This is a genomic window from Comamonas sp. E6 (assembly GCF_001010305.1).
Lineage (GTDB): Bacteria > Pseudomonadota > Gammaproteobacteria > Burkholderiales > Burkholderiaceae_C > Comamonas > Comamonas thiooxydans.
Map to the genome: position 1 here is coordinate 114047 of NZ_BBXH01000014.1, position 56539 is coordinate 170585.

Here is a 56539-nt window from a genome sequence, read left to right on the forward strand (position 1 = left end):
CCAGCGGCACCACGCCCAGCACCAGCAGCGGCTGGCGCAGATTGCCGAACTCGCCGAACAGCAGCACCAGCATGATGCCCAGCGTCAGTGGCAGGATGACCAGCAGCCGTGCCTCGGCACGCTGCAGGTTCTCGAACTGGCCGCCCCACTCGATATGGGTCTTCTGGTGGTCGTACTGGAGCTGGGCATCGAGAGCCTCATGCGCATCCTTGAGGAAGCCCGCGAGATCACGGCCGCGCACATTGAGCTTGACCAGAATGTGGCGCTCGCCGCCCTCGCGCACGATCACGCTCTGTCCCACCGTGGTGCTGATGCGCGCCACATCGGCCAACGGCACCTGGGCGCCATTGGCAGCGGCCAGACGCAGCGCGCCTATGGCTTCGGGGTCACTGCGAGTGCCGGGCGCGAAGCGCACCGTCATGTCGTAGCTGCGTTCACCCACGTAGAGCTGGCCTATGGAGGCCCCACCCACACCTGTGGAGATCAGCTGGGCCACATCGGCCGCGTTGATGCCGTAGCGCGCGGCTGCCGCACGGTCCAGGTCTATGCGCAGATTGGGCAGCGGCGGCTCGATGTCCACGGCCACATCGGCCGCACCGGGCACCTTGGACAGAATGCCCACCATCTCGTCGGCCACGCGCCGGTCCTCGCTCAGGTCCTGGCCGTAGACCTTCACGGTCAGGTCGCTGTGCGCCCCCGAGAGCTTGTCCTGCACGCCGTCGATCATGGGCTGCATGAAGCCCACGGTATAGCCAGGCATCCTCTCGAAATGCTCAGCCATCTTGGCAATCAGTTGCTGCTTGTTCAGGCCCGACTTCCATTGATCGTAAGGATGCAGGCCCACGCTGGCCTCGATGTGCGAAGGCGTCCAGTAATCGGTGCCGTCGTCGTTGCGTCCAGTCTGGGTCACGACATAGGACACCTCGGGGAACTCCAGCGTGGCCCGACGCAGCTCGTCGGCCATGTCGCGGGCTTTGTCCAGCGTGATGCCGGGAGGCATCTGCACCTGCAGCCAGATCGAGCCCTCGTCCAGATAAGGCAGAAAGTCGCGGCCTATGGTGCCGGCCAGCAGCACCAGCGCCACCATCGCCGCCGCCACGGCCCCTACCAGCCAACGCATCTTCCCCACAGCGTCGCTGAGAAAGCGGTCATAGCGCTCGCCCAGGAAGTAGAGCACGGGGTTGTGGAAGATCTTGCGCGGACGGCGAAAGGCCATCCAGGCCAGGCCCGGCGTGAGCAGCAGCGCCACGGCCAGCGCTCCCACCAGGGCCGCCCCCACGGCACTGGCCATGGGCGAGAACAGCTTGTACTCGATGCGCTCGAAACCGAACAGCGGCAGATAGGCAGCGGCGATCACGCACATGCCGAAGAAGATGGGGCGCGCCACCTGCAGCGTGGCCGAGATGGCGTCGCGCGGCGTCAAGGGCTTGTCCTTCTGGGCCTCGCGGCGGCGCAGAATGTTCTCGACCACGACCACAGCACCGTCCACCAAAATACCGAAATCTATGGCTCCCAGCGACAGCAGATTTGCCGGGATCCTGGCGTGATGCATGAAGACGAAGGCCAGCAGCAGCGCCATGGGAATCGTCAGCGCCACGATCAGCGCCGCGCGCGGGCTGCCGAGGAACAGCAGCAGCACCAGGGTCACGACGATCATGCCTTCGGCCAGGGTCTTGCCCACGGTATGCGTGGTGCGCTCGATCAGCGTGGTGCGGTCCAGATAGGGCACGACCTTGACGTCGGGCGGCAGCAGCTTCTCGTTGAGCTCCTTCACTGCGGCATGGATGCCTTCCAGCGCCTTGGAGGGGTTCGCGTCCTTGAGCAGCAGCACGATGCCTTCCAGCGTGTCGGAGTTGTCGTCCTTGCCCAGAATGCCGCGACGCTCCACATTGCCATAGGTCAGGCGCCCCAGGTCCTTGACCAGAATCGGCGTGCCGTTGTCCGAGGTCTTGACCACCACATTGCCCATGTCGTCGAGCGATCTCAGCAGGCCCACGCCGCGCACCACATAAGAGACTTCGCCACGGTCTATGACGCTGCCGCCGCCGCTGGCGTTGTTGGCATTGAGGGCCTCGATCACCTGGGACAGGGTCAGCCCGTACTGCAGCAGGCGCGCGGGGTCGAGTTCGAGCATGAACTGTGTGGTCAGGCCGCCAAAATTCGTCACGTCCACCACGGACTGTGCTTTCTTGAGGCGCGGAATCACCACCCACTGCTGCAGCTCGGACAACTCGCGCAGGCTGTGTGTGGGGCTTTCCAGCGTATAGCGGTAGACCTCGCCCGTGGGCGAGCTGTAGGGGTCGAGCGCGGCGCGCGCGCCATAGGGAAGATCGACCTCGTCCATGCGCTCCTTGAGGCGCTGGCGCGCCCAGTAGCCATCGACCCCGTCCTCGAACACCACGGTGATCAGCGACAGGCCGAACAGACTGCGCGAACGCAGCACATGCATGGCCGGTGTGGCCAGCAGCGCACGCTCCAGCGGAATCGTGATCTGCTGCTCGATTTCCTCGGCCGCCAGACCCGGCACCTGGGTGACGATCTGCGAGGTCACATCGGCGATGTCGGGATAGGCCTCGAGCGGCAACTGCTTCCAGCTGAACCCGCCATACAGGGCTGCAAAGATGAAGATCAGCCACACCACGCCGCGACGTGCAAAACTGAGATTGACGATGCGCTCGATCATTGCAGCAGCACTCCACCGTTGACGACGATGCGCTCGCCGGCCGCCAGGCCCGAGCGGATCTCCACCTTGCCATCCTGCTGCACGCCGACCTGCACGTCGCGTGGCTCAAAGCGGGCGCCCTTGTCCGTGCGCCCCTTGTCTACGAACACCCGTGAGCTCACATTGCCCTGGAGCAGCGCCGTGGTCGGCACCATGAGGGCGTCACGACCCGGTCCGTCGAAGCTCACGCGCGCAAACATACCCGGGCGCAACCGCCCTTCGCGGTTGTCCACGGCCACGCGCACCTTGACGCTGCGCGTGGCGGCATCAACGATCTCACCCACGTATTGCACACGGCCTTCGAGCTTGAGGTCGGGATAGGCGGTCAGCGCGATATGCGCTTGCTGGCCCACATCCACATGGGCTAGGTCGCGCTCGGGCACGCTGGCGCTGAGCCAGACCTTGCTGAGATCGGCCACGGTCATCACCGAGGCATTCACGTCGTTCCAATAGCCGCCCTGCGAGCCCGCCATTTCCACCACGCGTCCGCTGATCGGCGACTTGATCACATAGCTGCCGCGCGAGCTGGCCTGCACATCGGCACCAAGCTGAGCCAGGCGATCGCTCGCAGCGCGCGCATCGGCGCTGGCTGCGGCCAGCGCCTGCTGCGCGGCCTCGTAGTCCTTGCGCGCCGCGATCTCGGCATCAAACAGCAGCTTCTGGCGGTCGAACTCCTGACGCGCCAGCAGCAGCGCGGACTGGGCCTTGGCATTGTCCGCCCGAGCGACCGAGATATCGGAGGAGTCCATGGTGATCAAGGCCTCGCCGACCTTGACCGGGTCGCCGAGCTGTCGATGCAGATGCACCAGCCGGCCTGCGACCGGAGGCGTGATCTTGACCATCTTTTCAGGCTCGGCCTCGATATTCGCCGGCGCCGAGATCAGGGTTTGGACCTGCTCCTGGGTGGCCTGTGCCAGCCTCAGCTGCGCCAGCACTGGAGATTGCGACGGCACCACGACCAGATTGCCTTCGCGGTGCAGCGCAGTCCGGCTATCGGCAGCGGCGGCCGGCGTCTGTTTGTCGCCGTTGCAGGCAGCGAGTGCCAGACACAACAGCAGGCAGGCAGGCCCCACGGGACTGCAGGAGTTCAGGGCTTGTTTCATAAGCAGCAAACAATGGCATCGATATGGCCAGGGCAGGTCCCGGCCCAGGATTGATCCTGTCTCGCCCTCGCAACTTCTTGAATACAGAAGCAGCTTTGCAGCAGGACAGAGAAGCGGGAGAGCATGAGGAAGCCGCGCGCCATAGCGCCGTCAAGGAATGGGCATCCAAAGGTAGCTTCTTCATGCGATGGGCGGCAAAGCATGCCGCCGTGGCGCCAGGGTCTGGTGCCCTGATCCCCGCCTTTGATTATCAAACCCGCCAGTCGACAAAGCGAGCCTGCCTTGGGAAGAGAGGCTTGGCTTTTGGTTGGCCTCAGCTATACCTTCGTATAGCTAACTCGTCATATGCCTGAAACAGAACAGGCCACCTTTGCAGGTGGCCCGTCACGAACATGGGCATCCGGCGTCGCCCGCTGGCCTGCGCTCAATCCACCGTGAGTCCGAGCTGCGCGGTCACGGCCGCATAGCGCTCGATATCGGCTGCGATGAGCTTGCCGAACTGGGCGGCAGACTCCCCGGCCGGGGTATAGCCCTGCTCGCGCAGCGCCTGCTGCATCTCTGGCTCGGCCAGTATCTGCGTCAGCATCTGGTGCAGACGGGCGATCACAGGCTCCGGCGTGGCAGCCGGCGCCAGCAAGCCATGCCACTGCTCTACGGCAAAACCGGCCAGGCCCTGCTCGGCCATCGTGGGGACATCGGGCAGGGATGCGACGCGGGCCGGTGCCGTGACAGTGATGGCCCGCACGCGGCCTGCAGCTATCAGGGGCGCGGCGCTGCTGACTGTGACCACGGCCACAGGTAGCTGTGTTGCGGCTACTGCAGTGATGGCCGGGCCGCAACCCTTGTAGGGCACATGCTGGAGGCTTGCATGGGCGGCCTGGGCCAGCATCTCACCCGCCATATGCTGGGGCGTGCCGTTGCCGCAGGAGGCAAATGGCAAAGGCTGGCCAACGCTCGCTCCGGCCAGCGCATCGTGCAGATTGCGCACGCTGCTTTGGCTGGGAACCACCAGCACCGAAGCGATGCTGCCGACGTTGAACACAGCCTTGAAGTCCCGGCGTGGGTCGAAGTCCAGATGCCGGTAGACGCCGGGATTGATGGCAAACGAGCTGTTGGCCATGAGCAGCGTGGCGCCGTCGGGTGCTGCCTCGGCCACTACGCTCGCTCCGATATTACCGCTGGCGCCGGGCCGGTTCTCCACTACTACGGACTGGCCCAAACGCTGCTGCATGGCCGCGCCCAGGCGACGCGCCAGCAGGTCCGTGCCACCGCCTGGCGGAAAGGTCACAACGATGGTGATGGGCTTTTCAAAACGGACTACCGCCGTGCCCGCGCGGGCATGCCAAATCCCCGCAGCCGTCACCGCCAGCGCTGCAGCAACCAGTACCGCCCAGCTGCGGCGCCACTGAAGCACGGCCTTCATCAATGCCCCCCTAGAACAAGGGACCGCAAGCAAGCGCCGCTACGAAGCAAGGCTGCCCCTCTCCCATGGAAGGAAGCGACAAAGCCGCTCAGGGGGGAGGCCATCAAGCGTCCAGACCTATATCGAGCACGCGCGCACTGTGCGTGAGCCAGCCCACGGCAATCTGGTCCACGCCCGTGGCAGCCACGGCAGCTGCGGTTTCGGGGGTAATACGCCCCGAGGCTTCGGTGATGGCCCGGCCCTTGCACATGCCGACCGCAGTGCGCAAATCATCCAGACCCATATTGTCCAGCAGCACGACATCCACGCCCAGTTGCAACGCCACATCCAGCTGGGCCAGCGTATCCACTTCCAGCTCGATCTTGACCATATGTCCCACGCCGGCACGAGCACGCCCCACAGCCGTGGCGACATCGCCGGCCAGCGCAATGTGGTTGTCCTTGATGAGTACGGCGTCGTCCAGGCCAAAACGGTGGTTGCTGCCGCCACCGACACGCACGGCGTACTTCTGCAAGGCTCGCAGGCCCGGCATGGTCTTGCGCGTACAGGTCACTCGGGTGCCGAAGGGCTTGATGGCCTCTGCAATCGAATGCGTGGCGCTGGCCACGCCGCTGAGATGGCAAAGGTAGTTGAGCGCCGTACGCTCGGCCGTAAGAATGGCTCGGCTTTTGCCACGAATGCGGGCGATCTCCATGCCAGGCTGCAGCAGCGTGCCGTCTGCGCAGCGGACGTCAAACTCCATGCGAGCATCCATCAGCACAAAGGCCAGACGTGCCAGATCAAGTCCGGCCAAGATGCCATCCTGCCTGGCCACCAGACGCAACTCGCCCATCGCATCGGCAGGAACAATGGTGTCGGTGGTCAAGTCTGCGGCGCGTCCCAGATCTTCCAGCAAGGCCATGCGTACCAGCGGCTCCAGCATTACATCGGGCAGGGATGGGACGGACAAGGCTGCAATTTTATTAATGCTCATTTTGAGTATTTTTAGTTCAATAAAAAACGCAAAGACTTCCAGATCGCTTTCAGGCCTTACGCAAACGGACTTATGCTAAGTCTGAGCATTATTTAAGTCAAGCCGCTCCCGCAGTTAAAACAGTCCTCCATCCCAAGAGTGGCTCAGGGGCTAATGACTTCTTGCCAGCGGCAGCTTGTTGCCAGCAATGGCGCGCTCCAGCATTACATTGCGTCGGAAGCGGAACAGCTTGGCCGGGCGGCCCGCACCTACGGCCGTCATCTGGCCTGTTTCCTCAACCAGCGCCTGCTGCTCGATCAGGCGCCGGAAGTTCTGCTTGTGCAAGCCGCGCCCCGCCAATGCCTCCACCGTCTGTTGCAACTGCAGCAGCGAGAATTCCTCGGGCATCAGCTCAAACACCACGGGCCGGTATTTGATCTTGGCGCGCAAACGGGCCATGCCGGTAGCCAGAATGCGGCGGTGATCATTACTCATGGCGGCACCGGGCAGCAATTCGGCCGCGCGTGCTTCATCGCCCTCGCCCCAGGCTTCGGGCACCACACCTGCCTCAAACAGCAGCTCGTAGCGCTGCAGAACCAGCTCCTCGTTCCATTCGTGCTCATCAAGGCCAAAAGTCATTGAAGCTCTTTGCCAGCGTGCGCTTCTAGCTACACTATCTGAAGCAGCTTCGCTCCAGGCATGCAGCGCTGGCGCAATGCGCTCGGCAATCACGCCGGGCATCCCGTCGCGCCAGTCCTCCCAGGGAAAGTAGCGGTACCAGTCCTGCCAGCCCGGCTGTGCGGCACCGACCTCATCCAGTTCCTGAGTCAGCGCCAGATAGCTGATGGAGATGACATGCATGCCCAGCTGCTGCGAGCGCTCCCGGTCTGCGAAGGTGTAGAGCTGCTCCACAAAGCCCAGAGGATGGTGGGTCTGTTTCTCCACCCAGGCACGCAAGCTGGCCTGCAGCGAGCGGTGGTTGCTGGTAAAAGGCCCGGCAGGCAAGGCACGCCCGGACCCGGTGGTCAGGATACGGGGCTGGCCACCCGTGACGGCAACCAGCACTGCCACCAGATCGGCCTGCACGGAATGCAGTTCGGAATTGTTCAAACCACTCAAAAGCTATGAAGACGAGGACAGGGAGGAATAGCAAATTCTACGGTGAGGCAGCCCCTGTCCACGGCTTATCCGGACTCTTCCCCGAAAAGGTCAAGGAATCGCCCTGCGCCAGCAACTCGGGCGCTTGCACCAAAGGCATGTTCATCGACCCCGTGGCGATGGCCACCTGATTGCGCCCCCTATGCTTGGCCCTGTAGAGCGCCGCATCTGCGCGCTTGAGCAGATCGTCCTCGGTTTCGCCTGGCTCCCAGAGCCCAACCCCTAAAGAAATGGTGAAACGCCCCACCTCGGGATCGGCGCATTCCGCCACGGCACAGCGAATGCGCTCTGCCAGTCCTGCGGCCACACCGAGGCTGGCATCCGAGAGGACGATCAGGAACTCCTCCCCACCCCAGCGCACGGCATGGTCATAGCGACGAACCTTGCCGGAAAGCACATGTGCCACCATCTTGAGCACGCGATCTCCGGCGACATGGCCAAAGCGGTCGTTGACCTGCTTGAAAAGATCGATATCGCCCAATATCACGCCATAAGGCCGCAGCTGATTCTGAGCCTGAAGCTGGTTGCGCTTGAGCTCGGTCTCGCCTGCATGGCGGTTGAGCAAGCCCGTCAGCTTGTCGCGGTTTGCGCGCTCGCGCAGCTCCATCTCTCGCTGCACCATGCGGCTGATGTCCTTGGATGCCCCTACATAGTGGCTGATCTGCCCTGACTCGTCGCGCAGAGCTGCAATGCTTTGCTCGGCGTAGTACACGCCGCCGCTTTTGTGACGGTTGATGAAGGTGGCGCGAAAATTGTGGCCAAGACTCAATGCTTCCTGCAACTGGGCATAGAACTCCGGCTCATGCAGGCCCGAGCGCAGCATCTCGGTGGGCTGGCCCAGCAGTTCCGCCGCGCTATAGCCCGTGAGAGCTTCAAAAGCCTGGTTGACAAAGACGATGGTGGAGTCGCGATCCGTGATCAAGATGCCGTCATTGGTCGCATTCAATGCCCTGGCGAGCAGCGCGCGCTCCTGCTCGGCCTGCACACGCTCCGAAATATCGCGCTGCACCGCCACAAAGTGCCGAATGACGCCCTTCTCATCACGCACGGGGGAAATATTCCACTCCACGTGGTAGGTGCTGCCGTCCTTGCGGTAGTTCACCACACTGCCCTGAAATGGCAGGCCTTGCTCCAGAGACTCATGCAAACGCTGCAACACCAGTTGATCCGTCAGCGGCCCCTGCAACATGCGCGGCGAGCGGCCCAGAAGCTCTGCTTCGGTGTATCCGGTCATCTCGCACATGGCTGCATTGCAGTACTCGATGACAGCCCCCTCTCCATCCAACCTGGCATCGGTAATCATCACTGCGCAAAAGGACTGAGCCATGGCGATCTCCAGCAACTGGCCGGTGATCGTTCGCTTTGCGATGGCATTGGCACGAATCATGTTTGAACCTCAAGCGCGCTTGCAGTCGTGAAGGCTCATTATTCGTTACTTTGCGTCACTTGCGTATACCAAAAACATCAGCATCTCAGCTTGTCCACGCCGAGCTGCCCTCAGCGGTGCAGCCACCAGGCCATAAACCGGAAATTGCCGGGCTTGTCCCGTTGGCTGAGCTACCCGCGCTCATTACCCATGGTCAGGGACATCAGTAGCTCAAACCGTAATCAGATGGCAGCTGTCAGCCTCGGACCGACCGCAATGGGTACACCGGGCTGCCCCTTACCAGCCGGTATTGCATTGCCGAAGCCGCCGAGCGACGAAACCGGAAAAGGCAGCCGCCTCGGTGGCGTGCCGCAGCTGTTTCCATGATTCCTAGAAGCAAACATCAATGGAAAGAAAGCATGGTGGCCGGCTTCAAAGGCAAGATCGTTCTGGTGACCGGCAGTGGCTCCGGCATAGGCCGGGGACACGCATCGTGGCTGCCGAAATCAAGCCCTAGCAGGCCATTGCCGCAGGCGATTCGGGGCAAGGTACCGAAATCGAGGCTCTGGTTACCCAATGCGAGAGCCACGAGATCCATGGGCACGCTCGTGCTATCTGGCCTGCGTGGGGACTGCACCTCGTGCACCAGGCTGAAAAATGGCGCCACGTTCCGGCCTCTTACAGGGAAGGCGCGCCACTGGACTCTCTGTCAGGCAGCTTTCCAGAAAATATAGTCGGCCCGATACTGCACGATCTGCTTGCTGCCCAGATTCGCGGCTCCGCAGGCCATGCTCGGCGCGACGCCACCCTTGGTTGCCACACGCTGGATATAGGTCACCTCCTGCATGGCTCCCACGCCGCTAGCAGGGTTGGCCTTGACCAGTTGCAGAGGGATATTGCCCGCTCCGGCAGGAGCCACGGCAAGCTGCGTGGCAGTGACCTTGGAGCCGTCGTTATTCTCCCAAGTCGCTGGCGGCCCCCAGTATTTGCCGATGACCGTACCGCTTCGCGTTTGCAGCTTGGCATCGGGGCCTACAAACACCCATTCGTGCTCGGCTGCCATGTCCTTTTTGGCTCGGCACTCATAGGTGATCTGGCCAATACCCACGGTCTCCATGGCCACTTTGTGTCCTGCGGGTACTTGCACGGAAGCCGGAAGTTCAGCTTGCGAATACATGGAGTGCGATCCCATGGATGAGCAAGCGCTCAGGCCAAGCGCGGATAGGCACAGAGCAGTCAGCGAAAGTGTGTGTCGGTGCGTCATGATAATTCCCTCAAACAAGGTGAGAAATGCACTGGGCAGACTTGCCCGGTACTCGAGGCTGCGGCTTGTCAGCCGCCAAACGTCAAGGCGTTGCCAGGCAGCGGACGACCCAGAGCCGAGCTCAGTGCTGTGTAATGCATGGTTTCATCAGCCGCTAGGCGTCCCGCGACCTTGGCCAGATCACGGCTCTCAAAGGCGGGAATGACGCCCAGGTAGGCGTTGGTCGCCCCAAGTTCCAGTCTTGCGGCAAGAGCCAGTACATCAGCCTGGCTTTTCAGAGTTGCAGCCTTCAGCGATTCGGCATAGGTCTGCATCGGGGCCTCGGCTACCGGTTTGCCACCCATTTTCTGAATGGTTGCAATCAAGGCATCACGGTGGGCCTTGTGATGGCTTTGGAACAGCAGTGCGACATCCAGCACGGGCTTTTGCAGCAGACCGCTACCGGCTCCCAGCTGGTATGCATTGATAGCCTCATGTTCCAGCCCCAGGGCCACATTGAGGATGGATACATCCTTGGCTGGGTCATTGCCCATGCCTTGAGCCAGAGCTTCGCTGCCTGCCAGCATGGCGACGGCCACCGCTGACAAAGTGCCGGTAGTACCCAGAAATCCGCGTCGCGATGCCATGAGTGAGGGATGGCCTTCAAACAGATTGATCTTCATGATGACTCCTAGTTGGCTGTGGGGCTGTGTCGAGCAATTTCGATGTCCGACCCTTGGAATACGCAGGCTGTGGATCGGTGGATTCAAGTTTTTGAAAATATTTCTGAGCCAATTCATGCGTTGCCCACATCCGGCAGCCGAGATGCTGCGTATAGGTAAACAGGCAAGGTCGGCAATACGCCTTGGCAGTTATCCAACAGCGCCGCATTAAAGAGGCGCTTCTGTTCACAATGGCTGCATGAGCGCCAAAACATCGGACAACGAATTAATGGACTTACTCGACCGCGTCGCAACCCGGGATGAGCGTGCTCTCAAGCTGCTGTACGACCTGACCGCCTCGCGGCTGTATGGGCTGGCTCTGCGCATCGTCGCCAACAAAGAGTGGGCCGAGGATGTGTTGCAAGAGAGCTTTCTGGGCATCTGGCGCAGTGCGGAGACCTACCGAGACTCGCTCAGCCCGCCTCTGGCCTGGATGGGCATGCTGGTGCGCAGCCGGGCTTTGGACTTTTTGCGCCGGCGCAGGGCCGAGCGCCTGCATCTCAATGTCCCGATCGAGAGCGTGGAAGATCTGTTGCAGGACCAGGATGCGCAAGCGCCCATGCAGCTGATCGAGGCTAGCGAACAGGCCGCGGCATTGCATCAGTGCCTGCAGCAACTGGCGCAGCCCCAGCGCCAAGTGGTGAGCTTGGCCTATCTGAGAGATTTAAGTCATAGCGAGCTGGCCAGCTGCCTGAAGCTGCCGCTGGGCACCGTCAAGACATGGATGCGCCGCAGCCTGGAGCAACTGCGCAAATGCATGGCCCGCCATGTCTGAGCGTCAGGAGTCCACATCATGAATCTGACTCGAAACCCCGAATTACTCGACCGCCTGGCTGCTTCCTATTCATTGGGAACCTTGCACGGGGGAGCACGCCGACGCTTTGAGCAACTGGCACGCGAATATCCGCAGGTACGGGCGGCAGCATTGCTGTGGCAAGGTCGCTGGTCGGCCTTCTCCGAGGTTCAGACTCCAATACAGCCCGATGCAGCGGTCTGGACACGCATCGTCAATTTGCTGCAAGCCGAAAATGCCAGCATCAGACTGGCTCGCCAACGTGAGGCCGCTGTATCGAAGCCGCCAGTGCCATCACTCGCTTGGTGGCGTGGGCTGGCCCTGGCAGGCGGATTGGCCACTGTGGCGGCTGTCTCGGTGGGACTTTGGTTTCAGCGGGGGCTCGAAGACGCCTCACAGCAACAACTGTCTGCGCTGCAAGCTCAGCTCCAGATGACACAGGCTGCACTGCAGGCTGCTCCCCAGATTCAGTATGTGGCGGTGCTGGCCGACGGCAAGGCCGATGCATCCATGCTGGTGACGTTCGATCCTCGACATAAGCAATTGGTGTTGCAGCGTGTGAGCGGCTTTAAAGAAGCGGACAACCAGTCTTTGCAACTATGGGCCTTGCCCCAGCAAGGCGCTCCGCGCTCTTTGGGCGTCATGGGTGATGGAAAGCTTGAGCAACTCACTGCGCAGGAGAGCGATGTGAACGCAATCCCGGCCCTGGCCATCAGCCTGGAGCCGAAAGGCGGCGTCCCCAGCTCAACGGGGCCGACTGGCCCGGTGCTTTTCAAGGGCTCACTCATTCGCCGAGATCTCTGATTCGCGTCTCCATTGACACTGCAGCGAACTGTGCCCGATGTGTCCAGAACCTTTGAGGTTCTGCCATAAGTGGCGAGTCCTGTCGCTGCCTTCTGCTGCAAAAACGGTGCATCGGCTTGCTCGCCCGAATGAGCGCCTTGAATTGCTTGGCAAATGCGCGGCCATCATTCAGGCTTCCTGGAGGCGCAAGGTAAGTTGCGACATCGCCGTATGACCATGCTCAGGACATGCTGACGTGGCTGCCTGGATGGATGTGCGGCTACAGCCCCCGATCTCTTGAATCACCAGCAAGAATGCCGGTGATGATTGGCACCTGCTACGGCTAGTACAGATGCCGACCCTTGAACTTCGGACTCCAGCCCTCCAGCGCATGAACGAGCCGACTATCTTTCAGGACAGCATCTGCTCGTCTTCCGGCCGCATCGTGACAGCCCAGCCCAGCCCAGCCCGGCCCGGCTCGGCCAGAGTGGCCCGGACTGGGTGGTCCGCGCGTTGTGATTGCAGGAACAAAATGAGCTTGATGCTGCGTCAGCTGCGGACGCAGTAGCTGGAGTGCGGGGAGCGACAAGACGTCAAGATGGCTATTGCCGCTCCTTTGCTTGCTATTTGCCCATGGCGCCCTTTGACATTCCTTCCTTACCCATGGCGTCCTTGCTCATCTTGTCCTTGCCCATGTGATCCATGGAAGACTTTTCGTCCTTGGTCATTGCGCCCTTGCTCATGCTCATGGAATCCTTGTGCTTGGAGTCCTTGCCCATGGCAGGCTTGTCCATTTGATCTTTGCCCATGGGCTCCTTGGTCATCGCATCGGCTGCAAAGGCCGAAGTGACGCTCAATGCCAGACACATGGAAAGCGCGGTGGTGATGAATGCGTGTTTCATGATGGTACTTTCTTGGCTCAGGTGGAAAAAGACGGCATGCGCCGCAGTGGGAACAGGAGAGATCGGTTTGAAGAAGTGTTTCCTCAGCTGCCGCCGAACCAGTTGTAGCCCTGGTCTTCCCAGTAGCCGCGGTTGAAGGAGTTGCTCACGAAGATGGCCCGTATGTGCTTGGGATTCTTGTAGCCCAGCTTGGTAGGCATGCGAAGCTTCATCGGGAAGCCGTATCTGGGTGGCAGAGGCTGTCCATCCCAGTCGAGTGCGAGCAGCGTCTGAGGATGCAGGGCTGTCGCCATATCGATGCTGGTGTAGTAGTCATCGGCACATTGAAAGCCTACATAGCGGGCACTGAGGTCAGCTCCCACGGCGCGTAGAAAGTCACCAAAGCGTGGACCACCCCATTTGCCGATGGCGCTCCAGCCTTCCACACATATGTGGCGCGTGACCTGCGTGTACTGCGGCAGCGCGCGCAGCTCGTGGAGCGTCCAGCTGCGCTTGTCGGCCACAAGGCCTGTGACCTCCAGAAGAAAACTGGCTCCGTCCACTTCCGGAACCCTGCTTTCGTCATAAAAAGCATTGAAGGGAAATGGCCGGGTGATCATGGATTCGGGATAAGTGGGTGCAAGACGCGAGGAGTCGAACAGCCAGCCCTGTATACGATCGTTGAAGCGCGATATCCGGGAGAGCGCCGCTTCTGCTGTGGCGTTGTCGTCGATGCGGCACCCACTGAGCAGACCGATACCGCCCAGTGTGAGACCTCGTGCCAGAAACTGCCGACGCGTTGATTGCGACAACTGCCTGTCGATCAGCCGACTAGCCTCGGCGACCACGACTTCACCGTTGTCCCTATGCCAGGGGGATGTGCTCATGTCGTGCTCTCCTTGATCGCAGGGCGGAACGTCGGGCGGCCCAGCACCATGAGGAGCAAAGAGCGCGGAACCAGTACGACCATGAGAAGATGAACGGCAACAAAGCAGACAATGGCCGCCATGCAGTAAAAATGAATGCGTCGTGCCATGTCGTAGCCACCCAGAAGCTCGCGCAGCAGCGGAAACTGCACCGACTTCCAGATCACCAGGCCACTGAGCACCAGCAATATCAAATCTGCAACGGCAAACAGGTAGGCTGCACGCTGCAGCTGGTTGTAGTGACTCAAGTCTGAATGCGACAAGCGTGCCGTCAGTGCGAGCCAGGTGTCACGCAATATGCCGCGCACAGTGACGGGAAGCATGCGCTGCGCAAACCTGCCTGTGAACAGATTGAGCAGCAGATAGGCAAGCCCATTGAGCACGAACAGCCACATACCCGCGAAATGCCATTGCAGTGCGCCGCCCAGCCAGCCGCCCAGGGTGAGGCCGGCGGGAAAGAAGAAGTCAAAAATGGGCGAGGCGTTGTAGATTCGCCAGCCGCTCATCACCATGACCAGCACAGCTAGTGCATTGATCCAGTGGGTCATACGCAGCCACAGCGGCTGAACTGTGGCGCTGCGCTTCGGCGGTTGATGTGCAGGAGAAGGCATGAGCACATTGTTTTGCGCACCTGATCTCGAAGTCCTCACCGAAAGTTCAAAAAATCGTGATAGTTCGGCAAGCGCAGTGGATGAGCTGAATCGAGCCTCTTCTACGCAGTGCTCAGCAATTGCCTTTGTTGTCAGCAGAACTTTGCAACCTTGCCGAATGCATGCCTCCCTGCTTCAGGGCAGTTGCAGCACAGACAAGACCAAGGGCTTCCAGCCTGTTTCTCGAGGGTTCACAGTCCCTCTTCTTGAACGACAAGACTATCGAGGATTCACAGCTGAACAAAGCTGCAGCTCCCATGCCTGCGAAGACTGACTGGCCGGCCACTCTGCTTCCAGCAACTGGGCTCGCTTAGACGACGGCATCAGAAACGCCTGGTTGGGCGAGCGCTTCAGGCTTGAGCGGGTAAAGGCGGATTGTTCTGGCGGCCATCTGCTTCGCAATCAATGACTACCCGACAACAGTGGTGCAGACATGTATCGCTTTTGGGGCGATGCAGCTCATTCATAAGCTGCTTGACCTGGCTGCGCACTGGTTTTCCTCGACAGCTGCGAGCCGCAGAGATCGGCCCCAGAGACATGTCTATTGGGTGACGCGGCCTGATCTACGCATGGCCTGCATCGTTGACATCAATAGAGATTGAAAACCGCGTAGTTACCGCTCTGCATGGAATAAACCGCTTCGTTGAACTGTTTACAGCAAGTCAACCAAAAGGAGACTCCATGACCCGCCTCGTTTTCCTTGTCGCCCTGAACTCGGTGCTGCTGGCGGCCTGTGCCATGACATCCGGGACCCAGGCACAGATGCCAGCCTCCGCCATCAATGGTGTGCTCGTTGGCCCCAATCAGATGACGCTCTATGTCTTCGACAAGGATGCCGCTGGTTCCGGAAAAAGCGTGTGCAACGGAGTCTGCGCCACGAACTGGCCTCCGTTGATGGTGGCCGCAGGCAGCGCTGCTAGTGGCGACTGGAGCGTCGTGATCCGCGACAGCGGCGACAAACAATGGGCCTACAAAGGCCGTCCGCTCTACTACTGGTCCAAAAATGCCAAGCCAGGAGACAAGACGGGAGATGGCTTTCTCCACAACGTCTGGCACACAGCCCAACCCTAAGCGTCCAAGGTCCGACCATTGAAAGGAAGAAACAATGAACCGCAGAAAAATAAAGCTCGCAGCGGCTTGCGTCATGGCACTGCCCCCGGTTTACCTCCAGGCTGCTGAACCTGAAGTGACGGCACCCGAGGTGGTCCAGGCTCTGGAGGGTACCTTTGGCGTACACCAGGGACAGCGCCGCAATCACATCAAAGGAAGCTGCGCGATCGGCGAATTCGTCGGCACCGCTGAGGCGGCCGTTTACTCGCGCTCCCTCTTGTTCACAGGCAAAGTCGTTCCGGTAATCGCCCGCTTCTCTCTGGCAGGTGGCAATCCCAAGGTCCCTGATGCCGCCAGGAGCGCGCGTGGCATGGCGCTGCAATTCAAGCTCCCGCAGGGGCGGTTGCAGCAGATGTCCATGTTGAACACCCCCATGTTCGGTGCATCCAGCCCCAGGACTTTCCTGGATCTGACTTTGGCCCAGCGCCCGGATCCCGCCACCGGCAAGCCAGATCCGGAAACGCTCAGCGCATTCAAGGCTTCCCATCCCGACAATCATGCCCAGGCGCAATATTTGGCCAGCCACAACCCGCCGGATAGCTACACCCACAGCGCATTCTTTGGAATTCACACGTTTAAGTTCATCAATGCACAAGACAAGGTGACCCCGGTGCGCTGGCGCTTCGTGCCGCAGGAGGGTGAGAAGTCTCTGAGCAACGAAGCATTGAAGACTGCAGGTGCCGACTTCCTGGAGAAAGCCTTGATCGACAGCACGGCGCAAAAGCCGGCTCGCTGGGACATGCTGGTGACTATAGGGCAGCCTGGCGATCCACAGGACGACCCTACGCAGCCCTGGCCTGCACAGCGGCCCGAGTTCAAGGCCGGTACATTGACGATCACCAGTGCTTCGCCCCAAAAAGCATCCATGTGCGAGTCGATCAACTTTGATCCTATGGTCATGGCCGACGGCATTGCGCCGACCAATGATCCGGTGCTCCGCTTTCGCTCCCAGGCCTATGCTGTGTCATTTGGCAAGCGCTTGAGCGGTCAATGAATTCCAGGATCACCTCGAATGGATCAAGACATCCGGGCATCCGAGACTGCGGCCGGCAGACCTTGCAGTTCGCGGCCGAACCAGCCTGCGTGCATCCGGCAGAGTGCATAGGGCGAATGCTCGTCTCCTGGCCTCCCTGGCTTTTCAGCATGCGACGACCGAGAACATATGGGTCTTTATAGAATCGGGCATGGATATCGACAAGATCAAGGGCCGTCTGGCCTTTCTGCAAGAAGCGGAAAAGCTCAAGAGCGTGCTCCGAAGCGCGCGCACATCGACAGGCAGGACGGAGAGCACCGCCGAACATACTTGGCGTCTGTGTCTGATGGCGATGACATTCGAGGACGAACTGGCCGACATGGACATGCTCAAGCTGCTGAAAATGTGCCTTGTGCATGATTTGGGCGAAGCGATGTTGATTTCCACGCAGAAGTGACCCACTAACCCCCAGGATTTCCATCTAAATCTGATCCACGTATTAACCCTAGCCTGCTGCTTTCTTAGGCAGCAGGAGACCAGGAGTGATAGACGTGGCAACACTGAGTGTCATCAGGCGATGGGCCCTGCGCGAGCAACTGTCCATCCGCGAGATCTCCCGCCGCACAGGCCTGTCTCGCAACACCATTCGCAAGTACCTGCGCGCTGACTCTGCCGAGCCCAGCTATGCCAAGCGGGTCAGTCCCAGCAAGCTCGATCCGTTCGCCACCAAGCTGGCCGACTGGCTCAAGACCGAGTCCACCCGGGGTCGCAAGCAGCGACGCACCGTCAAACAGATGTACTTTGACCTGAAGGTGCTGGGCTACAGCGGCTCTTACAACCGCGTGGCGGCCTTCGCCCGAGTCTGGCAAGCCCAGCAGATGCAGGCACAGCAAACGACCGGCCGCGGCACCTTCGTGCCCCTCCTATTCGATTGCGGTGAGGCGTTCCAGTTTGACTGGTCCGAGGACTGGGCCGTCATCGCCGGTGTGCGCACCAAGCTGCAAGTGGCCCACTTCAAGCTCAGCCACAGTCGTGCTTTTTATCTGCGTGCCTACCCCCTGCAGACCCATGAGATGCTGTTTGACGCTCACAACCACGCCTTTGAGGTGCTTGGTGGCGTACCTCGCAGGGGCATCTACGACAACATGCGCACCGCCGTGGATCGGGTCCGCAAGGGTAAGGACAGAGACGTCAATGCACGCTTTGCCGCCATGGTCAGCCACTTCCTGTTTGAAGCCGAGTTCTGCAACCCGGCCTCCGGGTGGGAGAAGGGGCAGGTGGAGAAGAATGTGCGCGACGCTCGTCATCGCCTGTGGCAATCGGTGCCAGCGTTTGCAACGCTGGACGACCTCAATGCCTGGTTAGAGCAGCGCTGCCAGGCGCTGTGGCACGAGATTGAGCATGGCAAGCTTCCCGGAACCGTTGCGGACGTCTGGGCCCAGGAGCGCTCTGCACTGATGCCCGTGCCAAGGGCCTTTGATGGCTTCGTGGAGCACACCAAGCGAGTCTCACCCACCTGCCTGATTCACTTTGAGCGCAACCGCTACAGTGTCCCGGCTCCATACGCCAACAGGCCCGTTAGCCTGCGTGTCTATGCCAGTCGGCTGGTTGTGGCGGCTGAGGGGCAGCTGCTCTGCGAGCACCAGCGGGTCATTGAGCGCAATCATCACGGTGCGGGCCAGACGATCTACGACTGGCGTCACTACCTGGCCGTCCTCCAGCGCAAACCTGGCGCTTTGCGCAACGGTGCCCCATTCCAGGAATTACCCCCAGCCTTCAAGAGGCTGCAGGCCTTGCTGCTCAAGCAGCGAGGCGGAGATCGGGAGATGGTGGAGATCCTGGCCCTGGTGCTTCACCATGATGAGCAGGCGGTGCTCGCAGCAGTTGAGCTGGCGTTGGAGGCCGGGGCTCCCAGCAAGACACACATCCTGAACGTTCTGCATAGATTGGTCGATGGCAGACCCGCTCCGGCTCCGGTCACTTCCCCCCAAGCCTTGCGCCTGGTGGTGGAACCCATGGCCAATGTGCTGCGCTATGACCAGTTGAGGGAGGTGCGCCATGCGACATGACCCAGCTATTGCGGCCATCGTCATCATGTTGCGAGAGCTCAAGATGCATGGCATGGCTCAGGCGGTCAATGAACTGGCTGAACAAGGGGCCCCAGCGTTTGACGCTGCGCAGCCCATCCTGTCGCAGTTGCTCAAGGCCGAGACTGCCGAACGGGAGGTACGCTCGGTGGCCTATCAGCTCAAGGTGGCAAGGTTCCCAGCCTATCGAGACCTGACGGGCTTCAACTTCAGCCACAGCGAGGTCAATGAAGCCTTGGTTCGGCAGTTGCACCGCTGTGAGTTCCTAGAAGATGCCAACAACGTGGTTCTCGTGGGCGGACCGGGAACGGGTAAGACCCACATTGCCACAGCCCTGGGCGTGCAAGCGATTGAACATCACCACCGCAGGGTGCGGTTCTTCTCAACGGTGGAGTTGGTCAACGCATTGGAGGAAGAGAAGGCTCAGGGCAAGGCGGGACAGCTCGCTCACCGGCTGGCGTATGCCGACCTGGTGATTCTGGATGAGCTGGGTTACCTGCCATTCAGTGCCTCTGGCGGGGCACTTCTGTTCCATCTGCTGTCCAAACTCTACGAACGCACCAGCGTCGTGATCACCACCAACCTGAGCTTCAGTGAATGGGCCAGCGTGTTCGGGGACGCAAAGATGACCACGGCACTGCTGGACCGACTCACCCATCACTGCCATATTCTTGAAACCGGCAACGACAGCTACCGATTCAAGAACAGTTCTGCCCAGCAACCCCAATCTAAAAAGGAAAGGAACACCAAGAACTTATCCACAACGTGAGCTTCAAGTTCACGCAACAGGGTGGGTCAGATCGAGATGGAATTGGTGGGTTCAGATTGCATGGAAATCAACAGAAGCGATTCACGGAGACATTCCTGCCATCGAGAAAGACCAGCATCCTGACAAAAGCGAGCAGGAAAAGGCCGATCTGCTGCATCTCACACGCTCGCTCGATAAGTCGCACCAAGCCGAGATCCTTGCGCTTTGGCAGGAGTATGAGGATGCCGCATCGCCCGAAGCCAAAGCCGTGAAGGCACTGGACAAGCTGGAGACCATTCTTCAGCACAACCAGGGAGCCAACCCGGCCGACTTCGACTACGGATTCAATCTGACCTACGGTCAGAAGCACACCAGCGCCGAACCTCTGTTTTCATTGATGCGCAGAATCCTCGACGAAGGCACACGCCAGAGAATGGCCGAAGCCTCCTGCAATCCTGGCCAGTCGCTCTAGGCCACCGTCAAGCGACTGCCAGCAAGGCATTTCTTGTCTGAGAATGAGTGTTGCAAAGCAGCCCTTGCTCGTCGCAATCGAGCTGCTGCATCGTGCTCGGGTGAGCAGCAGCGTACGGGAATCGACAATCACAGCAGTTGGAATGGTTCGACTGCTCCCCAAAACCTGAGTCTTCGATTTTTCATACGGCCTCGGTCGAGCACAGTCGCGGCTTTGGGCCAGAAGCTTGCGGCCGCAAACCTCAGCCTCTGGACAGATATGCAGCGGCAGCATCGAATCGAAACATCAAGCAGCACTCATACCTGGCAAACGCATGATCTTTGGGGGCTTCGAGCCCTCAGTCGAAGTGAAGACCTGAGGCCAGCCTTCGGGCCCCGCTGCCCGTGACCCACTCAAGCATGCCGGTCATCTCCTTGCGCACACTTGGCCAGTCAAGAGCAGCACTCGCAGCTTGCCTGCAAAAGCATGCCGCCTGCGTCTGGCGAAGATGTCGCATAGCTTAGCGGGAAGCCTGTGATTCGGAGATTGCATTGCTGGCCGCCGAATCAAGGCAGACCTGGCTTTTCGCAGGTGTCTCAACACTCGGTTCACCGGAATGCCAGAAGGCTCTCACAGAATCGAGCATGGGGGGCTTTCGCTGCGACGGCGCTGCCCTGATGCTGCCGAGGCTGATGAATCCGGCCAGATACTCGGTGGACTCGACCCCCAGCTCAGAGCAAAGCAAAACGTCGAAGCAGCGCTCTCCGCTGAGCATGATGGCACCAAAGCCGAGTTGATGCGCGGCATTCAGCAGGTTGCCCAGCGCTGAGCCGGCTGCCAGCCATTGTTCACGCTCCGGCACCCGCATGCGCAGCTTGGGCGAAATGATGAAAGCGAGCAAAGTTGGGCTGCGTGTAGCGTGCTCACGCGCACGCCTGAGGTCCTCAGTGGAGGCTAGAGGGTCGCGGCGCAATTTCTCCTGTTCGAATAAATCTGCCAGCCGCGCTCGAGAATCCGCGGGAAACACCAGTACACGCCAAGGATGTAGACCACCATGATCTGGTGCGCTTAACGCCGCCTCGATCATCAGGTCGATCTCCTGGCTGTCCGCTCCAGGTGCCTCAAGTCGCTTCGGTGAGACGGAGCGTCGATCTAGAAGAGGGGCAATTGCCTTTCTGCTGTTCGAAGCCGCAAATACATGCTTGAGGGTGGAAATGGCCTCCGACAAGCCTTGAGCCCAGACAACGACCTTCTCGCCTTCAGTCGTGAACCCCCGAAAGACTGTCCCGGTTTTCACCAGGGAACAGCCGTACTCGCGTTCGGCTTCTGCCACAGCTTTCTTCAACTGCGCTTGAGAGATTTGACATGCAATTGCTGCTGCCGCCCAGTCCTGCTCCCGATGGAGGGCCAGCAGGTAGGAAATGTGATCTTGCTTCACTAAAGCCCTCTACTAAACATGATCGTCGCGAAGTACGAACAAGGCATTGACTATTCGAACCAGCTTATGAGCGGTGATCTGGGCGAGCCGTGTTCGTCATGTCTTTGCACATAGAGCGCACACCTTCTCGAATCGATGTCTGCCCTTGCAAAGCCGCACCTGCTTGCGCAAATCTTTGAGGGGAAGATGTGACGTTCAGTCTGCAGCCCCTGAATATCGAACCAAGGGACGCAGCATGGGTTTGAGCGGATCAGGCGTGTTGTCCAACTCGGACAGCGCATCCGCCTGTTCATACAAAGCAGCAGTCACGCCTGGTGAGTACGCCTGGTGCAGGTTGGCCACTTCAAGACGGGTATACAGAGCAGACGCGATGGCCTTGCGGTGCTCTGGCCGCTCGAGATGGAGCCCCCAGATTGACTCCTCCAACAGTATTTCCAGCACTTGCAGCCGCTCTTCAACGCTGAGCTTTTCGCTTCCCATATAGGTCTCAATTCACATAAGCACAAGAGTTCGGGAGACAGTGGCAGGTGGAAGCAGGAGGAGCCGCTGCGTGCCAACTAGACGAAGTCTGCCATGCCAGCCTTCGTTATATTTGAGTATATATTACGAAAAGATAAGCCCCCCTGAATAGGGTGGGTGAAAATGGGGCTGCACTGCTTGCTCATGGTTTGCGAGAAGCAGGCCAGCGTTTCCGGCGGAATTGATGCGATGCATTCAGCGCCCTGCCCTCGTGGTGACGGGGAGGCGATGAGCGTTGAGCGATGAAGCTCGTACTTGAGCCCCAGCACGAAGCTCAATGCCATGAGAGATTCTTTGCACTACGCCACTGCGGGCCACGCAGGATGCCGCTGCGTGCCAGTGCTTGTGCCGCCAGCCTGCCTAGCTGCTGTGGACCAAGGCGACCAGCTTGTCCAGATCGGCTTGACATGCCCTAAGAGCATGTTGCTCGATACGCCTATACAGAGCAATCACCAGATGCCCCGTTTCAGTGAGCTCCGTACCACCGCCATGAGAACCTCCCGTTGATGTGATCACCGCCGGCTTATTCAGCGCATGATTGATGCCATCGACCAGCAACCAGGCCCGGCGGTAGGACATGCCCAGGGATTTGGCGGCCGCGGCAATGGATTTGGTTTCGTTAATGGTCTCCAGGAGTTCGATTTTCCCAGGGCCGATGGCAATGATGTCACCGGCCATAACACGCATGCGCAGCTTCACTTGCGGTAAAGCGCGATTGGAGCGTGAAGGTGTATTGGACATGTGGTTTGAAAGCGCAAGATGTGAAGTTACTGAAGGCTCAGCGTAACCACGTCGCCCTGGGCGGAACTATTCCGGCACAGCACGAATTATGACGATGGCTGAAGCCTCAAGTCCGAAGTATCAGCCTCGTCAACAAGCTCGGTTCATATGGTCGGAGTGCCAAAACCGCTGAACATCGAGGCTGAATGCGCGGCAATAGGCCTTCCGCTCTTTTGCGTGAGCCCTGACCGCGGACTTTGTCGTAAATCATTTGCTGTATGCGACGACCGCTCGTTACTGCGCAGCCCCCCTGGAGTCGTGGCTCAGCTGAGCGCTGTGAAGCGATGACCGACAGGCCGCAACGTGACCATGAGCAGCTCCAATCGCGGCAAAGCCGTCTTCTGGCACATGACTGCATTGTGTCGATGTGCGACAGCCGCAAAACCAGCCCTTGTTGTCAATCGGCTCTGCGATCTGCCGACTCCATGGCCTCACTCCATATCGGAACCTGTGACGCCGCATACCGGAGCAAATTGCAGGTTCTGCAACCTCGAGCTTGGCAACCGCGCCCCCTGGTGCCTCTTGACTCCAGGTTGTCGAGAACCGGCGCTACCATGAGCTGCGCACACAGACATTAGCTTTAGCATTGGCATGGCTTGTAAACCCAATCCGCCTGCAATAGGCTTTGATACCTCCTGTCAACATCTGTGAAGTGCGCATGGCGGATCATCACAGCCCAATTCAGGAAGCTCGTCCCTGATGACGCGTGCGATGTCAGCGGCGATGTGTATGGGTCGCGCGCAAGGAGACTCTGATGTCTCATTTCTCGTTCGCTCGTTCAGCCAGCCTCGTCGCGCTGGCAGTGATACCTATGGCATCCTGGGCCATCCACGGCACCGAAGGTGTCGAGTGGGGAGCACCGCCTCCGGTTCTCGCCAAAGGAGCCAAGTTCGCGGTACTCCTAGGTGATCCCAATCAACCTAGCCCCTATGTGGTGCGTCTGTCCGTGCCCGCTGGCTATCGCGTCTTGCCGCATTGGCACAGCCAAGCCGAGAACGTGACCGTCATCTCGGGCACGGTCATGATCGGAATGGGCGACAAGTGGGACTCGAAGGCACTCAAAGTCCAAAAAGCCGGCAGCTTCGGTTCGATTCCGGCCAAGACCAATCACTTCGCCATGTTCAAGGTTCCAACCGTGATCCAGATCCACGGGGAAGGCCCATTCGACCTGAACTACGTTGATCCGGCAGATGATCCGCAGAAGGCGCACAAGTGAACCCAGGTTGCACTACCAGCGTGCTCTCGGCGGAGCCGCTGGCGTGCCCCCTCGCGCAGAGCAAGCGCATCAGAAACAGCTTGGCACATGCCATCGCCCCCGGTCAGCATCGTAGATACAAGGCATTTGACATTCTCATGATGTCAGGGTTGAGACTTGACTCACAACCTTGAAAGGAGCATGCAATGACTGCTTTTCGTGTGACCGACATGACATGCGGTGGCTGCGCGGGGCGCATCAAACGATCAATTGTGGCCATGGATGACAAGGCCTGCATCGAGTTTGAGCTTAAGAAACGAACCGTGCTTATCTCGGGAACCGCATCTGACGCCGAGTTTGCAGAGGCCATCCAGGATGCGGGGTATACGCCTGAGCTAATTGAACCGACCTCCGCCCTTGCAGGCAATGCAGGCAATGCAGGCCCAAATACTGCTCGATGCAAATGCCGGGCGGCTCATCACGGTGTTTCATGCTGCGGTGGCGATGATTCGCCCTCATGAGCGGCTCGGGTAATGAGGAGACCGATTGAGCCAGGGGCCTCGCCAGAGCGATCGGTTCACCCTCCTGAAGTGCTGGTGCATCCGGCGTGCTCGTCACTTGCCGGAACTCCCGGCGCTTCACACTGCGATTGCAACCCCGGTGATCTCCGATGGATGAAATGAAAGCGGCCTGAAAGGCCAGGCTTTCATTTTGGGAAGCAGGCGACAGCATGATCTGGGCATGGATGCTGAATGCCACGAGCAGCATTCCGACCCATTGCCCAGTTTTTTCTCAAGGTGCCAGAACCAGATCCTTGGTGGTCACACTGTTGGCGGCTGTCAGCGTCACGGCTGGCGCAGTGGTCTGAGTGGTGTAGCCGGCAGCGCTACCCAAGATGTTGTACTTGCCAGCGGCAGCGGTGTCTGCAGTGAAAACCAAAGGCCCGCTTGCGACGTACGGTGCTTTATTGGGAGCCCCCAATGGAAGAGTCAAGCTGTAGTTTGCATTGGCGGGATCAACCAAAGTCCATGCGACGTCCAGCTTCTGGCCTGCACTCAGCACCTGTTGGGCATTGACCTCGGCATCTGTCAAAGGCGTATTGGATGTGTTTGTCACCTTGCCCGCAACAGTCGCCGAAGCAGATGTCGGCAGCGGAATGGGGGCTGTCGATGCGTTGAGCGTGGTGGTACCAGCAGCGATCGAGACAGGAACGCCAGTCACTGCGGCGGTGGTCAGGTTCTGGCCTGCAAGGACGACGGTGTAGTTGGTGTTCTCCGGCAGGTAGGCCAGCACGAACTTGCCTGTGGTGGCATTGGGCACGGTGGCGCGCAAATTGTTGTCCGGGTCACGCGTGGACACCACGATGCTGGAGGCCTGAGCAGGATCCACATAGCCCACAATTGCTGTAGTCAACCGCTTGATGACGGCCACCACGGGTTTGAGGTTGTAGTTGCCTGAGTTACCTGCCTTGACAATGGACTTGCAGGCATCGAAGTCCAGAACCATATCGGCGACCTGGCCGCCGGTGACATTGAAGTTGGCCTTCAGCTTGAAGCCGCTTTGTTGGCCGCTGGGAGTGGTCAGCGCGATCTCGTTGGTCGAGCCCGACAGCACCAGTGCATTGGCCAGCGGATTGGCTGATGTCGGGTTGGAAGGATTGTCAGCCAGCACCAAGCGGACTTGCTGGTAGTTGCCAGCCGATAGCGGCAGCGAACCCAATTCCTGCAGCACGCCATTAGTCAAACCGAGCAGGTCAATGCGCTGGGCAGGAATCGTCAGCTCGCTCCAGCCAGAATCGGTGGCACCAGCCGTAGCGCTCTGATGCACGCGGATTTTGGTGACAGTGACATAGACATGGTCATAGCCACACGCCGGAGCGTCGGTCATGGCCAGCTTGAGCGTGCCTTGCTGTGGGGGGCTATCGCCACCACCACCGCCGCCACATGCTGCCAGGCCGGCAGCAATCAAACCCAGACCCGTCCAGCACAAGGCCTTGGCAGACCGGCATCCATGCAAGTTGCTCATACCTTACCTTTTTGAAAACAAAGACAGCGCAATGCTAGGAGTGCCCTTGGATACAGTGTTACGACTCGTAGAACCCAGTATTCGAGCCGGTCTATGTGCGGATCCAATCATGCTCTACCTTCGGTAACAAAGCCATTGAAACCTGCCTCCATATGCCACGGTCATCGCCGAAAATAAGGCATGGTCGAGGTGATTCAGGTATGGGAGCCATGAAGGCTCGGATGCCAAGCCTGCATTGCCGCCATTGAACAATCCTTGATAGAGAAGTACAGACAAAAGCCATGCTGCGCAGCAAATTGGGAACACTGCTGGTGGTCAGTGCGGCACTTTCTTGTGCAGCAGGATTTGCCCTGGATGCCCAGGGCAGCATCGCGAACCTTGAGCTCTGGATAGCTTTGGCAATCCTGCTGCTCCTCAGCGGTGCAGTCCTGATCGTCTTGGGACAGAACGACTAGCCCGACGCTGTTGCCAGCATCAATCGCGACCGCCAGTTCCAGGCCCTGAGCAAAAGAAATAGTGACGTCACCGAGATCCTCCCGATCATTCTCAGGACCTCCCTGCAGCTCACGGTGACATGCGTCAGATGGAAAGGATTTCTATGAAAAAAATGCTAGCGCTGGTCGCGACAGCTTTGCTGCTCAGCGGCTGTGTCGTGTATCCGAACGGCTACTACGACGACGGATACAGAAAACCCCACCCTCATGGGTGCCCACCTGGGCAAGCCAAGAAAGGCAACTGCTAGCACTGAACCTCGCTGTGCTCAGCCCATAAGCACTTGCAGACATGAATCCATCTGATTGACTGTCATTGGCCCATCATGGAGCCACCGTCGACACAGGCTGACTGCCAGCACAGACCGGGATCAGGCGGTCACCAACTAAGGCAAATCTTCTAGATGGCGCAGAGCCATTAGCTGCCATATCGACAGAATGAATGTAGCCAGCATCAGCGCAATCGACATGGGCTGAATGAATGACTCGCTGCCTTGGAAGAAGAAAAACGCGTGAATGCCTACGGTCAAAAGGCCGAGACAGGCCACGAGCTTGTAGAAAGGCAAGCCGGTTTTCATGTTGGCGACAACCCGGCTGTGCGAGTACATGACCAATCCAATGATTGGAATATTGAGGAGCAGATTGATTTGATTGCCGCCAGGAATGAGGAACAGCTCCCATTCATGCCAATAGGCAGCGTCAATTTGATGCGTGATCAAGATGGTGGCATTGACAGTGCGTCTGTCTATTTTGCGGACATAAAGACTACCCTGGCCGGGTTCTTCAAGCAATTCCATCGGGGATCGCCTCGCACGACCAAGAACGACAGGTCATGAGCATTTGCGGGCTGCTCGGGCTGGACTTGAGCAAGTGACTTGACGCAGGCTGCTCACCATGCAGTCAACGTGCCCCCAAAACCAGCCGTTGCCCCCAAACCCGTCAGATCCGGCCACGGAAAGACTGCACAGGCCAAGCACTCACTGCAGCAACCACTCCGCAGGAATTCGATTGCCGATGCCTGCTTGGTATCCACTCTCACCAGTCAAGCATCGCCGGTCCGCTGAATGCGTCAGCTCGGCGCGAATGCAGACAGTCTGTTGCGTCGGCCAACTCCATGTAGATATTGACTCAACGCACGATCAAAACCGGCATCCGTGCCAAGCGCAAGACTTTGCAAGTCACAGACCCGAGCAGTACGGCTTCTGTTGCCGTTAGCCCGTGGGAGCCGATGCAAAGACCGAAGCAGCCAAGAGATTCAGCCAAACCCACGATCGCGATTGCATCATCACCCATGACGACGTGAAGATGCCAGGGGATAAGGGTAGCTGATTCTGCGAGCGCTCGGCGCGCCCTGGCCGTGGCTGCCCAGCCGTATCGACCCAACTCTGTCTCCGCCGCCTCTTTGCTCAACCAGGGTTGCACATTCACGAGGTCAAGCATGCTGCCTTGCCCCATTTCCACCAAACGCGCACCAACGACAACAGCACGCGAAGAGCATGCAGAGCCGTCCACTGCCACCAGCCAACGTTCGCCGCCGGTGTTTGCACAACTGCATTCGCCTTTCCACGTCAATGAAATCAGCCTGCCAAGGCTATCGCGCCGCTCGAGATCAGGCGCAGGCATCGCTGCATCGCTCATAGAACACTCCTTGAAGATTTTCGGCCTGAGAGCTTCACGCTAAGCAGCACGGAAATCAGGACAATCGAGCCAACAATGAGTAGCGACCAATGCACGGGCATATGAAACCAGGGCATCATCAGCATCTTGCCTCCGATATAGATCAGTACCAGAGCAAGGCCGTACTTGAGCAGGTGAAAGCGTTCGGCCATGTCGGCCAGCAGGAAGTACAGCGCCCTCAAACCCAGTATCGCGAAGATATTGGATGTAAAAACGATAAATGGGTCGGTGGTGACAGCGAAGATGGCCGGAATACTATCCACGGCAAAGACCAGGTCACTCGCTTCAATCATCAGAAGCACCAAGAACATTGGTGTTGCATGAAGCAATCCATCGATGCGTACGAAAAACGACTGGCCGTGAAAGCCTGACGCTATACGCATGTGGCAGCGCAACCAGCGTAGCAGTGGATTCTTTTCCAGATCGGGCTTTTGCTCGGCCATGATCAACATCTTGCCGCCCGTGACCACGAGCAGCAGCCCAAAAACGTAGAGCACCCACTCAAACTCGGAAACGAGCCAGATTCCGCCAAGAATCATTGCTGCCCGCATCACGATCGCTCCCAGAACTCCATACAGCAGCACGCGTCGCTGCAACTCTGGCGGGACAGCGAAGTAGGTGAAGATCATGACGAAGACGAACATGTTGTCTACCGACAATGCCTGCTCGATGAGGTAGCCGGTAAAGAATTCAAGTGCCTTGCGATTGGCAATTTCACGACCTGCGGTAGCGTCCAGATACCACCATAACAACGCGCCGAATGTGGTGGCAAGAGCCATCCAGGTGGCAGTCCAGCTTGCAGCCTCCTTGGCCGATACGCGGTGAGCCTTGTTTCCTCCGAGGACAAATAGATCCAGGCCCAGCATGATGAGCACAAAGACAATGAAGCCGACCCACATCGGGCCAGTTGCCAAGGTTTCGATGTTGTGCATGAAATGGCCTCAAGCGTTTGCTTCTTTTGCCTTGAGATACTGCTTGCACCATGGGCCGCTGACATGCCCCGGCCAACCGCAGAGACAAGGCGAAGCAACGGTGTAGCAAGGGCAGTGCGAGCGGCTCTCAACGTCGCTGTCGAGCTCTTAACTGGAAGCCATCCATAGAGCCACAATGCCCGCTCCGGCACCGACTCCCGCTGGAATACCAATGCGCTCCAGTTTCGAGGCAGGCTCACCCGGGATCACCTCTACAGGCACGCTGGTTCGCTCCAGCACCTGATTCGTCACTGAATTCTCGATAAGACGCACCAAGGAACTCTTGCGTGCCGTACTCATGACAATCAGGTCGCAATGGAGCCTGCGCGCCACATCCACGATGCAGTCAACCTTGTTGCCGACTTCCGAGTGGACAGCATATGGAATCCCGGCGGCGTCCAGCATTCGTCGAGTAGTCAAGAGCGCCGACTCCGTCTGCTCGTGGTGAAACTCCATCCTGTCACTCCTGCTTGAGTAATCGGTGATGAGTTTCGAGAATGGCGGCTGCACGTTCAGGAGATGAATCTCCAGATCTTCGCTCTTCCTGAACTCGTCGATCACGTGACGTATTGCAAACAACGAATTGGCTGATCCGTCTGACGGGACAAGAACTCTCAGCATGGTGCTTCTCCTTTGAGGTGAGCTGCTTGGTGCAGTGGCTCACCTGAGTGAAACCTCGTTCAAAGACCGCTTGCGCCTTCTGATTCGAAGGTTCTCTGCCGAGCACTTCTCCTGGCCCTGGACAACACCAACGATAGCGATGCAGCAATTTAATAAAAGCAGATAATTCGGAAGCAATAGCTCCGAAAAGCCGAACAATGAGCCCTGGCTTCAGTTACAGGCACCTTTACTATTTTTGGGTTGTCGCCAAAGAAGGAGGCATGGCCCGTGCTGCCGAGCGCCTGGGCATGGCTGTACAAACTGTGAGCACCCAAGTTCGTGAGCTGGAGCGGTCACTGGGCTATGCACTGCTCAAACCTGCAGGGCGAGGCGTTGTCCTGACAGACGCAGGACTTGCCGCCATGCGACAGGCAGAGCAAATCTTCCAGCTAGGGGAACAGCTGCCTGCGGTAGTGCGTGACGCAGTGGGCATGCCGACCATGCGTTTGATCGTCGGTATCGCCGACGAGTTGCCCGAGCTGGCGGTGCGAAGCCTGATGCAACCTGTGATGCAGGAACCCCATCTTCGACTTTTGTGCTTGGTTGACGAATTCGAGGATTTGCTGGGTGACCTGGCTTTGCATCGACTTGATGTCGTTCTTGCCGACCGGGCCGCTCCTCCAAACCCCAACCTCAAGGTCTATAGCCACTCTCTGGGCTCATCCCCATTGGCCTGGTACGCACCTGCATCCTTGTTTGCGGCAGCTCGGCAAGACTTTCCGCAATCTCTGGCCAAAGTTCCCGTACTTCTGCCAACGGCCCATGCGGCAGTGCGCGCAAGGCTTGATCAGTGGTTTGAACGTGAATCCATCAAACCGCATGTCATAGGCGAGTTCGAGGACAGTGCATTGCTCAAGACGTTTGGAGCAGCTGGCATGGGTGTCTTTCCAATGGCCAGCTTGGTTCACGAAGACTTGACGACCCGATATGAGGTGAAACGTTTGGGCGATTGCGAGGGTGTGGAGGAACACTTCTTCGCGATTGGTGCAAGCAGGAAGGTACTACACCCGCTGGTGCAAAAGCTATTTTCGACAAGAGGCTAGATTTCCTCGTGAAGCAAGCGTTCAGCACTATCGGCGAATCGAGGTGTGGTGAAGCTCGCCCCTGCGATCACAAACCGTCTATGGCCGAAATCCCCAAGAGCCATCAAAGCAGACTGTTGTGAAATGTGAAAAAAGCGCTGTGCTGACTTATTCAAGCACAATCTTTACAAGCTCGATATCACCAGTGCAGGTGCTTAGACAATATGAAATCAACTCATTGGTTTGCTATTGATCGTAGTCACTTCTCCAGCATCTCCTATGCAATGCTCTTCGTGGCTGGAGCAATTGCGCTCTCGATGGCGGCGATATGCGCGGCTGCTCTTTATCAAAGTCGGCTGGACACGATGAAGCACGCGGTGGAGACATCGCGTAATGTGGCTCTTCTCGCTGAAAATGATGTGGTTCGAAATCTCGAACTCTATTCGCTGTCATTGCAGGCCGTGATTGATGGATTGAACGATCCCGAAGTGATGGCGGCATCGCCACATCTGCGCGAAGTTGCCTTGTTCGACAAAGCTGCGACTGCATCCTATTTGGGATCAATTCTGATCTTGGATACCGAGGGAAACATTGCCATCGATGCACAAAAAATCAACCCGGGCAATGTCAACTTATCTGGCCATGATTTCTTCACCGTGCATCGAGAAAATTCAGCCAAGGGACTCTATGTGGGAGATCCATACGCATCACCGCTGCATGACGGCGCCCTGAGCATTCCCCTGAGCCGTCGGATTTCCCATGCAGACGGCTCTTTCGCAGGCGTAGTGCTGATCGATGTCCAGCTTGAATATTTCAGAAAACTATTTTCCGGGCTATCGCTGGGTGAGAATGGATCGCTCGCATTGATAAGAAAAGATGGTGCGATGATGATGCGCCAACCCTTTGATGCCAAGGTCATAGGGCGCAATATACGAAACGCAAGCACATTCAAGCGGTTCATTGCTGAACCTGAGGGCAGCTTTTCAGATACCTCCTACCTCGATGGCACTCATCGCCTGTACTACTTCAAGAATCTTCCGAGCTTGCCGTTCATTATCATGGTCGCGAAAGCGCACTCCGATATTTTCACGGCTTGGCGAAAACGTGCACTGATCATTGCCTGTCTGATGGGGGTGCTCACAGCAGCCTTTATCGGCTTGTCCTTTGCTTTCGTGACACAGCTCCAGCGACGAATACATGCCGAGTCGGAGCTGGCTCTGCTAGCTCGTACCGATGGGCTGACGGGCTTGAACAACCGCCGCAGACTCGACGAAATGCTGGATCAGGAATGGCACAGGGCCAGACGAAACCATAGTATTTTTTCATTGCTATTCGTCGACATTGACAGGTTCAAGGTCTACAACGACACATACGGACACCAAGCTGGGGATGACGTCATCGCAACCATAGCCCAATGCATTGGTGACAATATTCGCAGGCCTGGAGATATCGCAGCTCGTTACGGAGGCGAGGAGTTCATCGTTGTTTTGCCGGATACGTCTATAGAGGGCGCTTCATGCCTTGCAGAAAGCATCCGCGCCGCCGTTTCGCAACTCTCTGTTGAGCACTCCGGAAGCGAATTCGGCTACATCACCGTCAGCATTGGTTGTGCGGCATGGGAGCCAGAACACGATGCAGATGTAGCCTCGGTGATCCGTTCGGCCGACGAGGCGCTGTACAAGGCCAAGACGACAGGTCGCAACAAAGTTGTTGTATTCACCAAAAGTCCGACACAGCGAGCAGCAGACTTTCGGGACACAACGAAAAGCCATAGCCAGTCCCTGATCTGACTCCGTCATGGAGGCGGCACCGGCGCTGATGTTCGATGAGCACAAGAAAGAATGACGAAAGGTTGCAACGCCGCTCGACAATGTCTGCGTTGCCCTGGCAGCAGCAAAGGCTGCAACGGATCTTGCCGACGGCCAGAAGCTGTCTGTCACAAACTTCAGCTTCTGCGCTGCTGAGCTGCATTACGATCAACGCGAAAACTGCCACTACGTTCCCAGCGAACCACTCGACTGACATCGAGTTGAGGAGCAGGCTGCATGTGCATTGGCTGCTCAGGTTCCCGGTCGCCACAGGCAATGTTGAAAGGCCATGCTCAGCCTGATTGCTGGAGCGTGATCTGCGCGCTCAAGGGGTCCAGGCTGAGAGCACTGCTGCCACCGGCCCTGCGGGCATTGTGAGTGCGGCGCCAGCTCCGCATCTAACGGTCAATTCAGCAGGAGTGAAGAGATGTCATATATCGATGGTTTCGTGATCGCTGTCCCCACTGCCAACAAGCAGAAGTTCATAGAGCACGCGCGCAAGCTCGACCCGATATTCATCGAGCTGGGCGCAATCAGGGTGATCGAGGCTTGGGGAGATGACGTCCCCGATGGCAAAGTTACCGACTTCCGCCGCTCGGTTCAGGCCACGGCCGAGGAGACAGTTGCTTTTTCATGGGTCGAATGGCCGGACAAGGCCACGCGCGACGCAGCCATGAAGAAGATGATGGAAGACCCACGCATGGACCCATCCGCCCCCGGCAACCCGCCCATGCCCTTCGACGGCAAGCGCATGATCTTTGGGGGTTTCGAGCAAGTCGTCGAAGTGAAGCCCTGAGGTCTGATATTCAGCTCATTGAGCTGTCAGGTTCAAGCCCAGGCGACATCACCCTCTCACCAGTTGCTTGATGCAATGCAGCCTGGTCTCCACCTAGCTGCGCCGGTGATCCCCGCACCAGCCCTGGCTAGCCTGCGTCCAGAGCGCCTGCATGCTGCAGTCGCTCTCATCGCGATGCACAAAGACATCGCCTTTGCGCATCCGGGCATTCTCTCTCGGGCGAGTGATGGGTGTGGCGGGGCGACATGCAGAGGGCTGTGCGTCATGAGCTCCACAAGCCGTGATGGTCAACCGCTACTCATCGCCGTGGGTTGTGCCTGCAATTGCGGCGGTACCGCCGCCCCGGGAATTTGAGTCCGGTGGACTCAGCAAGCAGAAGCAGCCCGCCCTCGCTGGATGGATGCACCGCCTGCCGATACCGGCTATCGCCGCCTCCGGCACAAAGCCGGAGCTGAGCGCTGCCTTGTACTGCGTCCCGTTGGTGCTCGATAGCGGGGCTGGACTGCGGCCGCGACACTGATTGATTCAACAATGCCGCCGCAAGCATCTGCCGGTTGCACCCTTCGGTGACGATGACACCTGGGCACACATGGACATCCATATGTGGCCAGGGTGCATGTCAATCGTACTTATTTGGGGGAGAACAGGAAGTTCATCACATCGCCGTCCCTGACGATGTACTCCTTGCCTTCGGCGCGCATCTTGCCGGCATCCTTGGCACCCTGCTCGCCCTTGAAAGCGACGAAGTCTTCAAAGGCAATGGTCTGGGCACGAATGAAACCGCGCTCGAAGTCACCGTGAATCACACCCGCAGCCTGGGGAGCCGTAGCGCCGACACGCACAGTCCAGGCTCGCACTTCCTTTTCACCGGCGGTGAAATAGGTCTGCAGGCCCAGCAGCTTGAAGCCAGCACGAATCAGGCGATTCAGGCCAGGCTCTTCCAGACCCAGCTCCTGCAGGAACATATCGCGGTCTTCGTCTTCCATCTCGGCCATCTCGGCCTCGATCTTGGCGCAGATGGCGACCACGGGTGCGCCCTGAGCTTCTGCATATTCCTTGAGGCGATCCAGAAAAGGATTGTTTTCAAAGCCGTCTTCGGACACGTTGCCCACAAACATGGCGGGCTTGGCAGTGATCAGGCAGAAAGGCTTGAGCAGGGGCGCATCTTCCTTGGACACCGACACCACACGGGCGGGCTTGCCTTCATTCAGGGCGGCCTGAATGGGAGTCAGCAGTGCCACCAGCTTGGCGGCTTCCTTGTCGTTACCGGACTTGGCGGCCTTGCTGTAGCGATTCAAAGCCTTTTCCACCGTGGCCAGATCGGCCAGGCACAGCTCGGTCTGGATGACTTCGATGTCGGAAATCGGGTCCACCTTGCCCGCCACGTGAATCACGTTGGGATCTTCAAAGCAGCGCACCACGTTGACGATGGCATCGGTTTCGCGGATATGGGCCAGGAACTGGTTGCCCAGTCCTTCGCCCTTGGAAGCACCAGCCACCAGGCCGGCGATGTCCACGAATTCCACGATAGCGGGAACGATGCGCTCGGGCTTGACGACCTCGGAGAGCTGATCCAGACGCGGATCGGGCACTTCCACCACGCCGGTGTTGGGCTCGATCGTGCAGAAGGGATAGTTCTCGGCGGCGATGCCGGCCTTGGTCAGGGCGTTGAAAAGAGTGGACTTGCCCACGTTGGGCAGGCCCACGATGCCGCATTTGAGGCTCATGGAAATTCCTTATGTATCAATGCACTATCGAGCACCACACCCATGTGGCGGAAGTGCCCGATCCGCATCGTCGCGAATCCGGTTCTTTTGAAGCGTGACCCATAGGCACTCTGTTCACCCAGAGTTTCGTCCCGGTTTGGCCACGGAAAGCCCCCGATTGTAATGACCCGGCAATCTCTGCTCATCTGCGGTAGATTGCGCCGCGGTTCCGGCCAGAAAGCAAAAAAGCCTGCGCAAAGACAGGCTTGGGAGAAAAAGTCCGGGAAATGTCGGATCAATCAGCGGTCAACGCCGGCGAACTCTGTCGCATGGGGCCAAACAGTTGCTCCAGCCCGGCGGTCTCCTCCAGCCGTCGGAACTGGGATTGCGGACTGCACAGATATTTGGTCATGCAGGGAGTCCGACAGCTGCGCATCAAGGCGGGCACCTTCTGGGCAAACTCCAGCACCCAGTCTCCGGCCTCACAGCCAATATGGGCATGACCGTCCGGCAGACAGAAATCTCTGTCGGGGGCACGAAAAGTCAGGCGAGCGATCTTTCCGGCAAAAGCACTGCTGCCGGTGAGAACCACGAAATCGCCAGATTTGAATTCAGCCATGCCGCCCTCCCCTCGTTGCTGCTGCCAATGGCCTTATTGGACACTGGTTCTGCTGCATCACTATTACAGGGATGCCCCAAGTCTTTGAGGGTCAAAGGCCTACACCCTCAATCAAAGCGCAGATTGCCCGCCAGTTGCTGGCCCACAGCCAGCTCTGCTGCAGCATCCGCAACGTCCGGCAGACCCAGCACTATGGCATTCATACCAAAAGTAATAGCACCATCCACACGCGGATCCTGGCGATAACTGTAAATTGAATCTCCCACTGCCGTGCCGGGTACGGCGGTGTCGGGGTCTATATCGGGAATCGGGCAGCGCGTACAGGGCTTGCAAGGCAGCAGGCTCAGACCGGGCAACTGGGGCAGATCCAGCTGCTCCACACGATCTTCATCATGGGCTTCGATATCGGCAATCACGATATTCGCACGAAAGCGCCGCGCATCGACGGCAGCCTCGCCGGCCTGCGTCAGCCGCTGATTGAGCTCGTCCACGGCCGACTGGCTGAGCAGCAGCAAAGGGTAGCCGTCGGCAAAATGCACTGGAGCGTCGCCATCGCCCACCCAGCGTTCGCTGGCCCGGCGAGGTTGCGAATTATCAAAGCGCACCAGATGGCAGTCCTGCGCCAGAGCCCGGCTCAGCCAGCTGCGTGCAGGCGCGGCCCATTCGCCGAGGTTCCAGGCATCGACCGTATCCTTCCAGACCCGCGCACGGCATTTGCTGCCCTGTACCAGCAAAGGAATCTGCAAGCTGTCCATGCCCGTAAAATGCAGCAGCAAGTATTCGTCCGTAATCTCGGGCCTGATCAGCGCCATGCGCGGATGACTGCGCTGGGTCAAGAAATCGCCATTGGCATCGACCACCATCCAGTGCCTGTCCCATTGCAGGCCATGGCGCGAAAGCGCGGCCTTCGGCACGGCAATACCGGCGCAGGATTTGACGGGGTAGATCCACAGTTCGGCAATCCGGCCCTGCACGTCATAGGCGGTGTCGGTCATCACATCTCCTTCGATTACGGATTCATCTTTCATTTTGCCCTCTAGTCCCTGCTTGACCTGCACAGCCCGCTATCAACAACATAGTTGGCTGCAGTCGACGACCGCATGGCATGAGGTTTCCTCTATGGACGCAGGCCCTGTCCGCGCCTCCTACAATGCCGGACATGGCGCAAACCTTTGATGTATGTATTCGTGGAGCCGGCATTGTGGGCCGGACCTTGGCTCTTTTGCTGGCGCGTGAGCGTCTGCGTGTCGCGCTGGTGGCGCCGCCACAGCCTCGATCCCCGCAACAAAAGGATGTGCGCGCCTATGCGCTCAATGCCAGTTCCAGGGCCGTGCTGCAGTCGTTGCGCTGCTGGCCTGACGACGAGGATGCCACACCCGTGGTCGGCATGCAGGTGTTTGGCGATCTGGACGGCCAGGTCCAGTTCGATGCAGCTTCTCAGGAAGTGCCGGCACTGGCCTGGATCGTCGATGTCCCCGCGCTGGAGCAGCGCCTGGCCGAGGCCGTGCGCTATCAACCCCAGGTGGAAATCGTCAAGGAGCCGGTGGAAGCCGCACTCACCGCCGTCTGCGAAGGCCGCTCCAGCAGCACGCGTACCGAATTCGGCGTGGAGTTCTCCGTCACGCCCTACTCCCAGCACGCCATTGCCACCCGGTTGAGCTGTGAGCTGCCGCATGGCGGCATTGCACGCCAGTGGTTCACGCCGGAAGGGATCCTGGCCTTTCTACCCATGGGCGGTCCCGACGGTCACGAAGTGGCCGTTGTCTGGTCGCTGGAGCAATCGCTGGTGCCTGACTGGCTGGAAAGCGACGAAGAAAGTTTTACCACTCGCCTGCAGTCCATCAGCCAGGATGCGCTGGGCCAGCTGGAGCTGGTGGCCGAGCGCGCCACCTGGCCTCTGCAACAGGCCGTGGCTGACCGCTGGTGCGGACCGCTGGACAGGAACAGTCAACAAAGCTGGGTGCTGGCGGGTGACGCCGCCCACAACGTCCACCCGCTGGCCGGCCAGGGTCTGAACCTGGGCCTGGGCGATGTGCAGACTCTGGCACGCATCCTTCAGGAGCGCGACTACTGGCGCAGCCCCGCCGACCTGAAGCTGCTGCGCCAGTACGAGCGTGAGCGCAAGGCATCTCTGGCCCCCATGGGCCTGGCCATGGACGGGCTGCAGCAGCTGTTTGCCCGTCCCGAAGTGCCTGTGCAGATGCTGCGCAACTGGGGCATGAAAGGCTTTGAGCGCAGCGGCCTGCTCAAGTCCTGGATGGCCAAGCAGGCCATGGGTCTGCTCTGAGAAGACGGCTCAGGGAACCCTTGACTCAGTCCGTACTCCAAGCAACAGCCCTGCCGTCCATGCATAGTGGATGGCAGCCGACCTCATTCTTTCCACGCTGCAGCGCGCTGCAGCCCACGACATCTTCCATGAAACTTGTTGCCTGCCTGCTGGCCACCGCCAGCCTGACCTTCGGCCTGAGCGTGCATGCCCAGGATGCCAACCTCAAGAAGACGCTGACCGAGCGCATTCCCCAGCTCGAGAAAATCGACGAGGTGCGCTCCACCCCCATGAGCGGCCTGTACGAAGTACGCGTGGGCACGGACATCTTCTACACCGATGCCAAGGGCAACTATCTGATTCAAGGCGAGCTCATCGACACCAAGGCGCGCCGCAATCTGACCGAAGACCGCATGACCCAGCTCACGGCCGTGGACTTCAAACAGTTGCCCATCAAGGACGCCATCACCATCGTGCATGGCAAGGGCGAGCGCAAGATGGCCGTGTTTGAAGACCCGAACTGCGGCTACTGCAAGCGCTTCGAAAAAGACCTGCAAAGCGTGGACAACGTCACCATCTACCTCTTCCTCTACCCCATCCTGAGCCCGGACTCGGCCGAGAAGTCGCGCAATATCTGGTGCGCCAAGGATCAGGCCAAGGCCTGGCATGAGCAGATGCTGAACAGCAAGAACGCACCAGCCGCCCAGTGCGACCCCGCCGCCATCCAGCGCAATCTGGCTTTCGGCCGCAAGTACAAGATCACCGGCACGCCCACCGTGATTTTTTCCAACAATGTGCGTGTGCCCGGCGCCATCTCGGCTGCCGAGGTCGAAAAGCACCTCGCCGCCGCCAAGTAATCCCTGTCTTATTGCCGGAGCAGCGTGCATCTGATGAAGTTTCAGGCACGCTGCGATAGGTTCGCATGCTCCGGCCCGCATTTCTGGAGCTGCCATGATCTCTGCCCCCAATGCCTCCGGCATTCGCCCCGACATCCACTTTGCCGTGCAGGCCAGCGCGGTGGAAGCCCATCTTTTCGATGTGGAGCTGCATATCGCCCAGCCTGCGGCACAGCAGTTGCTGTCGCTGCCGGTGTGGATTCCGGGCAGCTATCTGGTGCGCGAGTTCTCCAAGAATCTGCAGGGCTTGAAGGCCACGCAGAACGGTGAGCCCGTGACCGTGCAACAGCTCAGCAAGAATCAATGGAAAATCGCCTGTAACGCTGATTCAGCATGCGTTATCAGCTATCAGGTTTGCGCTTATGACACCTCGGTGCGCACCGCCTGGCTGGATCGCCGGCGTGGCTTCTTCAACGGTACCAGCCTGTGCCTGCGCGTGCATGGTCAGGAAGAGCGCCCCCATGCACTGGAGCTGCTCGGCAGCCCCGCCACGCAGGACTGGCAGGTGGCCACCGGCCTGACGCCCGCGCAAATCGATGCCAACGGCTTCGGCCTCTACACGGCAGCCCATTACGACGAGCTGGTGGACTGCCCCGTGGAGATGGGCCGGTTCTGGCGCGGCAGCTTTGTGGCCGGAGGCGTGCCCCACGAGTTCGTGGTGGCCGGTGCTGCGCCCAGCTTTGATGGCGAGCGCCTGCTCGCCGATACGAAAAAGATCTGCGAGGCCGAGATCGCCTTCTGGCACGCCGACGGCAGCCAGCCGCCCATGGATCGCTATGTCTTCATGCTCAATGTGGTGGATGACAACTATGGCGGCCTCGAGCACCGCAACAGCACGGCACTGATCTGCGGCCGCCGCGATCTGCCGCGCAAGGGTGAGGCCAAGGCCGGCGAGGGCTATAACACCTTGCTGGGCCTGATCAGCCACGAGTACTTCCACACCTGGAACGTCAAGCGCCTGCGCCCGGCCGAACTGGCCCGCTACGACTACGAGCAGGAGAACTACACCGAGCTGCTGTGGTTCTTTGAAGGCTTCACCAGCTACTACGACGATCTGTTCCTGCGCCGTGCCGGACTGCTGGACAACAGCCAGTACCTCAAGCTCGTCACGCGCACCATCAACCAGGTGCTGCAGACGCCGGGCCGCCTGGTGCAGTCCGTGGCCGAGGCCAGCTTCGACGCCTGGGTCAAGTACTACCGCCAGGACGAGAACACCGCCAATCACACGGTCAGCTACTACACCAAGGGCTCGCTGGTCGCTCTGTGCCTCGATCTGGCCCTGCGCGCCAACGGCAAGAGCAGCCTGGACGATGTGATGCGCGGCCTGTGGCGCAGCAGTGAAGGTGGCCCCATCAGCGAAGCCGATGTACTGACCGTGGTCAGCGAAGTGGGCAACCCCGAGATTGCCGGACAGCTGCAAACCTGGGTACATTCCACCGAGGACCTGCCGCTGCGCGAGCTGCTGGCCCTGCATGGCATCAAGAGCAAGGCCGAGCCCGCACAGCTGGCACAGAAACTGGGTCTGCGTGTCCAGGAAAACCACAGCGTGCAGATCAAGACCGTGCTGCGCGGCGGCGCTGCCGAGCAGGCCGGCATGATGGCTGGAGACGAGTGGCTGGCCGTCGAGGCCGATGGTCAGCGCTGGCGCATCAGCAAACTGGACGATGTGCAGCTGTACGCGGCCGGCTCCAATCAGCTCACGGCCTGGGTAGCACGCGACCAGCAGATTCTGCAGCTGACGCTGAACCCGGGCGGCCTGCTCGCCAAAGCCGCCAGCGAGGATGCAGATAGCGCCAGCCCCATCAACAATCTGGGGCTGGAAATCAGCGACAAGGCCGCCGCAGAGCGCTGGCTGACGGGCATTGCGGCCTGAGCCCGGCCCCAAAGTGGCGCTGCAGCGCGACAGCTGGCAGCCAGACTCAGCGGTTATTCTTGGCAGCAGCCATTCATTCTTTAGCAGGAGACAAACTTGGCCTACGAAACCATCGAAGTCCGCGTGGAAGCGGACAAAGTCGGCGTCATCACGCTGAACCGTCCCAAGCAGCTCAATGCCCTGAACGACCAGCTCATGGACGAACTGGGCGATGCGCTCAGGAAGTTCGATGCCGACAAAAGCATTGGCTGCATGATCATTACCGGCAGCGAACGCGCCTTTGCCGCCGGTGCCGACATCGGTGCCATGGCCAAGTACAGCTTTGCCGACGCCTATGGCGGCGACTACATCACGCGCAACTGGGAAACCATTCGCAGCATCCGCAAGCCCGTGATTGCCGCCGTCAGCGGCTTTGCCCTGGGCGGCGGCTGCGAGCTGGCGATGATGTGCGACTTCATCATCGCTGCCGATAACGCCAAGTTCGGCCAGCCCGAGATCAAGCTGGGCGTGATTCCCGGTGCCGGCGGCACGCAGCGCCTGCCCCGCGCCGTGGGCAAATCCAAGGCCATGGACATGGCTTTGACCGCCCGCATGATGGATGCCATCGAGGCCGAGCGCGCCGGCCTGGTCAGCCGCGTCGTGCCTTTTGACAAGCTCATGGAAGAAGCTCTGGGTGCGGCCATCATCATCAGCGGCTTCTCCCAGCTGGCCGTGATGGCTGCCAAGGAATCCGTGAACCGTGCATTCGAGAGCGGCCTGTCCGATGGCTTGATGTTCGAGCGCCGCCTGTTCCATGCCCTGTTTGCCACCCAGGACCAGAAGGAAGGCATGGACGCGTTTGTGAACAAGCGCCCCGCCAACTTCACCCATCAGTAAGCACCAGATTTTTCGCAAGAAATTTCAGCGAACCACTTGAAGCAGCCATTTTTTGCATATAATCGCTGTCTTCGGTCGTATAGCTCAGTTGGTTAGAGCGCAGCATTCATAATGCTGATGTCGTAGGTTCAAGTCCCACTACGACCACCAAACAGAAAACCGCAGTGCTTGCAAAAGCACTGCGGTTTTTTCTTTCTCCCAGCGACCGCGGCAGGCTGCACACAAAAAATCCCAACTTGGCTGCCAAGGCAATTTCTTCCTATACAATTGCGGGCTGTCGGTCGTATAGCTCAGTTGGTTAGAGCGCAGCATTCATAATGCTGATGTCGCAGGTTCGAGTCCCGCTACGACCACCAAATACAAGCCCCAGTTGCTCACGCAGCTGGGGCTTTTCGCTTTTTACAGAGGCGACATGGCGCCGCACTGCCCTTTCTGCCCTGCAGAAATCAGCGCAGATCGCTCCGCCATGCTCCAGCCGCTCAAACCTCCCCTTCAAGGACTTTTTTCGTGCCCGTTGCACCCCAAGGATGCCGCACGCACGCTGCGTGCCCGCGCGCTGGTCTTGCGCCCAGCGAGGGCCGGCTTTTTTCTGCAAAAGCCGGCCTGCAGGCACCCCAAGTCCGTCTTCGCTCAAGGACTCCCCCGTGACCACACCAACCACAGGCGCCGTGGCAGGCATAGCCGCGCCCGCCGCTCCAACAGAAGTCAACGGATACAGCTGGAAAGCACTCATGGGCTCGGCCGTCGGCTACGCCATGGACGGCTTTGACCTGCTGATTCTGGGCTTCATGCTCTCGGCCATCTCCAAGGACCTGAACCTCACGCCCGGCCAGGCCGGCTCTCTCGTGACCTGGACCTTGATCGGCGCCGTCTTCGGCGGCATCGTCTTCGGCATGCTCAGCGACAAATACGGCCGCATCCGCGTGCTGACCTGGACGATCGTGCTGTTTGCCGTCTTTACCGGCCTGTGCGCTTTTGCACAAGGCTATTGGGACTTGCTGATCTACCGCACCATCGCCGGCATCGGCCTGGGCGGCGAGTTCGGCATCGGCATGGCACTGGCCGCCGAGGCCTGGCCCGCACGCCATCGCGCACGCGTCTCGTCCTATGTGGCTCTGGGTTGGCAACTGGGCGTGCTGGGCGCAGCCATGCTGACCCCGCTGCTGCTGCCCTCCATCGGCTGGCGCGGCATGTTTCTGGTCGGCGTGATTCCTGCTGTCGTGGCCTGGGTCATCCGCAACAAGCTGCATGAGCCCGAAGTTTTCGTGGCACGCAGCAAGAAGGAGCAGCCCTCGGCCATGCAATGCCTGAAACTGCTGATGAAGGACAAGGCCACGCGCAAGATCAGCCTGGGCGTGATCGTACTGACCTCGGTACAGAACTTCGGCTACTACGGCATCATGATCTGGATGCCCAGCTTTCTGTCCAAGCAGATGGGCTTCAGCCTGACCAAGTCGTCCATGTGGACGGCCGTCACCATCGTCGGCATGTCGCTGGGTATCTGGGTCTTCGGCCAGCTGGCCGACCGCATCGGCCGCAAGCCCACTTTCCTGATCTTCCAGCTCGGCTCCGTGATCTCGGTGCTGGCCTATTCCCAGCTCACCGATGCCACGGCCATGCTGTGGGTGGGAGCCATCATGGGTCTGTGCGTCAACGGCATGATGGGCGGCTATGGCGCCGTCATCAGCGAAGCCTATCCCACCGAGGCCCGCGCCACGGCTCAGAACGTGCTGTTCAACATCGGCCGCGCCGTCGGCGGCCTGGGCCCGGTCGTCATCGGTGCGCTGGCCATGGCCTACTCTTTCCAGGTGGCCATTGCGCTGCTGGCCGCCATCTATGTGCTGGACATGCTGGCCACGGTCTTTCTGATTCCCGAGCTCAAGGGCAAGGAACTTCATTAAAGATAGCTGCCATCGCAGACCCATCAAGCGTCAGAGCCTTAAAGCCTGGCGCTTTTTTATTGCCGCTGAGTCAGCCCAAGGCAACAAGCCTCCGCTGGGGCGCCCGACGCAGGGGCAGCGGCCACACGAAGCGGGCATGTGTGGGGGCCGAGCACCTTATCTGCGCTGCCCGAACACTTCGCTGACCAATGCCCGCAGCCACTGGTTCGCGGGCTCCTGCGCAAAGCGCCAGCTCCAGTGCAAAGAGACATCGAAAGCACTCTCTGGCAGATCGGCCTGCAGCACCACATATCCGCCCTGTGCTTCAAAGGTCTCGGCAATCTCGGCGGGCATGATGACGGCCAGATCCGTCTGATGCACGATGGAAGGCACGGCCATGAAGTGGGCCGCCGACAGCCGCACCTGATCCTGCAACTCGAGCTTGCGCAGAATGCGCAGCGTCTCGGAATGCGAGCGCACGGCCACATAGTCGAGCCCGCGCAAATGTTCAGCGCTCAGTCTCTCGGCCTTCAAATCCTTGAGCACCGGATGCCCCTGACGCAGCAACAGGGCGTAGTGGTCGGACAGCAGCACCTTCTGCTGCGTGCCCGTCACACCAGGCAGAAAGCCGATGGCGATATCCAGCGAGCCGCGATCCAGGGCATCGGCAATCTCGCCCATGGGCATGGGCAGGGTTTCGAGCTGCACATGGGGCGCCCGGCCTCTCAAGGCCTGCATCAGCGGTGGCAGGAAACGCGCCTCGCCAATATCGCTGAGGTGAATGCGAAAGCACTGATTCGCCTGCAAGGGATCAAAACTGTGTGCCTCTGCCAAGGCCACCTCCAGCGTTGCCAGCGCAGTTCTTACCGCCTGAGCCAGCCGCTCGGCACGCGGCGTGGGGCGTACGCCCCCGTGCATGCGTTCGAACAGCGGATCGCCCAGCAAATGGCGCAGCCGCGTCACCGCCTGACTGGCTGCGGGCTGGGAAAGACCCAGCTCCTGCGAAGCGCGGCTGACGCTGCCGTGGCGGAACACCGCATCGAAAACACGCAAGAGATTGAGATCCAGACCTGATATATCCATTAAACGAATATCTCTTAGATGATTTATTCAATTGCTGGAAATTATCTCCAAAGGCAGGATTGATGCCAACAGTGCCAAGGCCCGATGCCAGCCCGATCCAAGGAGAATTTTTTGCCCGCCAACACCGCCCCCAATGCCCAGGCCGCCGAGGTCTTCACCGTGCGCCACGCCGTCATCAACATGCTGCGCGAGCTGGGCATGACGCGCATCTTCGGCAACCCGGGCTCCACCGAGCTGCCCTTGTTTCGCGACTATCCCGAAGACTTCTCATACATCCTCGGCCTGCAGGAAACCGTGGTCGTGGGAATGGCAGACGGCTATGCCCAGGCCACGCGCAATGCCAGCTTCGTGAACCTGCATTCGGCCGCCGGCGTGGGCCACGCCATGGCCAATATCTTCACGGCCTTCAAGAACCGCACGCCCATGGTCATCACGGCCGGCCAGCAGACGCGCTCGCTGCTGCAGTTCGACCCCTTCCTGCATTCCAACCAGGCCGCCGAGCTGCCCAAGCCCTATGTGAAGTGGAGCTGCGAACCCGCGCGTGCCGAGGACGTGCCCCAGGCCCTGGCGCGGGCCTACTACATTGCCATGCAGGAGCCGCGCGGCCCGGTCTTCGTCTCCATTCCCGCCGATGACTGGGATGTGCCCTGCGAGCCCATCACGCTGCGCAAAGTCGGCTTCGAGACCCGACCCGACCCACGCCTGCTGGACAGCATAGGCCAGGCGCTGGAGAGTGCGCGCACACCGGCCTTCGTGGTCGGAGCGGCCGTGGACCGCAGCCAGGCCTTCGAGGCCGTCCAGGCCCTGGCCGAACGCCACCAGGCGCGCGTCTATGTGGCGCCCATGAGCGGACGCTGCGGCTTCCCCGAGGACCATGCGCTGTTCGGAGGCTTCCTGCCCGCCATGCGCGAGCGCATCGTGGACAGGCTTTCGGGCCATGACGTGGTCTTCGTCATCGGCGCACCTGCCTTCACCTACCACGTCGAAGGCCACGGCCCCTTCATCGCCGAAGGCACGCAACTCTTCCAGCTCATCGAGGACCCCGCCATCGCCGCCTGGGCCCCTGTTGGCGACGCGGCCGTGGGCAATATCCGCATGGGCGTGCAGGAGCTGCTGGCCCGCCCCCTGACGCATCCGCGCCCCGCGCTCCAGCCCCGGCCCGCCATACCGGCGCCGGCGGCACCCGAGCCAGGCGAGCTGATGAGCGATGCCTTCCTCATGCACACACTGGCCCAGGTGCGATCGCGCGACAGCATCATCGTCGAGGAGGCGCCTGGCTCGCGCTCCATCATCCAGGCCCATCTGCCCATCTACGCTACCGAGACCTTCTTCACCATGTGCAGCGGCGGGCTGGGCCACAGCCTGCCTGCTTCCGTAGGCATCGCGCTGGCCAAGCCCGACAAGAAAGTCATAGGCGTCATCGGCGACGGCTCGGCCATGTACGCCATCCAGGCCCTGTGGAGCGCAGCCCATCTGAAGCTGCCGGTCACCTACATCATTGTCAAGAACCGCCGCTACGCTGCCCTGCAGGATTTCTCCAGGGTGTTCGGCTACCGCGAGGGCGAGAAGGTCGAGGGAACGGACCTGCCCGACATCGACTTCGTGGCCTTGGCCAAGGGCCAGGGCTGCGACGGCGTGCGCGTCACCGAAGCCGCCCAACTGCCCCGGGTTCTGCGGGACGCCCTGCGCAGCCCGCGCGCCACTCTGGTCGAAGTCGAGGTCGCCTGACCCGGCCCCGAGCTCTCGGAGACAAGACATGCACAACACACAAGAGTCGCGAGCGGCCACCGTCGGCATCCTGGGAGCGGGGGCCATGGGCACCCTGTTCGGCACCCGGCTGGCCCGGGCCGGCATCCCCGTCACGCTGGTGGATGTCAACGCGCAGCTGCTCCAGGCCATACGCGAGCACGGCGTGCACTGCGAGACCGACCAGGGTCCGCTGCACGCCGGCGTTCAGGCCCTGCAGGCCCATGAGCTGACGCAACCGCCCGCGCGCTGGCTGATCTTCACCAAGGCCGCCCATACCCAGGCCGCGCTGCAAAGCATTGCCCACCTGATAGGGCCCGAGACCCTGCTGCTCAGCCTGCAAAACGGCATAGGACATATCGAGACCCTGCACGGATTTGCCGACTCCCAGCAGATCGCCGTGGGTGTGACGACATGGCCGGCCCGGTTGCTGGCTCCCGGAAAAGTGAGTTCGCTGGGCAGCGGCAAGATCCGCTTCATGCCGCGCACCGGGCAGGCGGACGCCAGGTTCCAGGAATTCTGCGACGACCTCAACCGCGCCGGACTGCATTGCGAGATCGATCCCGAGGTCGAAACCGCCATCTGGGAGAAGCTGGCCTTCAATGCAGCCTTCAACGGCCTGTGCGGCATCACTCGCCAGACCGTTGACGGACTGGCCAGCCCTCTGGGCCGCAGCCTGATCCACGAAGTCCTGGACGAGGTCGTTGCCGTAGCTGCGGCCAACGGCATCGCCGTGGACGCCCTGCGCATCCGGGCCACGGTGGAGGACGCCCTGAACCATCATGTGGGACACCAGCCATCGCTGCTGCAGGACCTGCTGGCGGGGCGCCCCACCGAGACCGACTCCATCCACGGCGCGGTGGTGCGCGCGGGCGAGCGGCATGGCATTGCCACGCCCATGACACGCACCCTGCACCGGCTCATCAGCATGGCACAGCAGCGCACGCCATAGGCCCAGGACTCGGCGAAAACGCATCAAAGGCTCGGGAAAGACAGCCAAACAAAGAGAAAGACAGCATGGCCCGGGCCCACGGATTCAACAACAAGGAGACAACATGCGCAGAACCTTTCTCAAAGCCGGAGCTGCTTGCGGTGTACAGCTCATGCTGGGTGCGGCCCACGCCCAGCAGGCGTCCGCCAGACCCATGGAGTGGGTGGTCGGCTTTGCAGCGGGCGGCGGCTCGGATGCTGTGGCTCGCGGCGTAGCCGAGGCCTGGGCCAAGCCCATCCATCGCAACATCGTGGTGATCAACAAGCCGGGGGCCGGCACCAACATCGCCGCAGAATATGCGGCGCGCTCGCGCGACTATGGCAACCTGGTCTTCACCGCCGACTTCGCCACCCTGGCCGCCAACCCGCATCTGTTCCCCAAGCTGGCCTACAACGCCGAACAGGACTTCGTCCCCATCAGCCTGCTGGCGCGCTTTCCGCTGCTGCTGGTCGTCAACAACGAATTGCCGGTGCGCAGCTTCCAGGAGTTCGCGGCCTGGGCCAAGGCCAACCCCGACAAGCTCAGCTATGGATCTCCCGGGCTGGGCACCCCGCATCACCTGGCCACCGAACTGCTGGCCCAGAAGATGGGCGTGAAGATGACCCACGCGCCCTACCGCGGCGCCGGCCCGGCCATGCTGGATGTGATCGGCGGCCAGATTCCCTTCATGCTGGTGGACAGCGCCGCAGGCCTGCCCCACATCAACACGGGCAAGGTCCGCGCCATCGGCGTGGCCAGCGCGCAGCGACTCAAAAGCCTGCCCCGCACGCCCACGCTCATCGAGCAGGGCGTGGCCGGCTTCGAGGCATTCGCCTGGCAGGGCCTGGTCGCCCCCAGGGGCACGGATGACGCCACCATCCAGATGTGGTCCAGGACGCTGCAGGAAACCCTGAAGACGCCGGCCGTGCAGGCCCGCTTCGAATCACTGGCCCTGGAGCCCCTGCCCAGCACTCCCGAGCAGATGCGCGAGTTCTGGCTCTCCGAGAAGAAGCGCTGGGGAGAGGTCATCAAGACCGCAGGCATCAAGCTGGACTGATCGATATCAATGACAAGCAGGAAAACGCATATGGAGACTCCCATCACTCAACGCCCTTCTGCGCACAGGCAGTTGCGCGCCCTGATCACCAAGGGCTGGGCCAGCCTGGGCATGGCGCTTTGCCTGGCACCGGCCGCCCAGGCACAGACATGGCCGGATCGCCCCATCCGCCTGATCGTGAACTTCGCCCCTGGCGGCGCCGCCGATGTGATGGGGCGCGCGATCTCTCCCACCATGAGCCAGGTGCTGGGCCAGTCCGTGGTGGTGGACAACAAGCCCGGAGCCAACGGCAATATCGGCATCAGCGAAACCGTGCGCTCTGCCAAGGACGGCTATACGCTGCTGCTTAGCAGCGGCGGCGGCATCAGCATCAATCCGCTGATCTACAGCAAGCTGCCGTTCAACCCTGAAAAGGACTTGATCCCCGTGGCGGCCGTGGCACGCGTGCATGTGTTTCTGGAAACCAACCCCAGCCTTCCCGTGAGCAATGTGCAGGACTTCATCAAGCACCTGCAGGCCAATCCGGGCAAGCTGTCCTACGGCTCGCCAGGCCCGGGCAGCTCGCCTCATCTGGCCGGTGAGATGTTCAAGCGCGCGGCCAAGGTCGATGCCAGCCATATTCCCTACAAGGGTGCCGGTCCGGCCTTGACCGATGTGCTCAGCGGTCAGCTGCAATACTGGTTCGATCCGGGCCCGGGACTCAAGCAGGTCGAGGCCGGCAAGCTCAAGCTGCTGGCCATAGGCAGCCCGCACCGCTCGCCTCTGTACCCCAAGGTACCCACGCTGGCCGAAAGCGGCCTGCCGGGCTTCGATGCCGACACACTGTTCGGCGTCTACGCGCCGGCCGGCACGCCCGCACCCGTGGTGGATGCCGTGCGCGCCAGCGTGATCAAGGCACTGGAGCAAAAAAGCGTGGTCGATGTGATCCAGGGTCTGGGCGCCACGCCCGAGCCGCGCATGAGCCGCCAGGACTTCGTGGACCACCATGCCAAGGAACGCGCCCGCTTTGCACCGCTGATCAAGGAAATCGGCTTGAAAGTGGACTAAGAAATTTCAGTTCAACGTGGGAGTCCGGTTGCCCGAAAACTCCCTTTTGACCGCCCGTCTGAAAGGACCGGCGGTCTTTTTTTGGTTTGTGCAAACAAGAATGCTCAACAGGCGTGCCTACCGACAAAACACCGAGTCAGATCCGAATTTGCGCAAGTCGTGCTTCAGTGGGAGGCCACCGCCACCACTACCGCAGACTCGGCCACCTCCAGCCAGACATTGTCATTGGCCACCAGCCCGCTCATGGCCGGCGCAAAGCCCACGATCTGAGCACCCCAGCTCAAGCGACAGATGGCTTCGTCGGAAGCCAGGCTCTCTTCCGTCACCGTGGCCGCGCCATAGGTCGCGCGCTGCACCACGGCAGGCCAGATATTGATGGGCTGCGTGGACCCAGCAGGCCGCTCCTGCCCCAGCCAGACCTTGACGGCCGTGGCCTTGCACAGTGCCAGCACCTGCACACCGGGTGCCAAACCCAGCAGCTCATAGCTTTCGGGCGTGATACGCGCGGCAATCGTCCAGTCCGAGCCTGCATCGCTTGCGGCACGCAGCCAGACACGGATCTGCCCGCCTATGGACTCAACCTTGAGCACACTGCAGGGCCACTGATTGCGCATGCTGGTCATCAGGCCCAGATTGGGCTGCCCGCCACCGGGCGTGCCGGCCTGCATGCGCTGCAGCAACTCGCTGCGCAAGCGCATCATGGCCTCGGCCGCATGCAGCAATTCTTCGCCCGCCGGCGTGATCTGTGCACCGCCGCCCCCGGCGCCGCCCACGCTGCGCTCGACCAGCGGCACGCCGGCCAGATTGGTCAAGGTATCGATGGCCTGCCAGGCCGCCTTGTAGCTCACGCCCACATCGCGCGCGGCTTGGGAGATGGAGCCGCTTTGCGCAATCCCGCGCAGGATGGCAATGCGACGGTCGGCCATCTCATAGCCCAGCGCCAGGGAAACCGAGTCGGACGACAGTGCGCCACCCGGCACTACCTCGTCGCCGGCCATATCCAATTGTTCTTGTTCGAAATTTTCTGTGTCTGACATAGACCGCCATCATGCCCTGACAGCCAATTTCCCCGCTCGACCTCAGTTGTTCATTCACGCTACACTCGCTATTCCATTAATGAATAGCGAAATTTCAATGACTCAGATCACTGCCCGCTCCACCGGTTTTTCCTTTCAACTGGCTCGCTCTGCGGCCGTGATCGGCACAGTCGTGCTGGGCCTGTGGTCTGCGCAGGCGCAGGCCGCTGAAGTGACGGTCGCCGTGGCCGCCAACTTCACCGCGCCCATGAAGAAGATTGCGGCCGAGTTCGAGAAGGATACAGGCCACAAGGCCGAGCTGTCGTTTGGCGCCACCGGCAAGTTCTACGCCCAGATCAACAACGGCGCGCCCTTCGGCATTCTGCTGGCCGCCGACGACACCACACCCGATAAGCTGGCCAAGGAAGGCAAGGGCGTGACCGATTCGCGCTTTACCTACGCCATCGGTACGCTGGTGCTGTGGAGCCCCAAGGCCGGCTATGTGGACGACAAGGGCGATGTACTCAAGAGCGGCGACTACAAGCACATCGCAATTGCCAATCCCAAGCTGGCCCCTTACGGAACAGCTGCCATGGAAGTGCTGAACAAGCTCGGCCTGAGCGCACAGGTGCAGCCCAAGGTGGTGATGGGCGAGAACATCGCCCAGACCTACCAGTTCGCTGCCACCGGCAATGCGCAGCTGGGTTTTGTGGCGCTGTCCCAGGTCATGGAGAACGGCAAGATCCGCGAGGGTTCGGCCTGGCAGGTGCCCGGCAACATGCATGAACCCATTCGCCAGGACGCCATTGTGCTCAACAGCGCCAAGGACAACGAAGCCGCTGCGGCTCTGATGAAGTACCTGCGCAGCCCCAAGGCACATGACATCATCCGCTCCTATGGCTACAGCTTCTGACGCTTGACCGGCAAATCCTGGAGCTCAAACCAATCCGCTCTACCCTTGGCGCTGCTCGGCTAAGCTGGGCGCTCCAAGGGTCTTTTTTTTCGACTTGCGCAAATTCGGATCAGACATGGTGCTTTGCCGATAGAAATGTCCGTTGTGCATGCTTGTTTGCGCAAGTCCTGTTTTTGATTCCATGCAACTGAATGCCGAAGACTACGCAGCCATCTGGCTCACGCTCAAGCTCGCGGGCGTGACTACCGTGCTGCTCATGCTGTTGTGCACGCCGCTGGCCTGGTGGCTGGCCCATACCCGTTCGCGCTGGCGCGGCCCGATCGGTGCCGTGGTGGCGCTGCCGCTGGTACTGCCGCCCACCGTCATCGGCTTTTATCTGCTGGTCACCATGGGGCCCAACGGCCCCATAGGCAAGCTCACGCAGGCCATGGGCCTGGGCAATCTGCCGTTCACCTTTGCCGGCCTCGTGGTCGGCTCGCTGATCTACTCCATGCCATTCACCGTGCAGCCGCTGCAGCGTGCCTTCGAGGCATTGGGCCCGCGCCCCATGGAGGCTGCCGCCAGCCTGGGCGCCAGTCCGCTGGACCGCTTCCTGACCGTGGCCCTGCCGCTGGCGCGTCCCGGATTCATCACTGCCGCCGTGCTGACCTTTGCCCACACCGTGGGCGAATTCGGCGTGGTGCTGATGCTGGGCGGCAACATCCCCGGCGTCACGCGCGTGGTCTCGGTACAGATTTACGACCATGTGGAAGCCATGGAGTACGGCCACGCCCATATGCTGGCGGCCGGCATGGTGGTGTTCTCCTTCATCGTGCTGCTGGCTTTGAACTGGCTGCAACCCAAAGCGGAGCGCTGCGCATGACAGCCACCAATTTCATCGCCGCACAGCTCAGGCTGAGCCGGCCGGACTTTGAACTCGATGTGGATCTGCAGCTACCCGGCCAGGGGGTCACGGCCCTGTTCGGGCCTTCGGGCTGCGGCAAGACCAGCTGTCTGCGCAGCCTCGCCGGGCTGGAGCGGGCGCAAGGTCGCGTCACCGTCAACCAGACTGTATGGCAGGACGATACCAGCCGACAATGGCTGCCCACGCACCAGCGCGCACTCGGTTATGTGTTTCAGGAGGCCAGCCTGTTTCCTCATCTGTCGGTGCAGCGCAATATCGACTACGGTCTCAAGCGCACGCCGCAGGAACGCCGCAAGGTCTCCAAGGAGCGGGCCGTGGAACTGCTGGGCATCAGCCATCTGATGGATCGCATGCCCGCCACGCTTTCGGGCGGCGAACGCCAGCGCGTGGCGATTGCAAGAGCGCTGGCCACCAGCCCCGAAGTGCTGCTCATGGACGAGCCCCTGGCCGCGCTCGACGCCCAGCGCAAGGCCGAGGTTCTGCCCTATCTGGAGCAGTTGCAGCGGCATCTGCGGATTCCCGTGATCTATGTGAGCCACTCCATGGACGAGGTTGCGCGCCTGGCCCAGCATATGGTGCTGCTCGGCGCGGGCAAGGTGCTGGCGCAGGGCTCCGTCACCGAACTGCTCTCCAGCCTCGATCTGCCGCTGGCCCATGGCGACGTGGCCTCCAGCGTGGTCCATGCCACGGTGCAGGCCCATGACGCTGCCGACCATCTGAGCACGCTGATCTTCGACGGCGGACAACTGCAGCTCGTCATGGCCAGACCGCGCGAGCCGGGCAGCACGGTGCCGCTGCGCGTGCAGGCACGCGATGTCAGCCTGAGTCTGCTCAGGCCCGAGGGCAGTAGCATTCTCAACATCCTTCCGGTGCAGGTGCTGGGCCTGCGCGAGGACGGGCCGGGGCAGGTCATGGTTTCGCTGCAGGCGGGCGGCACCCGACTGCTGGCCAGAATCACCCGGCACTCGGCCAAGGCCTTGCAACTGCAGGCCGGCATGCCGCTGTATGCACAGATCAAGGGGATGGCACTGCTGGACTGAGCGCAGCGCATCCGCCCCTTGCCGGCAAGGGATGCGCCTGCTGACTATCATCAGCCCATGACCGAGTCCGCCTGCCCCATCCCTGCCCAGCCGATAGCACCGCTGCACACCCATGCCGTGAGCTTCTTCAACGCCGGGAAGCAGGAGCGGCAGGAGCGCGTGCTCGCGGCCGAGGTGCCGATCGCGCTGGTCTTCAACGGCATCTCGCATGCGGTGATGATGGGCTCGCCCACCGATGTGGAGGACTTTGCGCTGGGCTTTGCGCTGACCGAGGGCATCATCGACAGCGCCACTGACTGCTACGGCATCGAAGCCCGCCCCGTGTCTGCCGCGGCGGCCGGCCTGCCCGAAGGCATGGACGGCATGGAAGTGCAGCTCGACATCGCCTCGCGCTGCTTTGCGCGGCTCAAGGACAGGCGCCGCAGCATGACGGGCCGCACGGGTTGCGGCGTCTGCGGAGTCGAGAGCTTTGCGGCGCTGGACCTGTCGTTTGATGCCCTGCCGCCCCAGGGCTGGCTGGAGCGGGTCGACGCAGCCACCGTGCTCAAGGCGATTGACGCCCTGCCGCCACACCAGATTCTCAATGCCGAGGCCGGCGCCATCCATGCCGCAGGCTGGGCCACTCTGGCGGGCGACATCACGGATGTGCTCGAAGACGTGGGCCGCCACAATGCGCTGGACAAGCTGGTCGGCCGGCTGGCGCGCACGGGCCGCCTCGGCGAACCCGGCTTTGTGCTGCTGTCCAGCCGCGGCAGCCATGAACTGGTGCGCAAATGCGCCAAGGTCGGCATCGCGGCGCTGGCCACGATTTCCGCGCCCACCGTCATGGGCGTGCGCATGGCGGAGCTGACGGGCCTGCGCTTCTGGGGGCTGTGCCGTCCGCCCAAGGCCGTGCTCTATGCCGCGGGCGGCAAAGCCTGAGCAAGCCCTGCTGCCAAGCGCCAGCCTCTAGAATCACGGCATTGCGGCCATGACTCCAGCTCTGACCGCCCCACGATCAGCCCCTGGATATACACCATGAACCGCTGCACCACCACCCGCTTCAGCCGCCGCCTTTGGGGCTGCGCCTTGCTGGCTGCTGCCGCCAGCGCCAGCCTGCCAGCCCTGGCACAGGGCCTGCCCTCGGACGACACGCGCAACTTTCCGCCCACGGCGCAGTTCGGCGAACTGACGGTCACCCATTTCCCCGAAGTGGCCATCAACGGTACGACCATTCGCACCACGCCGGGCTTTCGCCTGTTCAGCCGCGAACGCAGCCTGGTTTTTGCCAGCAACTATGCAGGCCAGAAACTGCTGGTGGGCTATGTGCTTGAGCCGCAGACCCAGGGCCTGCACACGGCCTGGATCCTGACCCCGGCCGAAATCGAGAAATACAAGCCGATCCAGCCGCGTACCCTGCTGCAGCGCGTGTTCGGCAGCTGAGTCCGGCCCGCGCCGGCCGCTATTGATTGACGAGCTGCTTGCGCTTTTTCAGCAAGCTTTTCGAACTGTTTCCATATCTAAATCGAGTGATGGCAGGCGCCAGCCGCTATCACTTTGTGCTTGCAGACACTGCAGCCCCACCTGACAAGAGCGCCCCATGAGCAAGAAAGTCTTTATCAAAACCTTTGGCTGCCAGATGAACGAGTACGACTCGGACAAGATGGCCGATGTGCTGGGCGCGGCCCAGGGTTACGAGCCCACACAGAACGTGGACGAGGCCGACCTGATCCTGTTCAACACCTGCTCGGTGCGCGAGAAGGCCCAGGAAAAAGTATTCAGCGATCTGGGCCGCATCCGCCATCTCAAGGAAAAAGGCGTGCTGATCGGCGTGGGCGGCTGCGTGGCCAGCCAGGAGGGTGCAGAGATCATCAAGCGCGCTCCGTTTGTCGATGTGGTCTTCGGCCCCCAGACCCTGCACCGCCTGCCCGAGCTGCTCAATCAGCGCGCGGCCAAGGCCAAGCCCCAGGTCGATATCTCCTTCCCCGAAATCGAGAAGTTCGACCACCTGCCGCCGGCGCGCGTGGAAGGCGCTTCGGCCTTTGTCTCCATCATGGAAGGCTGCTCCAAATATTGCAGCTACTGCGTCGTGCCCTATACGCGCGGCGAAGAAGTCAGCCGCCCCTTCGAGGACGTGCTGGTGGAAGTCGCGGGCCTGGCCGAGCAAGGCGTGAAGGAAATCACGCTGCTGGGCCAGAACGTCAACGCCTACCTGGGCAAGATGGGCGACAGCAGCGAGATGGCCGACTTCGCGCTGCTGCTGGAGTATGTGGCCGAGATTCCCGGCATCGAGCGCATCCGCTACACCACCAGCCATCCCAACGAGTTCACGCCGCGCCTGATCGAGGCCTACGCCAAGATTCCGCAACTGGTCAGCCATCTGCATCTGCCCGTGCAACATGGCAGCGACAAGATCCTCATGGCCATGAAGCGCGGCTACACGGCCATGGAATACAAGAGCACCATCCGCAAGCTGCGTGCCATCCGCCCCGATCTGGCCATGAGCAGCGACTTCATCGTGGGCTTCCCCGGCGAGACCGAGGAGGACTTCCAGAAGATGATGAAGCTCATCCACGATGTGCGCTTCGACAACTCGTTCAGCTTCATCTTCAGCCCCCGCCCCGGCACGCCTGCTGCCAATCTGCACGACGACACGCCGCACGAAGTCAAGCTGCGCCGCCTGCAGGAGTTGCAGGCCGTGATCAACACCAACATCAAGGAGATCAGCGAAGAGCGTGTCGGCACGGTGCAACGCCTGCTGGTCGAAGGCGTGAGCAAGCGCGACGGCAGCGAGCTGATGGGCCGCACCTATTGCAACCGCGTGGTCAACTTCCCCGGCAACGAGCGTTTGATCGGACAGATGGTGGATGTGAAGATTACCGAAGCCAAGGCTTACACCTTGCGTGGCGAAGTCCTGGTCAAGGATTGACAGCCCGACAGTCCCCAGCCTCATCCACAAAAAGCCTGCCGGCAATGCCAAGGCAGGCTTTTTTCATGACTGGTTATAAATTCTGTAACAAATGGTGATGCCTTGCCGGATGGCACACACCTCTTCAATCCGCCGCTAGGATGGTGGCCTATTGGGGCCAAGCTGCCTCGGATTGAACTCTGGACACCATGAACCAAACTGCCGCACTGCAGGGCGATGCCATCTACGCCCTGCTGGATCAAGCCCATGAGCTACTGAACGACTAC

The 56539-nt window shown here is 60.5% G+C and carries 52 protein-coding genes, 2 tRNA genes and 2 pseudogenes (2 of these 56 cut by a window edge); 32 read left to right on the forward strand and 24 right to left on the reverse strand.

The annotated features are described in order from the left end of the window. The 8 genes from CSE6_RS13500 to CSE6_RS13535 form a co-directional block, all read right to left on the reverse strand. Positions 1-2683: the 5' portion of an efflux RND transporter permease subunit gene (locus tag CSE6_RS13500; RefSeq protein ID WP_012839744.1), read on the reverse strand. 488 nt of this gene lie to the left of the window's left edge; the window shows 2683 of its 3171 coding nt (coding positions 1-2683); it begins with the start codon at positions 2681-2683; the stop codon falls past the left edge of the window. Next, positions 2680-3825 (reverse strand): efflux RND transporter periplasmic adaptor subunit, encoded by a 1146-nt coding sequence (locus tag CSE6_RS13505; RefSeq protein WP_059440731.1) that lies wholly within the window; start codon positions 3823-3825, stop codon positions 2680-2682. Before CSE6_RS13505 ends, CSE6_RS13500 begins: the two co-directional genes overlap by 4 nt. Before the next feature lie 424 nt (positions 3826-4249). Next, positions 4250-5248: a tripartite tricarboxylate transporter substrate binding protein gene (locus CSE6_RS13510; protein ID WP_059440732.1), complete on the reverse strand. Its 999-nt coding sequence runs from the start codon at positions 5246-5248 to the stop codon at positions 4250-4252. A 103-nt stretch (positions 5249-5351) separates the two neighbouring features. Next, entirely contained in the window at positions 5352-6221 is an 870-nt protein-coding gene (nadC, locus tag CSE6_RS13515; protein WP_059440733.1) for a carboxylating nicotinate-nucleotide diphosphorylase, read from the reverse strand. Positions 6222-6371: 150 nt separating this feature from the next. Continuing rightward, the gene (locus tag CSE6_RS13520; protein ID WP_003071111.1) at positions 6372-7310 is read right to left on the reverse strand and encodes a hypothetical protein; all 939 of its coding nucleotides are present in this window, start codon (positions 7308-7310) and stop codon (positions 6372-6374) included. Between the two features lie 46 nt (positions 7311-7356). Beyond that, positions 7357-8745 (reverse strand): GGDEF domain-containing protein, encoded by a 1389-nt coding sequence (locus tag CSE6_RS13525; protein WP_054075475.1) that lies wholly within the window; start codon positions 8743-8745, stop codon positions 7357-7359. A 688-nt stretch (positions 8746-9433) separates the two neighbouring features. Then, a complete protein-coding gene (locus CSE6_RS13530) occupies positions 9434-9988 on the reverse strand; it encodes a DUF3455 domain-containing protein (protein WP_059440734.1) in 555 nt (184 codons plus the stop codon). 68 nt (positions 9989-10056) lie between these two features. Further along, positions 10057-10650, reverse strand: coding sequence for a ferritin-like domain-containing protein (locus CSE6_RS13535; protein WP_034378194.1), 594 nt, complete (start codon positions 10648-10650; stop codon positions 10057-10059). Positions 10651-10888: 238 nt separating this feature from the next. On the opposite strand from CSE6_RS13535, the gene CSE6_RS13540 reads away from it, so the two are divergent. Together CSE6_RS13540 and CSE6_RS13545 are read left to right on the forward strand one after the other, a co-directional pair. Beyond that, positions 10889-11464, forward strand: coding sequence for an RNA polymerase sigma factor (locus CSE6_RS13540; protein WP_059440735.1), 576 nt, complete (start codon positions 10889-10891; stop codon positions 11462-11464). A gap of 18 nt (positions 11465-11482) precedes the next feature. Continuing rightward, positions 11483-12286, forward strand: coding sequence for an anti-sigma factor domain-containing protein (locus tag CSE6_RS13545; protein ID WP_059440736.1), 804 nt, complete (start codon positions 11483-11485; stop codon positions 12284-12286). Positions 12287-12888: 602 nt separating this feature from the next. Here CSE6_RS13545 and CSE6_RS13550 read toward each other — a convergent pair. From CSE6_RS13550 to CSE6_RS13560, 3 genes are all read right to left on the reverse strand, one after another. Then, positions 12889-13167 (reverse strand): hypothetical protein, encoded by a 279-nt coding sequence (locus CSE6_RS13550; protein WP_012839754.1) that lies wholly within the window; start codon positions 13165-13167, stop codon positions 12889-12891. 83 nt (positions 13168-13250) lie between these two features. Then, the gene (locus tag CSE6_RS13555) at positions 13251-14033 is read right to left on the reverse strand and encodes a molybdopterin-dependent oxidoreductase (protein WP_012839755.1); all 783 of its coding nucleotides are present in this window, start codon (positions 14031-14033) and stop codon (positions 13251-13253) included. Continuing rightward, a complete protein-coding gene (locus tag CSE6_RS13560) occupies positions 14030-14683 on the reverse strand; it encodes a cytochrome b/b6 domain-containing protein (protein WP_054075471.1) in 654 nt (217 codons plus the stop codon). Before CSE6_RS13560 ends, CSE6_RS13555 begins: the two co-directional genes overlap by 4 nt. Before the next feature lie 720 nt (positions 14684-15403). Between CSE6_RS13560 and CSE6_RS13565 the strand changes: the two genes are divergently transcribed. The 6 genes and pseudogenes from CSE6_RS13565 to CSE6_RS13590 form a co-directional block, all read left to right on the forward strand. Continuing rightward, on the forward strand, positions 15404-15793 hold the full coding sequence (locus tag CSE6_RS13565; RefSeq protein WP_059440737.1) for a hypothetical protein: 390 nt from the start codon (positions 15404-15406) through the stop codon (positions 15791-15793). A gap of 34 nt (positions 15794-15827) precedes the next feature. Further along, positions 15828-16826, forward strand: a complete 999-nt coding sequence (locus CSE6_RS13570) for a catalase family peroxidase (RefSeq protein WP_238585697.1) — start codon at positions 15828-15830, stop codon at positions 16824-16826. Positions 16827-17016: 190 nt separating this feature from the next. Continuing rightward, positions 17017-17241 (forward strand): annotated as a pseudogene (locus CSE6_RS13575) (HD family hydrolase); the annotation flags it as partial. 106 nt (positions 17242-17347) lie between these two features. Beyond that, a complete protein-coding gene (gene istA / locus CSE6_RS13580; RefSeq protein WP_059440738.1) occupies positions 17348-18874 on the forward strand; it encodes an IS21-like element ISCsp3 family transposase in 1527 nt (508 codons plus the stop codon). Next, positions 18864-19661: an IS21-like element helper ATPase IstB gene (gene istB / locus CSE6_RS13585; RefSeq protein WP_042412099.1), complete on the forward strand. Its 798-nt coding sequence runs from the start codon at positions 18864-18866 to the stop codon at positions 19659-19661. The genes istA and istB overlap by 11 nt, the downstream gene beginning before the upstream one ends. A 73-nt stretch (positions 19662-19734) precedes the next feature. Continuing rightward, positions 19735-20112, forward strand: a pseudogene (locus CSE6_RS13590) (HD domain-containing protein); the annotation flags it as partial. Positions 20113-20611: 499 nt separating this feature from the next. Here CSE6_RS13590 and CSE6_RS13595 read toward each other — a convergent pair. From CSE6_RS13595 to CSE6_RS13605, 3 genes are all read right to left on the reverse strand, one after another. Then, positions 20612-21529, reverse strand: a complete 918-nt coding sequence (locus tag CSE6_RS13595; protein WP_059440739.1) for a nitroreductase — start codon at positions 21527-21529, stop codon at positions 20612-20614. Between the two features lie 195 nt (positions 21530-21724). Further along, on the reverse strand, positions 21725-22009 hold the full coding sequence (locus tag CSE6_RS13600; RefSeq protein WP_003071094.1) for a hypothetical protein: 285 nt from the start codon (positions 22007-22009) through the stop codon (positions 21725-21727). Between the two features lie 399 nt (positions 22010-22408). After that, positions 22409-22726 carry a winged helix-turn-helix domain-containing protein gene (locus tag CSE6_RS13605; protein ID WP_003071090.1) on the reverse strand — a complete coding sequence of 106 codons (318 nt, stop codon included), beginning with the start codon at positions 22724-22726 and terminating at the stop codon, positions 22409-22411. 856 nt (positions 22727-23582) lie between these two features. Here CSE6_RS13605 and CSE6_RS13610 point away from each other — a divergent pair. Together CSE6_RS13610 and CSE6_RS13615 are read left to right on the forward strand one after the other, a co-directional pair. Beyond that, positions 23583-24044, forward strand: coding sequence for a cupin domain-containing protein (locus CSE6_RS13610; RefSeq protein ID WP_059440741.1), 462 nt, complete (start codon positions 23583-23585; stop codon positions 24042-24044). 185 nt (positions 24045-24229) lie between these two features. Next, positions 24230-24544, forward strand: a complete 315-nt coding sequence (locus CSE6_RS13615) for a heavy-metal-associated domain-containing protein (RefSeq protein ID WP_083994732.1) — start codon at positions 24230-24232, stop codon at positions 24542-24544. A 271-nt stretch (positions 24545-24815) separates the two neighbouring features. On the opposite strand, the gene CSE6_RS13620 is transcribed toward CSE6_RS13615, so the two are convergent. After that, positions 24816-26048, reverse strand: a complete 1233-nt coding sequence (locus CSE6_RS13620) for a DUF4382 domain-containing protein (RefSeq protein WP_059440742.1) — start codon at positions 26046-26048, stop codon at positions 24816-24818. A 281-nt stretch (positions 26049-26329) separates the two neighbouring features. Between CSE6_RS13620 and CSE6_RS26085 the strand changes: the two genes are divergently transcribed. Beyond that, a complete protein-coding gene (locus CSE6_RS26085) occupies positions 26330-26503 on the forward strand; it encodes a hypothetical protein (protein ID WP_012839764.1) in 174 nt (57 codons plus the stop codon). Between the two features lie 422 nt (positions 26504-26925). Here CSE6_RS26085 and CSE6_RS13625 read toward each other — a convergent pair whose 3' ends face one another. From CSE6_RS13625 to CSE6_RS13640, 4 genes are all read right to left on the reverse strand, one after another. Then, complete coding sequence (locus CSE6_RS13625) at positions 26926-27336, reverse strand: DUF6713 family protein (protein ID WP_238585698.1); 411 nt, start codon at positions 27334-27336, stop codon at positions 26926-26928. Positions 27337-27667: 331 nt separating this feature from the next. Then, positions 27668-28177: a universal stress protein gene (locus tag CSE6_RS13630; RefSeq protein WP_059440743.1), complete on the reverse strand. Its 510-nt coding sequence runs from the start codon at positions 28175-28177 to the stop codon at positions 27668-27670. Further along, the gene (locus CSE6_RS13635) at positions 28174-29148 is read right to left on the reverse strand and encodes a TerC family protein (protein WP_059440744.1); all 975 of its coding nucleotides are present in this window, start codon (positions 29146-29148) and stop codon (positions 28174-28176) included. The genes CSE6_RS13630 and CSE6_RS13635 overlap by 4 nt, the downstream gene beginning before the upstream one ends. A 147-nt stretch (positions 29149-29295) precedes the next feature. After that, entirely contained in the window at positions 29296-29808 is a 513-nt protein-coding gene (locus tag CSE6_RS13640; RefSeq protein ID WP_041744318.1) for a universal stress protein, read from the reverse strand. A gap of 197 nt (positions 29809-30005) precedes the next feature. Here CSE6_RS13640 and CSE6_RS13645 point away from each other — a divergent pair, with 197 nt between their 5' ends. The 3 genes from CSE6_RS13645 to CSE6_RS13655 all read left to right on the forward strand — a co-directional run bounded on the left by CSE6_RS13645 (position 30006) and on the right by CSE6_RS13655 (position 33473). Beyond that, a complete protein-coding gene (locus tag CSE6_RS13645; RefSeq protein ID WP_034357761.1) occupies positions 30006-30890 on the forward strand; it encodes a LysR family transcriptional regulator in 885 nt (294 codons plus the stop codon). 203 nt (positions 30891-31093) lie between these two features. After that, positions 31094-32659, forward strand: a complete 1566-nt coding sequence (locus tag CSE6_RS13650) for a sensor domain-containing diguanylate cyclase (RefSeq protein ID WP_059440745.1) — start codon at positions 31094-31096, stop codon at positions 32657-32659. Positions 32660-33104: 445 nt separating this feature from the next. Continuing rightward, positions 33105-33473, forward strand: coding sequence for a DUF1428 domain-containing protein (locus CSE6_RS13655; RefSeq protein WP_003071059.1), 369 nt, complete (start codon positions 33105-33107; stop codon positions 33471-33473). Between the two features lie 629 nt (positions 33474-34102). Here CSE6_RS13655 and ychF read toward each other — a convergent pair. The 3 genes from ychF to CSE6_RS13670 form a co-directional block, all read right to left on the reverse strand. Continuing rightward, positions 34103-35200, reverse strand: coding sequence for a redox-regulated ATPase YchF (gene ychF, locus CSE6_RS13660; RefSeq protein WP_003071057.1), 1098 nt, complete (start codon positions 35198-35200; stop codon positions 34103-34105). 274 nt (positions 35201-35474) lie between these two features. Next, on the reverse strand, positions 35475-35798 hold the full coding sequence (locus CSE6_RS13665) for a hypothetical protein (RefSeq protein WP_039049797.1): 324 nt from the start codon (positions 35796-35798) through the stop codon (positions 35475-35477). Between the two features lie 107 nt (positions 35799-35905). Then, complete coding sequence (locus CSE6_RS13670; RefSeq protein ID WP_059440746.1) at positions 35906-36793, reverse strand: MOSC domain-containing protein; 888 nt, start codon at positions 36791-36793, stop codon at positions 35906-35908. A 164-nt stretch (positions 36794-36957) separates the two neighbouring features. On the opposite strand from CSE6_RS13670, the gene CSE6_RS13675 reads away from it, so the two are divergent. From CSE6_RS13675 to CSE6_RS13705, 7 genes are all read left to right on the forward strand, one after another. Continuing rightward, the gene (locus CSE6_RS13675) at positions 36958-38085 is read left to right on the forward strand and encodes an FAD-dependent monooxygenase (RefSeq protein WP_012839786.1); all 1128 of its coding nucleotides are present in this window, start codon (positions 36958-36960) and stop codon (positions 38083-38085) included. Between the two features lie 128 nt (positions 38086-38213). After that, positions 38214-38921: a DsbC family protein gene (locus tag CSE6_RS13680; protein ID WP_003071046.1), complete on the forward strand. Its 708-nt coding sequence runs from the start codon at positions 38214-38216 to the stop codon at positions 38919-38921. Positions 38922-39015: 94 nt separating this feature from the next. After that, positions 39016-40833, forward strand: coding sequence for a M61 family metallopeptidase (locus CSE6_RS13685; RefSeq protein ID WP_059440747.1), 1818 nt, complete (start codon positions 39016-39018; stop codon positions 40831-40833). Between the two features lie 96 nt (positions 40834-40929). Beyond that, positions 40930-41709, forward strand: a complete 780-nt coding sequence (locus tag CSE6_RS13690; RefSeq protein WP_059440748.1) for an enoyl-CoA hydratase — start codon at positions 40930-40932, stop codon at positions 41707-41709. A 73-nt stretch (positions 41710-41782) separates the two neighbouring features. Next, positions 41783-41859, forward strand: a tRNA-Met gene (locus tag CSE6_RS13695). 129 nt (positions 41860-41988) lie between these two features. Further along, positions 41989-42065, forward strand: a tRNA-Met gene (locus CSE6_RS13700). A 375-nt stretch (positions 42066-42440) separates the two neighbouring features. Further along, on the forward strand, positions 42441-43610 hold the full coding sequence (locus CSE6_RS13705) for an MFS transporter (RefSeq protein ID WP_193751125.1): 1170 nt from the start codon (positions 42441-42443) through the stop codon (positions 43608-43610). Between the two features lie 156 nt (positions 43611-43766). Here CSE6_RS13705 and CSE6_RS13710 read toward each other — a convergent pair whose 3' ends face one another. Then, positions 43767-44672 (reverse strand): LysR family transcriptional regulator, encoded by a 906-nt coding sequence (locus tag CSE6_RS13710; RefSeq protein ID WP_039049803.1) that lies wholly within the window; start codon positions 44670-44672, stop codon positions 43767-43769. A 111-nt stretch (positions 44673-44783) separates the two neighbouring features. Between CSE6_RS13710 and mdlC the strand changes: the two genes are divergently transcribed. The 4 genes from mdlC (at position 44784) to CSE6_RS13730 (ending at position 49492) form a co-directional block, all read left to right on the forward strand. Next, entirely contained in the window at positions 44784-46400 is a 1617-nt protein-coding gene (gene mdlC, locus CSE6_RS13715) for a benzoylformate decarboxylase (protein WP_083994735.1), read from the forward strand. Between the two features lie 28 nt (positions 46401-46428). Next, positions 46429-47370 (forward strand): ketopantoate reductase family protein, encoded by a 942-nt coding sequence (locus CSE6_RS13720; protein WP_059440750.1) that lies wholly within the window; start codon positions 46429-46431, stop codon positions 47368-47370. A gap of 103 nt (positions 47371-47473) precedes the next feature. Beyond that, positions 47474-48445 (forward strand): tripartite tricarboxylate transporter substrate binding protein, encoded by a 972-nt coding sequence (locus CSE6_RS13725; protein ID WP_059440751.1) that lies wholly within the window; start codon positions 47474-47476, stop codon positions 48443-48445. 30 nt (positions 48446-48475) lie between these two features. Then, a complete protein-coding gene (locus CSE6_RS13730; RefSeq protein ID WP_012839795.1) occupies positions 48476-49492 on the forward strand; it encodes a tripartite tricarboxylate transporter substrate binding protein in 1017 nt (338 codons plus the stop codon). Between the two features lie 164 nt (positions 49493-49656). Here the strand turns inward: CSE6_RS13730 and CSE6_RS13735 are convergent, their stop codons facing one another. Continuing rightward, entirely contained in the window at positions 49657-50529 is an 873-nt protein-coding gene (locus CSE6_RS13735) for a TOBE domain-containing protein (RefSeq protein ID WP_083994733.1), read from the reverse strand. A gap of 97 nt (positions 50530-50626) precedes the next feature. Between CSE6_RS13735 and modA the strand changes: the two genes are divergently transcribed. The 7 genes from modA to CSE6_RS13770 form a co-directional block, all read left to right on the forward strand. Next, a complete protein-coding gene (gene modA / locus CSE6_RS13740) occupies positions 50627-51421 on the forward strand; it encodes a molybdate ABC transporter substrate-binding protein (protein ID WP_122974442.1) in 795 nt (264 codons plus the stop codon). Positions 51422-51602: 181 nt separating this feature from the next. Continuing rightward, positions 51603-52283 (forward strand): molybdate ABC transporter permease subunit, encoded by a 681-nt coding sequence (modB, locus tag CSE6_RS13745; RefSeq protein WP_034381301.1) that lies wholly within the window; start codon positions 51603-51605, stop codon positions 52281-52283. Beyond that, entirely contained in the window at positions 52280-53365 is a 1086-nt protein-coding gene (modC, locus tag CSE6_RS13750) for a molybdenum ABC transporter ATP-binding protein (RefSeq protein ID WP_034381304.1), read from the forward strand. Before modB ends, modC begins: the two co-directional genes overlap by 4 nt. A 57-nt stretch (positions 53366-53422) precedes the next feature. After that, a complete protein-coding gene (fdhD, locus tag CSE6_RS13755; protein ID WP_034381306.1) occupies positions 53423-54286 on the forward strand; it encodes a formate dehydrogenase accessory sulfurtransferase FdhD in 864 nt (287 codons plus the stop codon). A gap of 96 nt (positions 54287-54382) precedes the next feature. After that, positions 54383-54787, forward strand: a complete 405-nt coding sequence (locus CSE6_RS13760; RefSeq protein ID WP_034381308.1) for a hypothetical protein — start codon at positions 54383-54385, stop codon at positions 54785-54787. A gap of 157 nt (positions 54788-54944) precedes the next feature. Further along, entirely contained in the window at positions 54945-56273 is a 1329-nt protein-coding gene (miaB, locus tag CSE6_RS13765) for a tRNA (N6-isopentenyl adenosine(37)-C2)-methylthiotransferase MiaB (RefSeq protein WP_003071003.1), read from the forward strand. Positions 56274-56461: 188 nt separating this feature from the next. After that, positions 56462-56539, forward strand: partial view of a hypothetical protein gene (locus CSE6_RS13770; RefSeq protein ID WP_034381312.1) — the 5' end (the start) only. The gene runs 2235 nt beyond the window's last position; only the first 78 of its 2313 coding nucleotides appear in the window; the start codon lies at positions 56462-56464; its stop codon lies off the right edge, out of view.

What these genes read in the sequence shown, in the direction of transcription:
- CSE6_RS13505 (WP_059440731.1), bottom strand. Translation starts at nt 3,825, where the DNA reads ATGAAACAAGCCCTGAACTCCTGCAGTCCCGTGGGGCCTGCCTGCCTG.
- CSE6_RS13510 (WP_059440732.1), bottom strand. Translation starts at nt 5,248, where the DNA reads ATGAAGGCCGTGCTTCAGTGGCGCCGCAGCTGGGCGGTACTGGTTGCT.
- nadC (WP_059440733.1), bottom strand. Translation starts at nt 6,221, where the DNA reads ATGAGCATTAATAAAATTGCAGCCTTGTCCGTCCCATCCCTGCCCGAT.
- CSE6_RS13525 (WP_054075475.1), bottom strand. Translation starts at nt 8,745, where the DNA reads ATGATTCGTGCCAATGCCATCGCAAAGCGAACGATCACCGGCCAGTTG.
- CSE6_RS13530 (WP_059440734.1), bottom strand. Translation starts at nt 9,988, where the DNA reads ATGACGCACCGACACACACTTTCGCTGACTGCTCTGTGCCTATCCGCG.
- CSE6_RS13535 (WP_034378194.1), bottom strand. Translation starts at nt 10,650, where the DNA reads ATGAAGATCAATCTGTTTGAAGGCCATCCCTCACTCATGGCATCGCGA.
- CSE6_RS13540 (WP_059440735.1), top strand. Translation starts at nt 10,889, where the DNA reads ATGAGCGCCAAAACATCGGACAACGAATTAATGGACTTACTCGACCGC.
- CSE6_RS13545 (WP_059440736.1), top strand. Translation starts at nt 11,483, where the DNA reads ATGAATCTGACTCGAAACCCCGAATTACTCGACCGCCTGGCTGCTTCC.
- CSE6_RS13550 (WP_012839754.1), bottom strand. Translation starts at nt 13,167, where the DNA reads ATGAAACACGCATTCATCACCACCGCGCTTTCCATGTGTCTGGCATTG.
- CSE6_RS13555 (WP_012839755.1), bottom strand. Translation starts at nt 14,033, where the DNA reads ATGAGCACATCCCCCTGGCATAGGGACAACGGTGAAGTCGTGGTCGCC.
- CSE6_RS13560 (WP_054075471.1), bottom strand. Translation starts at nt 14,683, where the DNA reads ATGCCTTCTCCTGCACATCAACCGCCGAAGCGCAGCGCCACAGTTCAG.
- CSE6_RS13565 (WP_059440737.1), top strand. Translation starts at nt 15,404, where the DNA reads ATGACCCGCCTCGTTTTCCTTGTCGCCCTGAACTCGGTGCTGCTGGCG.
- CSE6_RS13570 (WP_238585697.1), top strand. Translation starts at nt 15,828, where the DNA reads ATGAACCGCAGAAAAATAAAGCTCGCAGCGGCTTGCGTCATGGCACTG.
- istB (WP_042412099.1), top strand. Translation starts at nt 18,864, where the DNA reads ATGCGACATGACCCAGCTATTGCGGCCATCGTCATCATGTTGCGAGAG.
- CSE6_RS13600 (WP_003071094.1), bottom strand. Translation starts at nt 22,009, where the DNA reads ATGGGAAGCGAAAAGCTCAGCGTTGAAGAGCGGCTGCAAGTGCTGGAA.
- CSE6_RS13605 (WP_003071090.1), bottom strand. Translation starts at nt 22,726, where the DNA reads ATGGCCGGTGACATCATTGCCATCGGCCCTGGGAAAATCGAACTCCTG.
- CSE6_RS13610 (WP_059440741.1), top strand. Translation starts at nt 23,583, where the DNA reads ATGTCTCATTTCTCGTTCGCTCGTTCAGCCAGCCTCGTCGCGCTGGCA.
- CSE6_RS13615 (WP_083994732.1), top strand. Translation starts at nt 24,230, where the DNA reads ATGACTGCTTTTCGTGTGACCGACATGACATGCGGTGGCTGCGCGGGG.
- CSE6_RS13620 (WP_059440742.1), bottom strand. Translation starts at nt 26,048, where the DNA reads ATGAGCAACTTGCATGGATGCCGGTCTGCCAAGGCCTTGTGCTGGACG.
- CSE6_RS26085 (WP_012839764.1), top strand. Translation starts at nt 26,330, where the DNA reads ATGCTGCGCAGCAAATTGGGAACACTGCTGGTGGTCAGTGCGGCACTT.
- CSE6_RS13625 (WP_238585698.1), bottom strand. Translation starts at nt 27,336, where the DNA reads ATGGAATTGCTTGAAGAACCCGGCCAGGGTAGTCTTTATGTCCGCAAA.
- CSE6_RS13630 (WP_059440743.1), bottom strand. Translation starts at nt 28,177, where the DNA reads ATGAGCGATGCAGCGATGCCTGCGCCTGATCTCGAGCGGCGCGATAGC.
- CSE6_RS13635 (WP_059440744.1), bottom strand. Translation starts at nt 29,148, where the DNA reads ATGCACAACATCGAAACCTTGGCAACTGGCCCGATGTGGGTCGGCTTC.
- CSE6_RS13640 (WP_041744318.1), bottom strand. Translation starts at nt 29,808, where the DNA reads ATGCTGAGAGTTCTTGTCCCGTCAGACGGATCAGCCAATTCGTTGTTT.
- CSE6_RS13645 (WP_034357761.1), top strand. Translation starts at nt 30,006, where the DNA reads ATGAGCCCTGGCTTCAGTTACAGGCACCTTTACTATTTTTGGGTTGTC.
- CSE6_RS13650 (WP_059440745.1), top strand. Translation starts at nt 31,094, where the DNA reads ATGAAATCAACTCATTGGTTTGCTATTGATCGTAGTCACTTCTCCAGC.
- CSE6_RS13655 (WP_003071059.1), top strand. Translation starts at nt 33,105, where the DNA reads ATGTCATATATCGATGGTTTCGTGATCGCTGTCCCCACTGCCAACAAG.
- ychF (WP_003071057.1), bottom strand. Translation starts at nt 35,200, where the DNA reads ATGAGCCTCAAATGCGGCATCGTGGGCCTGCCCAACGTGGGCAAGTCC.
- CSE6_RS13665 (WP_039049797.1), bottom strand. Translation starts at nt 35,798, where the DNA reads ATGGCTGAATTCAAATCTGGCGATTTCGTGGTTCTCACCGGCAGCAGT.
- CSE6_RS13670 (WP_059440746.1), bottom strand. Translation starts at nt 36,793, where the DNA reads ATGACCGACACCGCCTATGACGTGCAGGGCCGGATTGCCGAACTGTGG.
- CSE6_RS13675 (WP_012839786.1), top strand. Translation starts at nt 36,958, where the DNA reads ATGGCGCAAACCTTTGATGTATGTATTCGTGGAGCCGGCATTGTGGGC.
- CSE6_RS13680 (WP_003071046.1), top strand. Translation starts at nt 38,214, where the DNA reads ATGAAACTTGTTGCCTGCCTGCTGGCCACCGCCAGCCTGACCTTCGGC.
- CSE6_RS13685 (WP_059440747.1), top strand. Translation starts at nt 39,016, where the DNA reads ATGATCTCTGCCCCCAATGCCTCCGGCATTCGCCCCGACATCCACTTT.
- CSE6_RS13705 (WP_193751125.1), top strand. Translation starts at nt 42,441, where the DNA reads ATGGGCTCGGCCGTCGGCTACGCCATGGACGGCTTTGACCTGCTGATT.
- CSE6_RS13710 (WP_039049803.1), bottom strand. Translation starts at nt 44,672, where the DNA reads ATGGATATATCAGGTCTGGATCTCAATCTCTTGCGTGTTTTCGATGCG.
- CSE6_RS13720 (WP_059440750.1), top strand. Translation starts at nt 46,429, where the DNA reads ATGCACAACACACAAGAGTCGCGAGCGGCCACCGTCGGCATCCTGGGA.
- CSE6_RS13725 (WP_059440751.1), top strand. Translation starts at nt 47,474, where the DNA reads ATGCGCAGAACCTTTCTCAAAGCCGGAGCTGCTTGCGGTGTACAGCTC.
- CSE6_RS13730 (WP_012839795.1), top strand. Translation starts at nt 48,476, where the DNA reads ATGGAGACTCCCATCACTCAACGCCCTTCTGCGCACAGGCAGTTGCGC.
- CSE6_RS13735 (WP_083994733.1), bottom strand. Translation starts at nt 50,529, where the DNA reads ATGTCAGACACAGAAAATTTCGAACAAGAACAATTGGATATGGCCGGC.
- modA (WP_122974442.1), top strand. Translation starts at nt 50,627, where the DNA reads ATGACTCAGATCACTGCCCGCTCCACCGGTTTTTCCTTTCAACTGGCT.
- modB (WP_034381301.1), top strand. Translation starts at nt 51,603, where the DNA reads ATGCAACTGAATGCCGAAGACTACGCAGCCATCTGGCTCACGCTCAAG.
- modC (WP_034381304.1), top strand. Translation starts at nt 52,280, where the DNA reads ATGACAGCCACCAATTTCATCGCCGCACAGCTCAGGCTGAGCCGGCCG.
- fdhD (WP_034381306.1), top strand. Translation starts at nt 53,423, where the DNA reads ATGACCGAGTCCGCCTGCCCCATCCCTGCCCAGCCGATAGCACCGCTG.
- CSE6_RS13760 (WP_034381308.1), top strand. Translation starts at nt 54,383, where the DNA reads ATGAACCGCTGCACCACCACCCGCTTCAGCCGCCGCCTTTGGGGCTGC.
- miaB (WP_003071003.1), top strand. Translation starts at nt 54,945, where the DNA reads ATGAGCAAGAAAGTCTTTATCAAAACCTTTGGCTGCCAGATGAACGAG.